Consider the following 49410-nt stretch of genomic DNA (forward strand, 5'->3'; position numbering starts at 1 on the left):
ATCCGCCGAACTCTCGCCGGTCTGGACGCCGACGACCTGGACCGGCGCCTGGGAGCCTGGGCTGCGCTGCGGGTCGGAACCGTCCAGGGGTGGCAGGTCATCGCCGTCGACGGCAAATCGATGCGTGGTGCCGCCGTGGAAGGTGTTCGGCCCCACCTGCTGTCCGCGCTGGCCCACGCTGACCGCGCCGTCCTCGGGCAGCTGGCCGTACCGGACAAGGGCAGCGAGATCCCCGCTCTGAAGGAACTGCTGGAGCCGATGGATCTGACCGGGACGGTCATCACCGCCGACGCACTGCACTGCACTGCGGGACACCGCGACCTGGCTGACCAGACGCGGGGCCGACGACGTGATGACGGTCAAGGGCAACCAGTGCGCCACGAGGCGCTCTGACGTATTCCCGCCGCAGGCGGGAGGGACTCGAAGGGAGGTTCCTGGGTCTGATGGCTTACCTGGAGCCGAAAGGCGAAGGGGACAGCAGCATGTCAGGAAACCAGCGGCTGGGCCCAGATGCCTGGGACAGCGCGGTGGGAAGACCCGCACGGTATGGCAAAGGCTGGATTGCTTGAACCCCAATCTCCAGCGGCAGCAACTTACTGCGGCCGGAATGGCATCTGTAAACCGGTGTCCGTCGCGGCCGGGGTGTGATGGTTCGCCCTGGTCGACCTTCGCGGCGGGAGCGATGCCCAGTGAGGGTATTGAAGGAGATGAGTGGGGTGCCTGTAGCCGTGCTCGATACGTACGTCAGAGATGAACGTGGGATCACCGCACCGACCCTCTTGGGGGTCGACGGTGACGGAGTGCTCGTAGTAGTCGTCGGAGTCACGCCCGGCCAAGGAGGGCGGGAAAGCCGTCCACAGGGCGAAGGGGCACAGGTAGGTGCGGACCATCGGGAACCGTGGAGGTATGCGTAATGCAGAGTGCTGACACGGTGCTGGAGGTCCTGCGGGAACGCGGCAGGCGTGCCCTGCCGCTGGAACGGCTGTATCGGCAGCTGTTCAACGAACAGCTGTTCTTGATGGCCTACGGGCGCATCTACGCCAACGATGGCGCGATGACGCCCGGGGTCGACGGGGCCACACCGGACGGGATGAGCCTGGACATCGTTCGGGACATCATCGGCCGGCTCCGTACCCAGCGTTACCGGTTCGCTCCGGTACGCCGGAAGTGGACCCCGAAGAAGAACGGAACCATGCGGCCCCTGGGGCTGCCGACGTGGTCGGACAAACTGGTCGGTGAGGTGGTGCGCCTGCTCCTTGAGGCGTACTACGAGCCGCAGTTCTCGGCCATGTCGAACGGGTTCCGCCCGGGTCGGGGCTGCCACACGGCGCTCGACGAGATCGCCTCAACATGGACGGGCACAACCTGGTTCATCGAGGGCGACATCGCCGACTGCTTCGGCAGCCTCGACCACGAGGTCATGATCGCGATCCTGGCTGAGAACATCCATGACCGGAGGTTCTTGGACCTGGTAAGGGACATGCTCACGGCGGGGTACCTGGAGGACTTCACGTGGCACGCCACCTACTCGGGCGCGCCACAGGGCGGGGTAGTGTCCCCGATCCTGTCCAATATCTACCTCGACCGGCTCGATAGGTTAGTCCAGGACGAACTGGTACCGGCCTTCACCCGCGGTGATCGCCGCCACCGGAACCCGGAGTACGCCAACACGACCCGCATGATCGGCTACTGGAAGCAGCGGGGCGACCGTCACAAGGTCGCCACACTGCGTGGACACCAGCAGTCGATTCCGGCGGTCGATGTGCACGACCCCGGCTACCGACGGCTGCGGTACATCCGTTACGCCGACGATCACCTTCTGGGGTTCGTCGGGCCGAAGGTTGAGGCCGAGCAGATCAAGGACCGGCTAGCGGGGTTCCTCAAGGACACCCTGCGGTTGGATCTCTCACCGGAGAAGACCTTGATCACCCACGCCCGCACCCACGCGGCGAGGTTCCTCGGCTACGACATCACCAACCGGCACCAGGACACATGGCGCAGGAACCGGCGACGAACCCTGAACGGGACGATCGCCCTGAACGTGCCCCTGGACTGGGTCCAGGCCACATGTCGCCAGTACTCAGCGAGCAGGTTTCATGACGATCATTGTCGGGTTCAGTGCGAGCCGGCAGGGCGGTGCACCTGTATACCTCGCGGCCCAACTGGCACGCAACACCGGCGAAAACGTCGTTGCCGCAGCTGTGCTGGATCGCGTATTGCCCCCCGGCAGTGACCCCTTTGAGGACGAATATCGGCAACATATAGCACGTCGGGCGCTCAAGGGACTTGAACAGCTCGCTGAGCGAATGCGAAACGACACCGATATTTCCGTCCTGGTCCACGAGTCGAGATCAGTTCCAACGGGACTCTTGGAGCTGGTCGAGCGTTACGACGCCAGCATGGTTGTGGTCGGATCCTCGTCCTCCGGTCTTCTTGGGAGAGTCGCCCTGGGTAGCGTGACCGAGGCGCTCGTCCACACTGCGGCCGTACCCGTAGCCATCGCCCCACGCGGCTACCCCCAAACCCCTCTTCCCTTGGAGCGGCTCACCGCGGCATATGGCGGGTCCGCCGATGCAGTAGGACTTCTCAGGATGACTGCCGAGCTGGCCAAGTCGTGGTCCGTGGAGATGCGCATCGCGGCATTCACGGTCCGACCACCGGCCATGTTTGCTGGATCGATTGAACCCTCCGCTGAGACTCTTGTGATTCGGGAGTGGTATGCCAGCGCTGTGCAAGGCGCGTGCGATGAGATCGCCGCGGCGCGCACGACCGTGGCAGTCGACAATGTTGACATTGTCGTCGGGGCGGGGGTCGAGTGGCGCGACGCAGTCGACGGCATCGCCTGGGCGCCTGGGGATCTGCTGCTGCTTGGCTCCGGCGCTGCGGGCGTGCGCGCTCAGGTGTTCTTGGGATCGGCGGCGTCGAGAATCCTGCGACACGCACCGGTACCCGTGATAATAATGCCGCGGACGTAGCGGCCGCAGAGTCCCCAGCGCAAACAGTCATTTCGAGGGGGCGGGGTCAGTCTAAACGGAACAAGCAATGCCGATACTGTGGGGCCGTTGTCCTCGACTGCGGCAGCGGAGGCGACGCGGGGTGACGGTAGGCGCCTTGAAAGGGGCCCCCCACAGCCACCGGATTCTGTGGTCAGGTTGGACGCGCGACGTCCTACAGCCTCGGTGCGGCTCGCAGCCGGGTGATGGTCAAAGGGGCGAGCTGAGTCTATGACCGCGAGGCCCCGCGCGGGGTTGGTAGTGGACGCGATCGCCGCGGGTACGACGTGTAGCAAGGTGTCGCCGGTATATGGCCGGAGTCCCCGCGAGAGGACTCCGCCCTCGGACGCGCCATGGTTTGGTGGCCACGTGCGCACGGGGTCAAAGGTCGAGGACGACGTCTACAGCTCAGAGGACGGAACTCGCGATGGTTCCGGGCTGCGGTGGACGACCCACGGAGCTTCGCCGAGGCCTTCGAGGTAGTCACGAGCGGGGACGGCCGTGTGAGACTTGACTACTGGATCGGAAGGATCGACTCAAACGTCGCACATCTGTCCACAGGTAGGTCGATGGACCCGTCAGGCGCGAGGCGCCCATACTAGAGCCGTGAATCGGTGGCGCGTACTCGCTGTGTACGAGGTTCAAAGTGGGGTTGCAGATGCTTCCCACGATTCGTGACGCATTGGCGATGCCGAGCCTGGCTAGGGCCGAGTTGGAGCTGTGCGCAGGAGAGGACCAGCTCGACCGCCCCGTGCGCTGGTTGCATGCGGCCGAAGTCGCTGACATCGCTGACCTTCTTCGAGGAGACGAGATCGTCCTCACCACAGGCGTATTCCTCTCCGAAGATCCGCAGGCGGCGCGTGAGTACATCGAGTCGCTCGCAGCTGTCGGGGTGGCAGGCCTCATCCTCGAACTCGGCCGTCGATGGACGGAGGCCCCAGCCTCACTGGTGCAAGCCGCGACCGATTTTGACGTGCTCTTCGCGGTGCTGCACCGCGAAGTCAGCTTTTCAGACGTGGTGGAGGAGGTCGGCGCCCGAATAGTCGACGCCGAGGTGGACGACCTGCGTGCCAGCGAGCGGATCCACAACACCTTCACACGCCTGGACATCGAGGGTGCAACACCGGACGAGATTCTGGGTGCAGTGGTCAGGCTCGACGGCCTTCCGGTCGTGCTCGAGTCGAATCGCCACCAGGTCATCGCTCTGGACCCCGGAACCCAGACAGCTGCGGCAGTGCTGACCGACTGGGCGCGGCGCTCCATACGGGTTACTGTCAGTGGGAGGACTGGCTACGACCGGCGGTCTGGCTGGCTCACCACGATCGTCGGCTCGCGGGGTGACGACTGGGGTCGACTTGTGTTGTTGACAGATGCGCTTCCGCGGCGGCGCGACTACGTATTGGTCGAGCGCGCCGCAGCAGCCCTCACACTGAACCAGATGCGGGCGCGTGCTCACGACAGTATTGAGCGGAGCGCGCACACGGCGCTGTTATCAGACTTGCGGGCAGGTCGGCATTCCGCGGACCTGCTTGCACGCCTGGAATCCGCGGACTTCCCTCTCAAGCAGCGAAATTTCGTAGCCGTCGCGATTTGCCCGGAAACGCCAAGCGGTCGACGGCATGTGTCCGGGACCGATCTGCCCACTACGTTGCGCCGAACGACCCGCACGCTCGGCTACCCAGCCCTCATCGGCTCGGAGACCGACCACGTCATGGCTCTGCTCAGTGTTCCTGAGGGACAGAACATAAAGTCGCTCATGACTCAGTTGTCGCGTGAGATACGCAGATCGAGAGCTGTGGCGATCGCCTGCGGTTCGATCGTTAAGCAGATTTCAGCGGCGCATGAGACACTAGTTGACGCGCAAAGCGTGGTCGCCTCTGGGTCCATTGGAAGCTACCCCGACCGCGCGTGGATCTCGATTGAGGACTCGCACCTTCCAGCGCTCCTGTACCTTCTCCGGCATGATCAGCGGGTACAGAGCTTCGTGCTGCGCGAACTCAGTCCGCTGATCAACCATGATGAGAAGGGAGGCCCATCGCTGCTGTCCCTGTTGGCGATATACCTCGACACCGCCGGCGGCAAGACGGCGGCGGCGAGAAGACTGCTCCTGTCGCGGCCGGTGCTTTACGAACGGATCGCCAAGATTGAATCGATTCTCAAAGTTGATCTCGACGACCCGCAGATTAGGACCGCACTTCACGTCGCCGTTATGGCACAAAGGGTCATGGGCGACATCCTGGCGGAGACTTTGTTGGAATCAGACAGAGCGTAAGGTCGCCGGCCGTCAACGGGCTGCTGGACTGCAGGCATGGATGAACGGTGTGTCTCCTCGGCAGTAAATGTTGGAGACCGAGGGATGATTGTGGACGGACGAGCCCTACTCGCCCAAGGCGGATGGATCGATGTAGAGAGTCCCCGCGACAGAACGGTGATGGGCCGAGTACCGCGGGGCGCGGCCCACGAGATCGACCTCGCGGTGCGTGCGGCCTCCACAGCTTTTCCATCGTGGCGTGACCTCCGGCCGGCAGAAAGAGGTAGCGCGCTCCGACGTGTTGCAGATGCACTCGAACCAGAGGTGGAGAACCTGGCTCGACTGTCCGCTGCAGAGAACGGCAACGCCATCAGGACCCAAACGCGAGGGGAAGCCGCGTTTCTCGTCACCTGCTTCCGCTACTTCGCGGGCCTTGCCCAAGAGGCGAAGGGTGAGACCATCCCGATCCGGACGGACGCATTGGACTACACCCGTCGCGAGCCCATCGGCGTGGTGGGCGCGATCGTTCCCTGGAACGCACCCCTCATGCTGTCGGCCGTCAAGATTGCACCTGCGTTGACCGCTGGCAACACGATGGTACTGAAGGTTGCCGAGGTTGCCCCGTTCGCAGTCCTCGAGTTGGCTCGCATCTGCCAGGCGTTTCTGCCGCCAGGCGTGTTAAACGTGGTCACCGGCTTCGGCGCCGAAGCCGGTGAGGCTCTGACATCTCATCCGGGCGTCGACAAGCTAACATTTACCGGATCCACCGGCGTGGGACGGCATATCATGGCAAAGGCGTCCGAAAGAGTCATTCCGGTCTCACTCGAGCTGGGCGGAAAAAGCCCCCAGATTGTCTATCCGGACTCAGATGAGGAATGGGTGGTGGTGGGAGTAATTGCCGGTATGCGGTTCTTCCGCCAAGGCCAGTCCTGCACTGCCGGTTCCCGGCTCTTCGTACACGACGACATCTTTGACTCGTTCATGGAGAAATTGATCAGAAAACTGTCTAAGCTTGTCGTGGGAGACCCCCTCGACGAAGCCTCCGATATGGGAAGCATCACAAATAAGGTCCAATATGACAAGGTCTGCGAATACATCCGCGACGGCGCATCTCAGCCCGGCGCGCGGCTAATGCTCGGCGGTGTACCGAAGGACTCCACAGGATACTTCCTGAGGCCAACAGTGATCGCAGACGTCGATCCAGCGTGGCGTGTGGCGCGCGAGGAGATTTTCGGCCCCGTCGTCTGTGTGATCCGGTGGCGCGACGAGGACGAAGTCATAGCCATGGCCAATGACTCACATTACGGCCTGGCCGCATTCATCTGGTGCCAGAACATTGGCAGTGCCCTGACGGCTGCTCACCGCATTGAGGCGGGCTGGGTCCAAGTGAACCAAGGAGGGGGACAGTTCTTGGGACAGTCATATGGCGGTGTCAAATCAAGCGGACTGGGACGTGAGTTCTCTGTGGACGGCATGCTTGAAAGCTATACCGTTCGGAAGCACATATCGGTCGCACTCGAACCCGGATCCGTCCGATAGATGACTCCACTTGCAGCCTCAGGGCCTTGGCAAAGTCGATTCATGGTGTGGTGAGTAGGTCGACCGGCCGTCTGGAGTCGCGTCCGTGATGTCGTAATCTGGCGGCTATGCAGGTCCATCCGGCGAAGCGGAGGAGGGTGATGGCGGTGTTGCGTAGGGCGGCCATGACCTGGGGGCCGTTGCCGACGCGCAGATGGTGGCGGTCTTCGTCGAAGACGACGTCACGAGCCCAATGCAGGGCGTTCTCGATGCACTAATGTCCTTGGATCCAGGAGGCCACCACACGGGGCTGAGCAACGGTCATGGGGACTGAACAGATCGCGTAGACGACCTCAATTCGCTTGCGGCCCTTGACGGTTCGGGGTGCGGGGGATCTGCAGGGCCTGCGCGGCGCCGGGCCAGTCGACCCAGGCCGGGGCCTCGATCGCCTTGACCGTGCGCCGGACCCGTCGGCCGTGGCCGGTGTCGAGAGGCGAGTAGCCGGGCACGTCGCGCCAGGGCAGCTGTTTGAGCCGCTGGTGCAACCGCTTCTCATTCGCCTTGACCGTCATGGCGTAGTCCGCGCCGCGCTCGATCAGCCAGGTTGCGGTGTCCCGCTGGCAGTGCAGGGCGTCGGCGGTGATGACCGTCCCGGTCAAGTCCATCGGCTCCAGCAGGTCCTTCAGGGCGGGGATCTCACTGCCCTTGTCCGGCACCGCCAGCTGCCCAACGACGGCGCGGTCGGCGTGGGTCAGCGCCGACAGCAGGTGCGGGCGGAGGCCGTCGACCGCGGCGCCGCGCATGGACTTGCCGTCGACGGCGATGACCCGCCGCTCGCCGACCTGACCGACCGGGACCGCGGCCCACGCGCTGGTCCAAGTCATCGGCGTCGACCACGGCCAGAGTCCGCCGGATCGTCGACTCCGACGGCATGGCCCGGTCGGAGCCGATACCGAGGCGTTGCAACGCTTCCTGCGCGGCGTCGGTGACCCACTCACCGATCGCCACCAACGACCGGGCGCCCGCGGACACAGCCGCCGAGGCGATCGACAGCAGGCCCGCCAGCGGGTGACGCACCCCGCGAGGGTCCCGCGGATCAGGGACTTGAGCGAACACCTCGGTCAGCGGGATGCGCGCGAACGGGCTCGTGGGACAAGATGACATGGCGGCGTGGGGCTTCCTGGAGACCGGGCGGCGTGTGGAAACCCCATGGTCACCACAAGCCCCGCGCCCACCATCCGCAACATGCCGGTCCCAGGCCACGTCTTCCCAGGTCACAGCCCCGTGAACCGACTTTGCCGAGGCCCTGCTTGCAGCCTGGGGATGAGCATCGTCGCTCGGGTTGGAGGCCGGCAGTAACTGTCCCACGGCGAGCGTGAGGGGATTCCTGGACCCCACCGGCCAAGGCCCGGGCACGATGGACCATGCGGTGGGAGCCAGCGCTAAACGCGTTCGCCGTCAGTTTCGCCGACCGCTGGCCGGCTCCCGAGACCCATGAATGAAGGCCGCCGGAGCCGTTAAACGGACATGTCCTCACCAGACTTCGTCGCCGGGCGCCTCGACGCCCAGCAGGGCTTGCGGGTCGTGCGCCGCGGCCAAGACGTCGCCGTCCAACTGCCCGCCACCATGCCCACTCTGGCCGTCGACATGGTCAACTCCGGCCTCCTCTTCGTCCCCGCCCAAACCGCCATCCCCTCCATGGCCAGCATCGACGCCGCCCGCCGCCACGTCCTGGCCCCCGCAGACCGGCGACACATCACCGGCATCGAAGGGTCCCGGTAGGCCCCCAGTGTCGGTCGGGGGCCGCGTGGGAGCAGCCCGTTAGGCTGCAAGCCATGACGTCGCTTGGCCACCCTTACGACGTCCTGATGTACGTGGACGCCGAGGGAGTGAAGCCGTTCGACGTTTGGCTGTTGACCGTTCCGCCCCGAATGGCTGCTCGCCTTTTCGCGGTCATCGACTCGGTAGCCAAGGCTCCTCCGCACCGGTTCTCCGGAGGAGGCGCTTGGGAGGCTATGCACGGCGAGATGGCTGGCTGGTACGAAGTGCGTCAGCGTGGAGGTCGAGTGCTCTACCGAGCCTTCTGCCTCTTGGACTCCACGACCATCCCTGAGCGCCCAGCGTTGGTCGTGGTGACCGGTATGACAAAGCCGAACGGCGCCACCTTCAGCGCTCGGGACTATGCGAAGGTTCGGGCGATGGGCGAGCACTACTGGACCACCACTCCACGGCCTGCGTACTGACTGTTCAGCAGGTTGCAAGATCGCCGTTGTGAACGGCGATCGGCTCGAAATCTGCGCGCTCCCGACTCGTCATCGGCACCAGAGCCACGCGTAGACCAAGGGATGCTGCGATCTCACCAACGGTGGCGATGGTCGGGTTGCGGTGCCCTGAGGTCAGTAGGCGGCGCAACACCGATGGGTCGGCCCCGATGGCCCGGGCGACGGCCGCCCGCGATACCCCCGCCTCGTCGATGGCGTCCGCCAGCCCATTGACAATGTCGTCGACGGCGGCGATACGTGCCATCTCGGCGGCATACTCACGGGCAGCGGCAGGGTCGGCAAGTGTTCTCTGGCGCAGCTGCTCCCAACTGCTGGTGGAAGTCGACATGAGGGGGTGCCTCCCGAGGGTACGGGGTGAATGACGGGACTTGAACCCGCGACCTATCGTGTCATATATGCAACGTTTCGTCAAGCCAGGTGTCGCACGCTGTCCCGGTGGCAAGGCGGCGGAGCTCACGGTGGACCGCGGGCTGATCCACCGGTCCGTCTCCTGGGACGGATCGGCAGATCAGCGCGGCAGGGTCAATTCGAACCCCGTTCCGGAACGGCCGGCTCGCGCGCCTCCGCCGCCTCTGGATCGTGCAACGCGTTCCAGTAGGGCATGAAGATGAGTTTGAGAGTCAGCCACCAGAGGTAGACGCTGACACCAGAAGAGAACACTGCGTCGCCGATCAGTCCGTGTGCGATCTCGTTGCGGAGATTCGGGCCGATGGGTCCGCACAGCAGTGCACGAAGTTCGAACGCAAGGTCTTCTCCGAAGATGTCGACGACCCGTGTCGCCGTGGATCGGCCGGGCGTCCACGAGCAGCGAGGTCATGATCGCGCCCTGGTTCTTCACCGGGTCGTCCAACCAGTGGAGACCTGCGCCGCGCCACTGTGGGCCGGTCCTGGCGAACGCATTGCGGGACGCGGTGGCACCGTGCGGATCGATGGTGAGGCCACAGCCAGCGAGCAGTGCGTCGGCCCGTCCGAACATGGCCCGGCAATCGGCCCGCAGTTGCTTGTCCGGGTCGCCGGCGCAGCTCACGCCCGAGTCGATGTCGGAGCCCGGCACCGCCTCACCGCGGGCGACGCTGCCCAGGGCCAGCCAGGTGAAGTCGTCGAGGTCAGCCCATGGGTGCTCGGCCGCCACCAGCTCCAGCGCGCGTCGGACCACCGCGTCCAGTGTGGCGGTGTAGACGGCGGTGACCTTGCTCGTCGCAAGGCCCTGTTCGAGCAGGTCCGAGACCAGTTTCGGGAGTCGGCGGCTTCGCTCGATGAGTTCCTCAGCGGAGTCGGCCTGGCCGAGCTGTTGGCGCAGTGCGACGTCTGCTGTCGCAGCGGAGACCGCGAAGTCCGCAGGGGTGACCGCGCCCTTGACCGCCCCGGAGTGACCGAGCACGAGCAGGAATGGCTCGTCGTCGTCGAGTATCCGGATCAGTGCCGCGGCGGACGACTCCCCGCTGTGGATGCTCGGTGCGGGGTGCCGCATCACTGTCGCCGCATGGGTGCCGGGCGGCAGCCCCGCCGCGGTGACGCGAGCGTGCAGGATCTCGTCGGTGATCATCCCGTGGCTGCCGTCTAGCAGACGGACGGCGCAGCACGGAGTCCCCTCGTCGGTCATCCGTCGTGCGACGTCCTGTACGGGAACGCCGGGAGCGACGACGATCGGGTCCCGGACGACCAGTTCGTCCACGACCGCGTAGTCATGCTGGGCCGGCGTCATCTGCTCCGAGAACGCGATCTGCTCGGCCAGATACTTGGCACCCGAGCTCGATGAGAAAGCGGCAGCGACATGGACGGCGGGGATGAGGGCGACGGTGGCCTTGGCCAGCGCCTTCGCCAACGGACCCATGGTGCGCCCGGTCAGGATCGCCGAGTACCCGAACGCGTCCCCGGCCTGGATGTACTCTCGGGGCGCGTGGCCGATCGCGCTACGGGCATTCCACAGGCCGGCGCGACCGCTGAGGACGACGTACAGCCCTTCGATCTGCCCGCGGAACCCGTCCGCGATGACGGCCTGTGGCTTGTACTCCGCGGTCGTCGCCGAGCTGACGATCTTCGCGCATACCTCCGGTTCGAGGGAATCGAACGGCGGATGCGCGGCCAGGAACCGCTCGAGCGCACCTGGCTTCATGCCGTCACCGTCTCGAGTCGCTGCGTCAGACACGTGATCATGACTCCTGTCGTGGTTGAAGAGCGGACGACATTCCGGGCCAGTCGATGCTGCACCGTGTCGATCGCCTCAGACGTTGTGCCAAGCCTGCGATCACGACCATGGCCTGCGTGCCGGCGACCAGATGCAGGTTCGGCGCGGCCAAAGCGGATAGGATAGGTCGTACGTATGATGCTCGTCATGCTCGCGTGACGGCACCGAGCGGGAGGGCAGGGTGACAGATGGCTGTGCCGGCTGAGGTGAAGGTGGGCTGGGGCAGCATCGCCTCCAGAATTGGGGATCTCAAGAGCGATCGGGTGGCGGCTGTCCTGGAGCAGCAGATCCTGACCGGATCGTTGGCCCCTGGCACAGTGCTTCCGACAGAGCCTGAATTGCGTGAGCTTCTTGGTGTGAGCCGGACGGTCATTCGTGACGCTGTGCGGACTCTGACGGCACGCGGGTTGCTCACGGTGCGGCAGGGCCGCGGCACGGTGGTTGCCGAACCTACCGACGATGCGTTCTCGGAGGCCATGGTTGCCTTGCTGGCCCGCTCGAAGGTGACGATGCGGGACGTGATGCATGCCCGCGAAACCATCGAGGCGATGATTGCTGGGCTGGCGGCCACCGCCGCGACTGCCGAGGATTGGCGGGATCTCGAGAGGACTTACGAGGATCTGCGGACGGCCGTGCTCAACGGAGAGTCCGACCGAGCCAATCGGGCGCACGTGGCATTCCATGCTGGAATCTTGCGCGCCGCTCATCAGCCTGTTCTTGCGTTGATGCTCACTCCGATGAGTGAGCTCGCGGCTCTCACGGGCGTCGCGTCGATCCGGAGAGGTTCAATGGAGGATTGGGAGGTCGAGGCGCATCGGCCAATCATTGACGCACTGAAGGCACGTGACCCCGAAGCTGCGGAGCGCGCCATCCGGTCTCATTTTGAGATTTCCACCCGGCCATCCACGTACGAGCGTTTCCTGGATCAGCCTTTTTCTCAAGCTTATTTTTGCGATGCAACGAGCGCTTGAGAGTGGCGCGGTCTTCTGGCTAAAAGAACTTGTCCCAACTTGGCGCAGGACTTGTCTCAGTATACCGGGTCCCTAATTTCTAAGATCAGGATCAAGCCGGGGAACGTTTGAAAGCAATTCAACTCCAGACGATGTGACTGCGATGGTCTCAGAGACGCTGTATCCCCAGCCGTCGAGCCACATGCCGATCATGACATGAATGGTCATGCCGGCGCGCAGCACGGTGTGGTCCTCGGCGCGAAGGCTGATGGTTTGTTCGCCCCAGTCGGGTGGGAATCCGATGCCGACCGGGTATCCGATGCGACTCTTTTTCTCCAGGCCGTGCCGTGATATGACCTCTTGCCAGGAGGCTGCGACATCGGAGCACGCGGCTCCCTGATGGATCGTGGACAGCGCGGCGTCCAGCCCCTGGTCGACGATGCCAGCGATCCTCCGGAGCTGCTTGGGCTGGTCGCCGAGGAAGATCGTTCGTGCGACCGGTGCATGGTAACGCGCATAACACCCGGACAGTTCGACTGCGATGGCTTGGTGGTCTTCGAATGGTTGATCGGACCAGGGGACGTGCGGGTATGCGGTGTTCGAGCCGGCCAACACCAAGGGTGGGATGGCGGTGTAGGTCCCGCCGGATGCACCGGCGCCCCGCATCTGTGCCGCGTAGATTTCGCCGACCGCGTCGCATTGCCGAGTACCTGGTTTGATGACCTCGGCGGCTACCTCGAATACCTGCCCGGTGATTTTGCCAGCCGTTCGCATGGCATCCAGCTCTGCCGGTGATTTCACGCAACGCGCTAAATTGACGATCCCGGGGCCAGCGGGCGAAACGATCGACGCGCCGAAGGCGTCGACGAAGGCTTGGTGCGTCCGGAGGGTGTAGTAGGGCGAGTTGGGCTCCACAGCGAGGATGTCAGAGCCCTCGAGTCGTGGACGTAGTTGTTCGGCAATCCAATCCGCCGGGTGGGTGTGGATCTGTTGGACTAACTGCTCGGAGTAGGCGAATACTTGATCCTCGTTCAGGATTGTTGTCTGCCACGCACTCGGAGCATCGACGGATCTGCAGAAGAACATCATCGGGTCCTGCCGAGGCACGATCAGGATCTGTGGTGCGTAGAACGAGCAGGCGTCGAAGCCCGTGAGGTAGCAAATGTTGGCAGGATCGGCAACCACCAGGCTGTCGACCTCACGCTCCAGCATCAAGGCCCTCGTGTGTTCCAGCCGGCCTGCGTATTCGTTGGCGTCGAAGAACATCGCACCCACGGTGAGGACTCCCAGATCTGGTTGATTGCCGACAGGGCAGCAGCCTCGCCGGTCCTGCCTGTCGCGGGGCGTGAGCCAAACAACGCCTCAGCGACTGGAAACATAGTATGTATGATGATACGAGTATGATCCCTGCCGGGCAACTGGACCGTCGGTACCCGGACTGCCGCGGCTCAGAGACGCATCTGCTGGGGCACATGTCCCCGGCAACGAACCGTCGAGCAGATTGGCTAGTTGATGGATCGAGTACGTGCCGCGACTGGTGACGAGGAGGTCTGCCGGCTCACGGCCGAGCTGATCCGTCATGACACCACGAATCGGGGTGGTGGCGACGCAGCTGGTGAACGTGAGGCTGCTGAGTACGTGGCGGCGCTGCTTGATGAGGTTGGTATCGGCTCTGTCGCACACGAACGTGCTCCGGGGCGCACCAACCTGATCGCGCGGTGGCCGGGCAACGACCCGGCACTGCCCGCTCTCATCCTGCACGGCCATCTTGACGTAGTCCCGGCCGACGCATCGGAGTGGAGTGTGCCGCCCTTCTCCGGTGAGATCAGGGACGGGATGATCTGGGGCCGCGGGGCCGTAGACATGAAGAACATGGTCGCGATGATGGTCGCGACCGTGCGGTCGTTGGTCCGTGCAGGCTTCATCCCACGCCAAGACATCATCCTGGCGTTCTTCGCGGACGAGGAAGACAACTCGCATTACGGTGCGCGATGGCTGGTGAACAGCCGCCCCGAGGTGTTCCGGGGCGCCACGGTGGCAATCGGCGAGGTCGGCGGATTTTCGGTGGACGTGCGCGGCAACCCGGTCTTCCTGATCCAGACCGGGGAGAAGGGCATCCTGTGGATCGATGTGCGGTGCCACGGGAGGGCCACGCATGCCTCGCAGCTGAATCCGGACAACCCGGTGCACGAGCTCGCGCGCTCGATCACCCGGATCGCGGCGGAACCGTGGCCCGTGACGCTCACCAAGACAACATCCCTGCTCCTGGACGAGCTGCGGGCCACGGCCGGGCTGGCGCACGACGCGGACCCGCTGACTGTCGCCCGGGAGGCGGGAGTCTGCGCGCAACTTGTCACGCCCGGGCTGGCGAACGTCGTCAACGGCACCCTCCTGCAGGCTGGGTACAAACAGAACGTCGTCCCGAGCGAAGCAACTGCATCGCTCGACATCAGGTTCCTCCCCGGCCAGCGCGACGCGGTGCTGAGGCGGATTCGCGAATTGGCGGGGCCGCACGCCGAAGTGATCGTGACCGATGAGGTCGACGCTGTGGAGACCGTGTTCGGCGGTCGGATCGTCGAGATCATGCGAACAAGTCTGAAAAAGTACTGCCGCTCGGCCCGCATCGCACCGTATCTCCTGCCCGCCGGCACCGATAACGCCATGCTCGCCGAACTAGGCATCAGCGGATACGGCTTCGTGCCCATGCTGCTGCCAGCCGGTTACGACTTCCCCGCCATGTTCCACGGTATCGACGAGAGAGTGCCGCTTGACGCCCTGCTCTTCGGGCAAGCAGTACTCACTGAACTGATTCGAACCTCCTAGTACTACAGCCGCGCTTATGGGGAGGCGGCTCGGGTCGCGTAGTGGCATCGTCGGGCGCGGGCCTGGTGGCGACGCCGCCACCGTGACCAGTCCAGGACCGCGGTGGCCTCGGGAGGCTGGTGCCAGATGAGGTGGGCGAGCAGGCGTCGGACCTCGGGCAGGGTGAGCGGGATCAGTTCCTCGGCCGGTCGGGGAGCCCCCCTTTTGCGCCCTCGGCGGTGTTGGTCTGGGCGGCGGTGATGGTGAGGAAGGCGTGGGCCAGCATCGCCAGGGTGATGTGTCGGTACCAGCTGTCGTAGCGGCGGACCTGGTACTGGTCCAGACCGACCTGACCCTTGGCGGTCTGGAAGGTCTCTTCGATCGCCCAGCGGGCGCCGGCAACCCGGACCAGCTCGCGCAGCGGGGTGCGTTCGGGGCCGTAGCACAGGTAGTAGGCCAGGTCGGTGGGGTCGCTCAGGCTGCGCCGAACCAGCAGCCAGTAGCTGTCGGTGTCCTCCAGGGGCCGGATCGCGGCCCGCGCCCAGTGATAGAGCCGCAGGCCCTTGGCGCCGTTGCCTGCGCAGATCTTCTTCCACGCCTGCGCCGGCAGCCGTGCCGCCAGCTCGTCGGCGCGTAGCTCGGCCACCTTGCTTACGCCATTGTCATTGATGATGGCGATCACCCGCTGGCTGGTCGGAACCACAAGCACGTAAGGCATTCGGCGTTCCTCGAGCATCCGCCTCAGGCCGCCGTGCTGGCCGTAGACCTCATCGCCGGTCACCCAGTCGGCGGGCACGCCGGCGTCCAGGGCGCGGCCGATCATCCGCATCGCCAGCTCCGGTTTGGTGGCGAACTCCACCTCGTCGTCGATCCGGGCCTCGGCCCGACGCTGCGGGTCGTCGGTCCAGACCTTGGGCAGGTAGAGCTCGCGGTCCACGAACGTCCGCCCGGCCGCGGTGGTATAGCCGAGGAAGACGCCGATCTGGCAGTTCTCGATCCGGCCCGCGGTCCCCGAATACATCCGAGCCACCCCCGCGGACTTGGTGCCCTTCTTCAAGAACCCGGTCTCATCGACCACCAGCACCCCGGCCGGATCCCCCGGTCCGGGAGCCAGGTGTTCGACCACATAGTCGCGAACGTCGTCACGGACCGCGTCGGCATCCCAGTCGGCGTAGGCCAGCAGCCGCTGCATCCCGTCCGGGATCGCCTCACCGGCCTCCTCGGCCAGGGTCCAGGAGTTCTTCCGCTCCAGCGGCGCCAACAGTCCGCGCACATAGGCCAGCACCCGCTCGCGGGGCTCCGAGCGCGCGAACCGCGGCGCAATCCGCGCATGCACCTCCGCCAGCCTCGCCGCCCAGCCCTCGACCTCCGCCACATCCACCTCATCAGTCACACAAGCAACAATTTCGGTGAATCCCAGTCTCACACAGGCGACACGCAGACAGCCCTCAAGATAAGTACGGCTGTAGTACTAGAGGCAAGGGGCGCCCCGGGGCGGCGGCCCCCATCCCCTGGATCGCCCTTGGCCAGCCGGGACACCCGGCAACCAAGCGATGACTCGGTGATCGCAATCCATGGTTCCGCGTCCGTGCCGGGGGGTGTCCCGCGCGGCCAAGTAGGACCAGACCACATGGATCCGCGAGGTGAGCGCGAACTTGGGTCGCGCTCACCTCTTGCGATAGATGCTACGTATTACATATCCTGCTCATGCTGCAGCCGATGCGACCGCCGAAATCCGATGGCCAACAAGCCGCGGGCGCGGGTTCGTCGCCCGACAACCAGCGGAACAACGCCTAGATCCGTGCACGCCTTTCACCGAATGGAAGTAGGTCGCATGACTGCGAACCCCGAACCCGACATATCGGATAGCACTCCCGATGAGGCCCTCAGCGCCGACCAGGTTGGATACAAGCAGTCGCTGGGCCGGCGGCAAGTCCAGATGATCGCCCTTGGCGGGGCCATCGGTACCGGCCTGTTCCTCGGCAGCGCCGCCAAGATGAGCAGCACGGGGCCTGCACTGGTCGTGAGCTATCTGGTTACCGGGGCGATCGCCTATCTGCTGATGCGAGCCTTGGGCGAGCTCGTGCTGCACCGGGCCACCTCGGGCGGATTCGTCTCGTACATGCGTGAGTTCTTCGGTGAGAAGTGGGCCTTCGTCACCGGGTGGATGTACTGGCTCAGCTGGGCGCTGACCGGCGTGGCGGAACTCTCGGCTGTGGGGCTCTACGTTCAGTACTGGGTCCCAGGGATGCCCGCCTGGGCCACCGTGCTGATCGCACTGGCGGTCGTGTTGGCGGTCAATCTCCTGTCGGCGGCAGCATTCGGAGAATTCGAGTTCTGGGCCTCCCTGCTCAAGGTGGCAGCGATTGTGGTCTTCCTGGTCGTTGGTGTCGTCGTCGTCATCGCACGCGTTCACATCGAGGGCCACCAAGCCGGCGTCCACAATCTGTGGTCGAACCCGGGTGGCTTCTGGCCAACGACAGGCGGATTCACCTGGTACGGGCCGCTATTGGTGATGTCGAGCGTCGTGTTCGCGTACGCGTCCATCGAGCTGGTCGGTATCGCGGCCGGTGAGATGCAGGACGCCAAACGCGAGGTCCCCAAAGCGGTCAACGCGGTGATCTTCCGGATCGCGGTCTTCTACTGCGGCTCGATCCTGCTGCTGTGTTGCATCCTGCCCACCAGCAGCTACAAACCCGGAACCAGCCCGTTCGTGACGGTCTTCGGGGCGATGGGCATCGGCTGGATGGGCGATCTGATTCAGGCGATCCTGATCGTCGCCGCCTTGTCCAGCCTCAACTCCGGCCTGTACGCCACCGGGCGAGTCCTGCGGAGCATGGGTGTCTCGAAAGAGGCCCCCGCGTTCACGACCAAGATGAGCCGGTCCGGGGTTCCCTTTGCGGGCATCTTGATGACGTCCGCGATGTTCGTGCTGGGCGCATGGCTCAACGCCGTCGACGCGAACGCGTTCACTCTCGCCCTCGAGGCGACCTCGATCTGCATCGTGTTCACCTGGACCACGATCTTCGTCTGTCAACTGAAGCTGCGGCACCTGGTCAAGAAGAAGATCGTCGAGCCGAGCAGCTTCCAGATGCCCGGATCGCCCTACACGAGCATTGTCGGCCTCGCGTTCCTCGCCTTCGTCATCGTGGGACTGGCCATCTCGGGCTGGCAGTCCTCGCCGTCGTTCGGGGACAAGACCGACTTCATCATGGTGGTGATCGGCATCCCCGTCTTGGCGATCCTGCTCGCCCTAGGTTGGTTCGCCGTCAGGCGGGGTGTCTCGGAACACATGGGGGGGAACCTACAGTCCGTGTGGTCGACCGCCGGTCCCGACCGCGCGACCATCCCGGGCCAGACCGCGCCAGAGACAACAGGCGACTGAGCCTTCCCGACCGAACCTGGGTGATGTGCCGGGCCGCGGCTCGGCACATCACCCAGAAGCAACGTGAACCCGCTCCAGGTCTACTCATGGCGAGCCAACCTCTCCCTATGGCGAATTCCACGAAGTCGATGATATTCAGCCCAAGCACCGAGACATCGCTCAAGGCAGCGGCAGAGTTCATCAACACTACTTACCGGGAACCAGATGTCCTCGACATCGGCGATGCGGCGCTCGAGATGATTGCGAGGAGCTGGCACGTCGCCGAATTTGACCCCTGCGATCTGTCGGAGCTGCGCAGACTGCGGGAAGTCCGCGCCTACCTGGACGGACTGTGGCGCTCGGATGAGCAGACCCTTGTCACGCGCACGAACCAGATTCTTTCGGAAACCACCCTGCGGTTGCAGCTCGTGCGACGTGGCAGCGATACGTACGAACTGTGCGCCCGATCGAGTGACCAATCGCTCGCCTCGCAGATCGTGGTCGCCGGCACGCTGGCGGTTGTCGAGGCGATCCAAACAGGGCAGACGTGGCGGTTCCAGGCCTGCCTGAGCGATACGTGCCGCAACGTGTTCGTCGACCTGAGCAGGAACCACTCACGCCGGTTCTGCGATCACGGCTGCGGCAACCGAGTCCATGTCGCCGCCTACCGCAAGCGACAAAGGCCGCCGACCCCGACCGGCGGCCTCCCAGACACATAGGTACTATGTATGATGATTGAGGCTGCGGCCGCAGCACCCTGCAACCCTCCGCTGACGGAGGAAAGGAGTTGGCATGACCTCCCTGGAGATCTTCGACCGCCTCGAGTCCGATGTGCGCGGATACATACGCTCATTCCCCGTCGAACTCAGCTCGGCAACCGGTACCACCATCGTGGGCGCCGACGGCACCGAGTACCTCGACTTCTTCGCTGGCGCCGGCGTGCTCAACTACGGCCACAACAACCCCGTCTTGAAACAGGCGCTCATCGACTACATCAGCCAGGACGGCATCACCCACGGCCTCGACCTTGCAACAACCGCCAAACGGGAGTTCATGGAGACCTTCGAGAAGCACATCCTCAAGCCGCGCGGACTGGAATACAAACTGCAGTTCACCGGTCCGACTGGAACCAACGCAATCGAGGCGTCGCTGAAGCTCGCGCGGCAGGTCAAGGGCCGGGCCGGAGTCGTCGCTTTCACCAACGCGTTCCACGGGGTGACAGTGGGGTCGCTGGCCTCGACCGGTAACAAGAAATTCCGGGACGCCGCCGGCTTCTCACTCGCCCACGTCGACCGGATGCCCTACGACGGGTACCTCGGCGACGACGTAGACACCCTTGACTTGTTCGAGCGCATGCTGAACGACCCGTCCAGCGGGTTGGACACACCTGCGGCCGTGATCGTGGAAGCCGTCCAGGGCGAGGGCGGCACCAACGCGGCCAGCATCCCCTGGCTCCAGCGCCTCCGGGAACTGACCGCGCAGCACGACATCCTGCTCATCCTGGATGAGATCCAGGCCGGAATCGGCCGCACCGGAACGTTCTTCGCCTTCGAGGCCGCCGGGATCGTTCCCGACATCGTGGCGCTCTCCAAGTCCATTTCAGGGTACGGATTGCCGATGGCCCTAGTGCTGCTGAAACCAGAACTCGACATTTGGAAGCCCGCTGCGCACAGTGGCACTTTCCGAGGCAACAACCTTGCTTTCATCACCGGGAAGACCGCGATCGAGCACTACTGGACCGACACCCGGTTCGAGCAGCAGATCGCGCACAAGGCTGGGATCCTGCAAGAACGGCTCGACAAATTCGTCGCGGAATTCCCCGACTACCACCTCGCCCTGCGTGGGCGCAGCATGATGCGCGGTATCCTCTCAACCGGCGACCACAGCTGGGCCACCCGAGTCGCCCAGCGCGCATTCGAGAAGCACATGGTGATCGAGACGTCCGGGGCGCACAGCGAAGTGCTGAAATTCCTGACTGCCCTGACGATCGAAGACTCCGAGTTGGAACGCGGTCTCGACATCTTGCGTGACTGCATCGTCGAGACGCAGCCGAACGGGTCGTAGCCGTCCGGCTTCGACCGGACGGGAGCGGCGCGAGGAAGCTGGACGCCGCAGCTCCCATCGCCGTTCCACAGCGTCAGCCAACCAACAACAGACACAGTCACTTTGCTGACTCGGTCCGCAGTGAGCGGGTCAGCAACCGCCGGGGTGTGGTCGCGAAGTTGCCGGCCCGCCAGATCTGGAAGATGTGCTTGCTGGCCATGGCGTGCCCGCTGGTCGCCGGGGCCCTGCTGTTCCTGATCATCGGCGGCGCGGTGTTCCGCGCGGACGTCTTCTCCGTCGCCGTCGTCGCAGGCACCGCCGGGACGCTGATCCTGCTGGTGGCCTACTTCATGACGAACATCGGCTCGATCAAGCTGCTCTTCTTCTCCGGCCGTTCCGAGGTCGCCCGATGGGAGATCCTCATCCCCGCCCTCGGCTACACCATGTTCCGCAACGTCTACCCCTTCCCTTCCAAGTCGGCATGGTGGGGCCCCGGGGTCTTCCTCGCCGTCGTGGCCCTCGCCGCCCTGTGGATCCTCGCCAAGCCAGGTGCTGCCCGCCGCGCCGGGCAGCTCCTGGCTCGGCCAGGACGAGGGTCTGGCCGCCGCCGGCAGCACCACCTCGCCCGCCCCGTCCGCCGACGACCCGCAACGGACCACCCTCGCCTGACCGGCAACCGATCGACGACGACCCGTAGGAGTCGGTGGCCCCGTCCCGAAGCACTACGGGGCGGGGCCGCCGCCTGCACCCCGACAACCCGCCGACATCGAGGACTACAGCCATGACCGATCCGCCCACCACCGAACCGATTGGGTCTGCCCGCGGGCTGCCTCTGAGCGGGATCACCGTCGTCTCCTGCGAGCAGGCCGTCGCCGCCCCGCTGGCCACCCGCCACCTGGCCGACCTCGGAGCCCGCGTCATCAAGATCGAGCGACCCGACACCGGCGACTTCGCCCGCGACTACGACCAGACCGTGCACGGCATGTCCAGCCACTTCGTATGGCTCAACCGGTCGAAGGAGAGCGTCACCCTCGATCTGAAGCACCCCGTTGCCGGGCAGGTCATGCACCGCCTCATCGACACCGCCGACGTCTTCGTGCAGAACCTCGCCCCGTCCGCCGCCGAGCGGCTCGGCCTGGGCGCCGACCGGCTGCGCGCGACCAGGCCCGGCCTGGTGGCCTGCGCCATCAGCGGCTACGGCGCCGATGGTCCCTACCGCGACGCGAAGGCGTACGACCTGCTCATCCAGTCCGAGACAGGCCTGGTGGCCATCACCGGAACCGCCGACGCGCCCGCCAAGGCGGGCATCCCTGTCGCCGACATCGCCGCCGGCATGTACGCCTATTCAGGCATCCTGGCCGCCCTGTACGACCGCACCCGCACCGGGCACGGGGCCACCCTCGAGGTCAGCCTCTTCGATGCCCTTCTGGAGTGGATGGGCTACCCCTTGGCGTACGCCATGCACGGCGGCACCGCGCCGCAGCGCACCGGCACGAGCCATGCAGCGATCGCTCCCTACGGCACCTACCGCGCCGGCGACGGCACCGCCGTCGTCCTGTCCATCCAGAACCACCGCGAGTGGGTGGCCTTCTGCGATGACGTCCTGCGCCGACCCGATCTGGCCAGCGATGCCCGGTTCGCCACCGGCGCCGCCCGGGTCGCGCACCGGGCCGATCTCGAGGACCACATCGTCGAGGCCCTCGCCCCGCTGACTGGCGACCAACTGCAGCAGCGGCTGGGCGCCGCTGGTATCGCCTTCGCCCAGCAGCGTGAGCTGGCCGATGTCGCCTCCCACCCTCAGCTGACCGCGCGGGACCGGTGGACCCAGGTCGCCTCCCCCGTCGGCGAGCTGCCCGCGTTGCGCCCACCTGTCATCACCGCCGGGCAGACCCTTCGCATGGACCCCATCCCCGCGCTCGGCGAGCACACCACAGCGGTCCTGGCGGAGCTGGGTTACACCGCCGATCAGATCCTCGACCTTGCCGAGGGACGGTCTTGACCTCTCGCTCGACGCAGCATCCGTAAGGCATCGACGCCGCGACAGCCCCCACACGTAAGACCTCACTCCCACACGACTTGTCAAGTGATGTATCTGCTAGTACGATTCCGTTACACGCGGAAGCTCTAGTGGCCGCACACCCTCACGTCCGCCCAATCTCCGTTGCGATCCTCCTTCCACCTCGAAAGGTCCACCATGACCAACACCCTCGACGGCAAGGTCGTCCTCATCACCGGCGCTGGCGGCGGCATCGGCTCGGCCACCGCACGCACCGTCGTCGCCCAGGGCGGCCACGCCCTCGTCCACGACGTCAGCGAGGCAGGAGTGAAGGCCCTGGCGGATGAGCTCGGCGACAGCGCCACCGCGCTGGTGGCCGACCTGGCGGACATGGAGGCCACCCAGCGCCTGTGGGACCAGGCGTGGGCGGTCAAGGGCTGGGTCGACGTCCTGGTCAACAACGCCGGGTTCTACCCCCCGGCCCCGCTGGACGCGACGCTCGGTGACTGGCTCGCCGTGTGGGACACCTCCCTGGCCGTCCATCTGAAGGGGCCCGCCGTGCTGTGCCGCGCCGCGGTGGCCGCCTACGCCGCCCGGCCCGACGGCGGCATCATCATCAACCTCGCCTCCCGGGCCGCGTTCCGCGGCGAGGACCCCGACTACTGGCACTATGCCGCCGCCAAGGCCGGCGTCGTGGCGATGACCCGCACCATCGCCCGCCAGAACGGCCGGCAGGGCGTCACCGCCTTCGCTGTCGCCCCCGGATACGTCGACACCAACCTCAACGAGGTGTTCCGCGACACCGTCGGCATCCAGGTCGCTGCCGACCAGACCGGCCTGGGCGAGGTCGCCCAAGCGCAAGACGTCGCCAACATCATCGCCTTCCTGGCCACCGGCCAGGCCCGGCACGCTACCGGCACCACCATCGACGTCAACGGAGCCAGCTATGTCCGTTGACACCTCCCGCGCCCGCCTCGACGCCGACCTGCTGATCAACGGCGTCTGGGTCGAGGGCAAGGCCGGACACCTCGACAACGTCGACCCAGGCACCGGACAGCAGATCGGACACGTCAGCCTCGCTACCGGCGACCAGGTCAACGAGGCCATCACCGCCGCCGAGAGCGCCTTTGCCTCCTGGTCGACGCTGCTGCCCACCCGCCGCGGCGACATCCTCAAGCGTGCCGCGGATCTGCTGGCCGAACGCGCCGAGGAGGCGGTGGCCACCATCCTGCTCGAAACGGGCAAGACCGAAGCCGACGCCCGCGGCGAGATCGGCCGCTCGGTGGACACGCTGCGCTGGAACGGGGAACAGGCCGGCCGCATCCAGGCCACCACCTACCCCGGGATCGCGGCGGGCTCCCGCCGACAGTCCCGGCCCACGCCGCTGGGCCCGGTCGCAGTCGTCACCGCCTGGAACTTCCCCGCCGTCCTGGCCACCCGCAAGCTGGGCGCTGCCCTGGCCGCCGGGTGCACCGTCGTCTTCAAGGCCTCCGAGTTCGCGCCCGCCACCGCGCGGCTGATCGTGGAGCTGCTCCTGGAGGCCGGCCTGCCCGCTGGAGTCGTCAACCTCATCTTCGGCGACCCCGCCGCGGTGTCGGCCCAGCTGACGGCCTCCCCGGCCATCAAGGCGCTGTCCTTCACCGGATCGACCGCCGTCGGGAAGGCCCTGGCCGCGCAGGCCGCGCCCCAGCTGATCCGGACCGTCCTGGAGCTGGGCGGCCATGCCCCCGTCATCGTCATGGACGACGCCGACGTCGACCACGTCATCGCCACCACCGCCGGCGCCAAGTTCGGCTCCGCCGGCCAGTCCTGCGTCGCCCCCTCCCGGTACTTCGTCCACGAGACCCTCTACGCCCAGTTCGTGGAGAAGCTGACCGCCAAGGCTCGCTCCTACGTTCTCGGGCACGGCATCCAGGACGGTGTCACCCTCGGCGCCGTCGCGCACCAAGGCCGCGTCGACGCCCTCCTGCAGCTTGTCCAGGATGCGCAGGACCACGGCGCCACCATCACCACCGGCGGCCAGCAGGAGCCACGCGACGGGTTCTACTTCCAGCCCACCATCGTCGCCGGACTGCCCCTGACCTCCCACGCCGCGATCCTGTCCGAGGAACCCTTCGGGCCCATCGCGACCGTCTCCTCCTTCACCACCCCCGCAGAAGCCGTCGAGGCCGCCAACGCCGCGCCCTACTCCTTCGCGGCCTACGTCTTCACCGACTCCCTGCAGACCCGAGACGAGCTCGTGGCGGGCCTGAACGCCTCCAACATCGGCATCAACCAGCTGGCACCGTCCCTGCCCGACGTCCCCCTCGGCGGCCTCGGCAACTCCGGCTACGGCTACGAAGGCGGCACCGAAGGCATCCTCGCCTTCTGCCAGCTGCGCCTGGTCTCCGAATCCGCCGGCCGACCCTGACCCCAACCCCGCCTCACCCGGCACCCTTTCCCGGCGCGCCCGCCACAAGCCACGGCGCGCCCCCGGCCCCGGTCGACCCCGGCGGGCGTGACCCACCCCACCAGCCGACCGGCCTCACCCACCGTCCCCCTCCTCCCACCCATCGGCACACCCCGCCCACCCAGGAGCCCGACATGACCACCGGCACCCACCCCAGCCGCCCCCTGCCCCTGGACGGCGTCCGCATCCTGTCCCTCGAGCAGTACGGCGCCGGCCCCTTCGGGACCTCCCACCTGGCCGACCTGGGCGCCGAGGTCATCAAGATCGAGGACCCCCGCGCCGGCGGCGACGTCGGCCGCTACGTCCCCCCCTTCGCCCAAGGCGAGGACTCCCTGTTCTTCGAAGGCCTCAACCGGGGCAAGAAGTCCATCTCCCTGGACCTGACCAGCCCCGCCGGCCGTGCCGTGTTCGAGCAGCTGGTCGCCGTCAGCCACGCCGTGTACTCCAACATGCGCGGCGACGTGCCCGCCAAGATCGGCATCACCTACGACGACCTGAAGCACCTCAACCCCGCCATCGTGTGCTGCTCCCTCAGCGGGTTCGGCACCAGCGGACCCCGACACGCCGAACCCGGCTACGACTACATCATCCAAGGCTTGACCGGCTGGATGGACGTCACCGGCGAACCCGACGGGCCCCCGACCAAGTCCGGCCTGTCAGTGGTGGACTGGTCCACCGGGTTCGTTGCCGCGCTCGCCCTGCTGGCCGGGCTGCGCGCCGCCGACCGCGACGGCATCGGCATGGACTGCGACGTCAGCCTCTACGACACGGCCGTCAGCATGCTGTCCTACCCCGGCGTGTGGCACCTGAACGCCGGGTTCGAGCCGGCCCGGACCCGGCACTCGGCCCACCCCTCGATCGTGCCCTTCCAGGCCTTCCAAGCCAGCGACGGATGGTTCATCGTCGGCGCGGCCAAGGAGAAGTTCTGGGTCCGCGTCGCCGAGGTCGTCGGCCGGCCCGACCTGGCCACCGACCCCCAGTTCGCCACCATGGCCGCCCGACAGGTCCACTCCGAACAGCTCGTCGCCATCCTCGAGCAGATCTTCGCCGGCGACACCGTCGCCCACTGGGTCCAGGCACTGCGGGCGGCCGGCGTCCCCACCGGCGAGGTCAACTCCGTCGCCGACGCCCTTACCGACCCCCACATCCACGCCCGCGGCCTGATCGTGGAGGCCGAGCACCCCGTCTACGGGACGGTGAAGTCACTCGCCTCCCCGGTCCGCGTCGGCGGCACCTTCGCCCCCGCTCGGCGCGCCCCCCAACGCGGCGAGCACACCCGCGAGCTGCTGGCCACCCTCACCGGCATGGACGAAACCGCCCTGAGCGACGCCGCCGCCCGCGGCGCCTTCGGGCCCGCGCTCACCACCACGCCATGACCGCCCACCCCGGCGTGCCGACCTGGCAGGCCCGAACCCACACCAGCGCCGACACCCTCTGCGCCGAGGCCGCAGGACACTTGCACGACCTGCTGCTGCGCGACGGCGCTCCCCCCGTCGACGGGGACCCCCTGCCGCTGCTGTGGCACTGGCTGGCCTTCCTGCCCAGCGCCCGCCAGGACGAGCTCGGCCCGGACGGGCACCCTCAGCCCGGCGACTTCCTGCCCCCCACCCGCGGCCGCGCCCGGATGTACGCCGGTGGAGCCATCACCCTCGGCGCCGAACCGGCCCGTATCGGTCGCCAGCTGCGCCGCAGCTCCACCGTCACCGACGTCACCACCAAGACCGGGCGCACCGGCCCCCTGACGTTCGTCCAGGTGAAGCACACCCTGACCGACAGCGGCCACACCGTCCTCACCGAACGGGCGGACCTGGTCTACCGCGACGCCCAGCGTTACCAGCGCCCGCCTCTTCCGCCGACCGAACCTGCCGCGGCATGGACCTGCACCCGACAGGTCCCCATCGACCCCACCCTGCTGTTCCGGTTCTCCGCGTTGACCTACAACGCCCACCGGATCCACTACGACCGCGACTACGCCACCGGCGTCGAGGGCTACCCCGGTCTGGTCGTCCACGGCCCCCTGCAGGCGGTCCTGCTCGCCGACGCCCTCGACCGCGCCCTGCCGGCCCGCACCGTAGCCACCTTCACCTTCCGCGGCGTCGCCCCCGCCTTCGACGACCACAACCTGCAACTGCGGGTCGCCGCCGACGACACCGACACCGTCCAACTGGCCGCCTACAGCGCCGACCGGCTCACCATGACCGCCACCGCCACCCTCACCCCCCGCGCCGAACGGAACCCGCGATGAGCAGCACCCCCCTCCGGATCGTCGACGTCGTGGCATCCACCGGCCTCGGCGCCTTCTTCTTCGACGACCAACAGGCCATCAAGTCCGGCGCCGTCCGCGACGGCAACGCCTACACCGGCGCCCCCCTCACCCCCGGCTACACCGCCATCCGCGAGACCGCCGAAGCCGCCTCCATCATGCTCATCCTCGAGGACGGCTACGTCGCCGTCGGCGACTGCGCCAGCGTCCAGTACTCCGGCGTCGGCGGCCGCGAACCCCGCCTCCACGCCGCCGCCCTCGCCGCCCGCATCGAGACCCGCCTGGCCCCAGCACTGACCGGATGGGACATCACCTCCTTCCGCTCCGCCAGCGTCAAGGCCGAGACTGTCCTGGCTAGCCAGGACGGCCTCGGCCGGGCCGCCGCCTACGGCCTGTCCCAGGCGCTGCTGGACGCGGCCAGCCACGCCGCTGGACACCACATCATGGGCCGCGTCATCAAGGACGAATGGCAGCTGCCCGGCCCCTTGACGCCGGTCCCGCTGTACGCCCAAACCGGTGAGGACCGTCACGCCGGCGTCGACACCATGGTCCTGAAGCGAGTGCCCGTCCTGCCGCACGGCCTGATCAACACCGCCGACCTCGTCGGCCACGACGGCGACGCCCTCGTGGAGTACATCGGGTACATCCGCGACCGGATCGCCCACCTCGCTGGCGACCCCGGTTACCTGCCGGTCATCCACCTCGACGTGTACGGCATGGTCGGAGCCGCCGCCGGCGGCTCCATCGCCGCCACCGCCGACATCCTGGGTCGCCTCGAGGACGCCGCCGGACCCCACCAGCTGCGCATCGAGCACCCCCTGGACGCCGGCAGCCGCGACGCCCAGATCACCGCCCTGGGCGCCCTCCGATCCGAGCTGGCCGCCCGCGGCTCCCAGGTCCAGATCATCGCCGACGAATGGGCCAACACCCTGCAGGACATCCAAGCCTTCGCCGACGCCCAGGCCGCCGACCTCATCCAGATCAAGACCCCCGACCTGGGCGCCATCCACAACATCGTCGCCGCCGTCGCCACCTGCCACGCCGCGAGCATCGGACCCGTCATCGGCGGAACCTGCGCCGAAACCGACCGATCCGCCCGCGCCACCACCCACATCGGCATCGCCACCGGCGTCACCCAGATGCTCGCCAAACCCGGCATGGGCATCAACGAAGGCCTGACCATCGTCACCAACGAGATGAACCGCGCCGTCCGGCTCGACCAGCGCCTCATGGCCCACCGAGCCGCCGATAACGAGGACACCCAGCCACAACCAGCTGAGATGACCCCATGACCGCCCCGCGCAGCTACCTGTACGTTCCCGGCGACCGACCCGACCGCCTCGCCACCGCCGCCACCCGGGGCGCCGACGCCATCATCGCTGACCTGGAAGACGCCGTCGCCCCGAACGCCAAGGACGACGCCCTCGCTGCCGTCACCGCCTGGCTCGACACCCTGCCTCCACACCACCCCCCCGCCTGGGTCCGGCTCAACACCGGCGACCGCGGACGCCAAGAGCTCCGACACCTGTCGACGCGGCCGAGCCTCGTCGGCGTCTTCGCCCCCAAGGTCGAACACCCCGACGACCTGCTCGCCCTCCTCGACGCCGCCCAGCGCGAACAGATCCTGCTCGCGCCGATGATCGAGTCCGCGGCAGGGCTGGTCCACCTGGAACAGATCGCCACCGCCTCCGGAGTCCACCAGCTCCACCTCGGCGAGATCGACCTGGGCGCCGACCTCAACCTCGACACCACCGACGATGAGTCACCCCTGGCCTACGCCCGCTCCCGCGTCGTCGTCGCCAGCCGCTACGCCGGGATCCTTCCCCCCGCCGCGCCCGTCGCCGCGGAGCTCAATCATCCCGACCGGTTCCGGACGACCACCCAGGCCCTGTCCCGTATGGGCTTCCGCGGGCGCGACTGCATCCACCCGGCCCAAGTCGCCATCGCCAACGACGTGTTCACCCCTGACCCCGAGCAGGTCGCCTGGGCGCACGCCGTCCTACACCAAGCCCAGAGCGCGGCCGGATCCTTCCGAGGCCCCGACGGCACGATGGTCGACGAGGCCGTCCTGCGACGAGCGCGAGCCATCCTCGCCACCACCTGACCCACACCCAGGGAGCCACACCCCATGCCTGCGCCCAACCGGCCCGCCCAGGCCCCCACCCGGGCCGAGCAGGGCGTCTCCGAACCGACCCGTGTTGAGCGTCTCTACCTGCTGCCGCTAGGGCACCTGGACACCAGCTACGAGCAGATGCTGCCCGGGACCCACGACGCAGCCCGATACCGCTTCCCCGTCACCGCCGCCCTGCTCGACCTCGGCGACCGCGGCTGGATGCTCATCGACACCGGCATGGACGACGACCTCTCCCGCGCGCCGTCCCTGGTCTGGGGTGCCACCCCCCTCGCCGACGACATCCGCCCAGACCTCCCTCACAGCGAGACCCTCACCGCACGACTCGACGAGCTGGGCGTCTCACCCCAGGACATCACCCACATCGTCAACACCCACCTCCATTTCGACCACGCCGGGAACAACCACCGCTTCCCTCACGCCACCGTCCACGTGCGCAGCCAGCAGATACAAGACACCGCCGACCGGCCCGGCAGCTACCCGATCCGGTGGAACCCGAACGCCCCCTCCACCCACCCCATCGACACCGACCAGCAGATCGTTCCCGGCGTCCACGTCATCGCCACCCCAGGACACGTCCTCGGCCACCAGTCAGTCCGAATCGAGCTGACCGACAGCCCCGACATGCTCCTGTGCGGAGACGCCATCCCCGGCCAAGACTTCCTCGACACTGGCAACTTCGACTCCTTCCGCGACCCCGCAACGGCAGCCATCACCGCACACCATCTGCTCGGCCAAGCCCAGACACGGCACGCCGTCGCGGTCTACTCCCACGACCAAGCACAGCTGGACCGCCTGCGCACCACGCCAGACTTCTACGCTTGAACAGAGCCCCACCCCCAGGGAGAGCAGACCGATGACCGCCGAACACCACTCCTCACTCGCCCACATCCGCGACGTCGCCGCCACGCCACCAGCGACCTACACCCCCGACGCACTAGACATGGAAATCCTGAAGGTCCTCGTCGAGGACGCCCGCACCTCCCAACGACAGATCGCCACCACCCTCAAGGTCTCGGCTCCCACCGTCGGAGAGCGCATGGCCAAGATGGAACGCCAAGGCGTCATCACCGGCTACAGCGCCCAAGTCAACTGGGCCGCCCTCGGGTACGGACAGATCGTGTTCCTATCCATCGAAGCCGCCACCGGATACGACGTCGCCAAGATCATGGACGCCCTCTGGGACTTGGCGGAAGTCGAAGACGTCACCCTCGTCACCGGCGACCTCGACCTGCTCGTCCGCCTCCGGGTGCGCGACTACTCCCACCTGCGCACCATCCTGATGAACCAGGTCTGGCAGATCCCCGGAACCCAGAAGACCGCAACCCTACTCTCCGTCGCAGAGATGCCACCCAAAGACTTCGCAAGTCACCTCCTAGCCACCATCAGCGCGGAAGAGTCCGGATGACCCGAAGGGCCGAGTCATGCGTTCGCTCAGCTTGCCTTCCAGATGAAGGGCTTGGGGTCGGCGTTCCAGTGTTCGGCCCAGGTGGTGATGGCCTCGCAGAGTTCGTCGATGCTGGTGACCACGACCTGGCCAAACGATGCGATCACACCACCCACATCCGAGACGGCCACATCATCACCGTCGACCCATGATCACGCGGCACCCTCGCGCTGGATGACCGCAGGCGGCTACGCGCAGCCTCCAGCTGAAGTCAGGCAAGGTTCATGAGGCCCCTTGTACCACGCTGGCCGACTCGTGGCTAGCGCAGCCGGCAGGTGCGAATCGGGTACGGCTTCACGTCAGCCCGGTGGGTTGCGTCGTCGAGTCCCAATGGCTGGGGCAATCCGGAGGGGACGACCTCGCTCGGCCGCCGTCGACGGGGCACGCGGGCACCCTCTGGGCACCCGTGCCCCACCTTGCCGGTCAGGCTCCTGACCACGCCGCTCATTCCGCTCGGGCTTCGAGGTGCTCGTCGTCACCCGAAAGCGGCCTCATCGATTGCTCCGATACCGGACTTCGCAAACCCGCGTTGGACTCCGACGACGGGCCAAGCCCAGACTCGGCGCGGTCCATCGTTCATCGGCGGTACTCGAGGTCCGAGAGGGATATCGCTCCACTGTGGAGACGTGACTGGCTTGCGAAAGAGGTTGGGTATGCCGGGGACGCCCGTGCGTCGGCGCATCGGGGTGACGTGCACCGAGGGTCGGGAGACAGAGCACGATGCCGATGCGAATGCGCGGCTAGGCACCGCCTCCGCACTGCTGGCCCGGCGGCGACCCGAGTGGGGCATCTTCACGCCCCTCTTGAGGCGTGCGTCCGCCCCTCAGAGCCGCGCGCTACGACGCGTTCACTCGGTCGATGACATGGATGCGCCGGCCCGGCGTCGTGCTCCGAGCCCGGTGCTCGACGTCGTAGACGGGGCCCCCGACCTGCCGCGGGTCACGGGTTGGGATGTCGCGGGTCTCGCACGCCAGCCGGGACACCCGCATCCATGGTCCGACATCGTGGCTGGCTGACGCCTGACGAATGATCAGAGGGAGACGAATGTGAAGGTCCATGAGGCAGTGGCTGCTGCGCTCAGGTCCAACGGGGTCGAGACGATCTACGGCCTGATGGGCGACGCCAACATGCTCATCATCACCGACTACCTGCGAGACCAGGGCGGTCGGTTCATCCCGACTGCTCACGAGTCATCCGCCGTGTCGATGGCGGACGGACACGCTCGTACCACGGGGGAGATCGGTGTGTGCTCCCTGACTCACGGGCCGGCGCTCACCAACGGGTTGACCGCCCTCGTCGAGGCGGTCCGGGCGCGCACCTCTCTCCTCCTGCTCACCGGTCGTCCTCCCTCCCGCTTCGGGCACGGGCAGAGCCTCGACATCGAGGGTCTTTGTGACCTGTCCGGTGCCCTGTATGAACGTGTCTTCGGTGGCTCCACGCCGCGACGGGATGTCACACGCGCCTTGAGCCGAGCACTGGCTGAACGACGACCGGTGGTCCTCGATGTGCCCTACGACCTGTTGGCCCAGGAGTGCACGGAAGCCTCCGCCGGCTCGGCCCGCCGGCTGCACCAGCTGCATTCGGCGCCGAGCCCGAGTCCGGACGACGTCGACCTCGCTCTCGGTCTCGCGTTGTCCGCCCGGCGACCGGTCGTCCTGGCGGGACGGGGTGCGGTCACGGCCGGAGCGAAGGAGGATCTCGTCGAACTGGCCGCCATGCTCGGCGCACCGCTGGCGACGAGTCTGCTGGCCAAGGACTACTTCCACGGTCATCCGGACAACCTCGGCATCTGCGGGAATCTGGGAACCGCCCTGACCACGGAGGTGGTCGCGAGCTCGGACTGTGTGCTTGCGTTCGGTGCGCGTCTGAACCGGTTCACCGCTGACGATGGGCACCTCATAGGAAGCGACCAGCGGGTGGTGCAGTGCGACATCGACCCTGCGAGCATCGGCCAGTTCACCCCCGTCGAGATCGGGATCCTCGGTGACGCCCGCGCCACGGCCGCAGCCATGGTGCAGAGACTGCGCGAGCACACGGACGAACCCCGCCCGTCGGCATACCTGCAGTCCTTGCGGCAACGACTGGCCACCACCAAGCCCTACGCGTTCGAGGACCTGAGCACCGACTCGACCGTCGACCTCCGCACCGCCATGGAGCGAATCAGCCAGATGCTGCCTCCGGACCGTGGTGTCGTGACGGATGTCGGTCGGTTCATCTTCACGGCCTGGCGGCACCTGCGCGTATCGGACCCGCGCGACTTCATCCACACGACCAATTTCGCGTCGATCGGGCTGGGGCTCTCCACCGCCATCGGGGCCGCCGTCGCTCGCCCGGACCGGACCACCCTGGCCGTTGTCGGAGACGGGGGGTTCATGATGAATGCTCAAGAGCTCCATGCGGTCGTGCGGAACGATGCGCGGCTGGTGATCCTCGTCGTGAACGACGGCGCGTACGGTGCGGAGTGGGAGTCGTTGGGTGCGGCCGGAGTCGATCCCGAGTACTCGCGGACCAGGTGGCCGGACTTCGTGACGATGGCGGCGGCGACGGGCGTGGAGGCCGTCGCAGTCCGGAATCTGGCCGAGCTCGACGCACTGGCCCCCCGGCTCGTGGACCCGAGCGGTCCCCTGTTGGTCGACCTCCGGATCGATCCCTCGTTGGACATCCGGCCGTGACGGACCCGGCGATCCACGACGAGGACACCACCGTCTTCGAAGCCAGCCGGATCCTCGCCCTCGACGGCACCGAGCCGGAGGCGTTCGCGGTGCGGGACGGCTGGATCGTGGACACCGGTCCACGAGAGAAGCTCGGCGCGCGTTTCCCGTCCGCGAGGCGGGTGCAGCTCGACGGACGACTCGTGGTCCCGGGATTCAATGACGCGCATTGCCACGTCTCTCAGGCCGCACTGGCCCGAGTCCGTGTCGACCTGAGCGACGCGCGCGATGGCGACGACGTCCTTCGCGCCCTTCGCGCCCGGGCGGCCGTGTGCCCCGCGGGCGAGTGGGTCATCGGCCAGGCACTCGACGAGTCCCGACTGACCGGCGAGAAGATCGGGCGTCGAGCGCTCGACACTGTCTCGGGTGAGCACCCGGTGCTCATCATCCACTACAGCTTCCATCGGGCCGTGGCCAACAGCGCCGCCCTCGACAGACTCGGCTATCGGGACAGCTCGGATGCGCCCGCGGGGGGCCAGCTCACGACGGATGAGCAGGGCCGTCTCGACGGGTGGCTCATCGAGCGAGCCTGGCTCGACGCCTGGCTCCCGGGGACGAGGAGGTCGCCCTTCGAGACCGGGGACCACCTGGGGGGTCGCATCGCCGCCCTCACCGAGGTCGACAACGACCTGCACCAGCTCGGCATCACCTCATACTGCGATGCCATCGTCGGACCCGCTGAGCACGAGCTGTTCATGGCTGCACACGAGCGGGGCGTCCTCACACCGCGGGTCGCCATGTTGGTGTGGTACAGCTACCTGCGCGACGACCTCAGCGTGCCGCTCGAATGGGCGCCGCACCTTCGCGTCTCCGGCATCAAGATGATGGTGGACGGCGCCCTGAGCGGCGGCACCTGCCTGTGTCAACGGCCGTACCCCAGCAGCACCGGCACAAACAACGGTTTGCAGATCGTGGGCGACGATGAGTTCCGCGAATGCTTCTCTTCCGCAGCGGATGCGGGTCACCGGGTGGCCGTCCATGCCAACGGGGATCTCGCCATCGCCAAGGTCCTGGACGTCATCGACGGTCTGCCGCCTGCTGCGAACTCGGTCCGGCACCGCATCGAGCACTGCAGCATCACCGATCCCGGCTTGCTGGACCGTATCCGCGCCAACCGTGTCATCCCCGTGCCGTTCGGTGCGTTCCCGATGCTCTTCGGCGAGCAGCTGGTGGGCTTCTACGGGGAAGAGCGTGCGGACTGGACCTGTGCCCATCGCGCGATGCTCGATGCCGGCCTCGATGTGGCCGGTTCGTCGGACTTCCCGATCGTTCCGGCGGACCCGCTGTTGGCGGTCCAGAGCATGGTCACCCGCCGAACACCCACGGGTATGCCGGTCGGGGTGCGCCAGCAGATCTCCGTCGTCGAGGCCCTCCAGGTGTATTCGACGGGCTCGGCTCACGCGACCGGTGAGGCGGACGTCAAGGGCACGCTCCGGCCCGGTCAGCTCGCCGACTTCGTGGTGCTCGGCGAGGACCTGACCCGGATCTCACCTGGCCGGATATCGCAGGTCCCGGTCCAGTCGACCTGGGTGGGCGGCCAGTGTGTCTGGCAGCTCACCGGTCAGGAGCGGTGAATGGATCTCGGAGGTGACGCCGCCCGAGGACCTTCCGACAGACCCGCTCGAAGAGCAGTGCCTTCTGCGTCGGCCGCGTCCGTTGGGGGAAGGCGACGACGAGGGAGATCGCCGGCAGGTCATCGGCGAGATCGAGAGTGGCCAGGCGCAGGCCGGCGTGGGTGTGGTCGTGCGGTAGCCGCAGATTGAGCAGGGAGTAGCCCAAACCGCAGGCCACGAAGGACCGGACGGTCTCATAGTCCGGCAGTCGGTATCGGATGTCGGGGCGGATCCCCGCGCTCTGGAAGAAGTCGACGTAGTAGTCCCGAGTGTGCGGGAGGTCGAGGAGGATGAACGGCTCGTCCGCGACGTCCCGCAAGGGAATCGGCGTGGTGCGAGACGTCAGTGGATGGTCGGCGGCCACGATGAGATGAGCGGGGATGTGCTCGATGAGGGTGGTTCTGAAGTCATCGCGAAGCCCGACATCGTAGGTGAGTGCCACGTCACAACGTCCACTCGAGAGGGACTGTCTGACCTCTTCCAGATCCCCCTCGATATACCGCATCTCGACCTGGGGGTATGCCTGCCGGAAGGCGGTGAGGATCTGAGGCGCCCGGAAGGAGGCCAACGGCTCGAAGATTCCCACGACGAGCTCGCCCCGCAGGGCCTTCGCATCGTCCTGAGCGATGGCCGGGAGGTTGTCCACCTGCTCGAGCACGTTCAGGGCCTCGGCGAAGAGTCTCTCCCCCGCCGGTGAAAGGCTCAGCGTGCGGCGTGGCGAGCGTTGGAACAGTTGGACGCCCAGGCTGGACTCCAGCTCGATGACCGCTGAGCTGAGGGTGGACTGGGCGACGTTGAGGTGCTGGGCGGCGCTCGTCATGGAGCCACTGCGTGCGACGGCACAGAAGTAGCGCAGCTGGGCCAGGGTGTATTGGCGGCTCATGCGTGGCTGGCGCTCCTCAGGATCGGCCGAGCGTACCAATGGCCCCGCGGGACGCGGTCGCTGTCGAGTCGCGCAGCATCTCGTCTCCGTTCGGGGGAGCCGGTGTGGTGACTCGGTGCCGGTGCGGCCGGCGGAGGCTCTCGGGGACTGGGTGATGTTGTCCCGTCCTTCGGCGCGACCCGGTATCCGGCTCGGCACGCTGTGTCCTCACTCGACCTCGCGGTGGCGGCCCTGGGCCCGAAGCACTCTGCCCATGCCGAACGCCCCGAGGGCCGTCAGTCCGAGAATGACCGCGAACAGCAGTCCGATCACCCACGGTGTATCCCCGCGGCCCGCCTGAAGGGCGAGGGCGATGGAGGGCACGAAGCCGCCGACCATCCCCGCAAGGTTGTAGGAGATCGCCACGCCGGAGTAGCGGTACCGCCCGTCGAAGAGCTGGCTGAACAGCGAGCCGATGGGCCCGTAGGGAATCCCGAGTAGGCCGATCCCCAAGGCGATCGCCAGCGCCGCCAACCACACCTGTCCGGAACCCAGCATCAGGGTCAGCGGCGCGGCGCAGAGGACGGCCAGAACGCCGCCGGCGAACACCACCTTCCAGGGGGTGTAACGGTCTGCGAGCCGGCCGCTGATGAGGATGCTGCCGGCCTCGAGGACCGCCCCGCCCATGGTGGCGAGCAAGACGACCCAGGACGCCATCCCAAGGACCTTGGTGCCGTAGTTGACGGCATACGTGGTGAAGAGGAAGAAGCCACCGGATGCGAAGAGGGCGGTCATCACGACGAGCAGCATCTGGCCCCAGGCGTGACGCAACAGCTCGATGACGGGGATGTGGCGCTCCTCCTTCGCGGTCTCCTCGAGCTTCGCCGAGACGAAGACCGGAGACTCCTCCACCCGAAGGCGCAGGTAGATCGCGACACCCAGCATGGGGAACGCGAGCAGGAACGGCACCCGCCAGCCCCAGGTCTCGAACTGCCCGGCCGGCAGCAGCGTCACGAGGGCGACGATCCCGGATGAGGCGATGGTGCCGACCGGTGAGCCGAACTGCGGCATCGCGCCGTAGATCGCCTTCTTCCGGGGCGGAGCATGCTCGACGGCCATGAGCACCGCCCCGCTCCACTCGCCGCCGACCGATAGGCCCTGGATGAAGCGGAGCACGGCGAGCAGGATGGGCGCCGCGAGTCCGATCCGGTGGTAGGTCGGCAGCAGCCCGACCGCGCCCGTCGCAAGGCCGATGATCACGATGGTGAGGATCAAGGTCTTCTTCCGGCCGATCCGGTCGCCCAGGTGGCCGAAGACCATCCCGCCCAACGGACGGGCGACGAAGCCCACCGCAAAGGTGAGGAAGGCGAGGACCGTGCCGACCACGGGGTCGAACTCCGGGAAGAAGATGGAGTTGAAGACCAGTGCCGCCAGGATCCCGTAGATGAAGTAGTCGTACCACTCCATCGACGTCCCGAGCAGGCTGGAGATCGCAACGCGCCGCAGCTCTCGCTCGTCGACCGTGAAGGCGTCCTCGTCGGCCGCAGACCATCCCTTCTGCTGCTCGACGCTCACCGGCCCCGCCCCTCCGAGCGATCCGACGAGAGCGTCCTTCCGCAGCGGGCGGGCTTCCCGTCCTGTGGAGGCGATGCGACCTTCATTGCCCAGTCCTCTCGTGGCGCGACCCGAGCACTTCCCTCGGCGTGGGTGAGGTGGGCTGCTCAGGCGCCTCGCGCGCCGGCCTGCCCATGATCGGCAAGTATGTGAGCGGCCGGTCGAGGGCGTCCAACGAGCGTTGGTGGACGCGGCAATCGGAGGAATCGATAGGTTGGCGCCGCTCCGTCGGGTCACGCGGCTCGACGAGCTGCACCGACTCGTCGGGTCCACAGCGGTCGGGTGCGATCGACCTCCTGTGGATGCCGCTTGCGACCACAGCCCAGGGGAGCGTCGGCGACTGGGGCCCGAGCGGCCACCGCCCTCTCCGCTGCTCACCGGGAACCACCTGCGGCACTCTCTCGACGTTGTGTTGGCCCGAGCGCCGGGTTCGGACAAGACGACGCCGCGGCGTGGGCTCGCATTCCTGCATACTCGAAGGCGACCACTTCGGTGCTTTCGAGAGGTTCTGATGACCACACTTGCCAGCGACTCGGTCACGACGTCGGAGGACATCGAGTCGAGTCTCCGACGTGAACTCGCAGCCTTCTACCGGCTCGTCGCGCACTTCCGGATGACCGACCTCATCTTCAACCACATCTCGGTGGAGCTCCCGGGCCCGGACAACCACTTCCTGCTCAATCCATACGGCCTGATGTACGAAGAGATCACGGCGTCGAGCCTGGTGAAGGTCGACGCGGACGGCCGCTTGGTCGAGCCGTCACCGTTCAGCGTGAATCCCGCTGGCTTCGTGATCCACTCGGCTGTGCACAGTGCCCGTGAGGATGCCAAGTGCGTCGTCCACACCCACACTCAGGCGGGCTGCGCGGTCGCCGCTCAGGAAGACGGCTTGCTGCCCCTGAGCCAGATGGCGCTCGAGTTCTACGACCGCATCGGCTACCACGACTACGAGGGCATCGCCCTCAACCTCGAGGAACGCGACCGGCTCATCGCCGATCTCGGCGACAAGCCGGTGATGATTCTGCGCAACCACGGTCTGCTGGCCGTGGGTGAGACGATCGCGCAGGCGTTCTATCGGATCTTCTACCTCGAGCGAGCCTGTCAGATCCAGGTCGCCGCCCAGGCCGCGCGCACGGTGACGCCGTCCCCCGAGGTCTGTGAGTACACCTATCAGCAGCTCACGTCCCCCGACACGGTCGAGGGTGACCTTCTCGACGACTCCCACACCGTGGACCTGACCTGGGCCGCGATGCTACGGCTGGTCGAGCGCAATTACCCCGATTACAAGAGCTGACCTCGAAGGGTCAAGACGCCGCTGTTGGGGGCGTTCTCACAACGACTCCTCAGCCGCTGCCAGCACGACAGTTGATTCGCCGGAGGCATGTCCAACTCCCTCGCAGGGGAGGATCGTGGACGCTCGAGTCGAGGCGAAGGCGTGGCGGGGAGGCTTGGTTGAAAGACGGGGTATGGGCCGACGTAGTCGGTGTTTGGAGACGACGCCGGAGCTTCCGGCAATGGCGAATTTGACCCAAGCCCGAACGGGCACCTGATGGGTATGTCGCCACGCGTGACGGCATACCCATCACGCAGCCTCCAACGCCCGTCGCGCGCGGAAGCGGGAGTGACACGTTTGAACTGTGCGAGGTGGGCTGCCTCAGGTCGATTCGTGCCCTCCTGATCCCCTGGGGCGTGCGTGATGAGCCATAGTGCGCAGCCCTGACCCGGAGCGACGATCGAGATTCGAGATAGGTCGTCGGTTCGATTCCGACAGGCGGCTCCATGGCAGGCCCCTGACCAGCACAGACGCAGGTCGGGGGTCTCGCGTATCGGGGGCTGGCCAGTCGAGTGACGCGCGTGCGACACGCCCGCCGTCAGACCTGTCGAGCCCTGCGCATCAGGCGCCGCGCGTGGCGGCCACGCAGGAGAGGGCACGTCTGGTTGGCCGGTCAGCGCTGGATCGCCTTGACCTCGGTGAACTCGGCGAGGCCGTGGGTGCCCAGCTCGCGGCCGTTGCCGGACTGCTTGTAGCCGCCGAAGGGTTGGAGAGGGTTGAATGCGCCGCCGTTGATGTCGACCATGCCGGTGCGCAGGCGACGGGCGACCCGTTCGGCCCGCGCCCGGTCGGCACCCCAGACCCCGCCGGCCAGGCCGTACATGGTGTCGTTGGCGATCTGGACGGCTTCGTCCTCGCTGTCGTAGGCGATGATCGACAGCACCGGCCCGAAGATCTCCTCCTGCTCGATGGTCATCCCGGGGATCACGTCGGAGAAGACGGTCGGCCTCACGAACCAGCCCGTGTGGAGTCCGTCGACTGGTTCGGTGCCTCCGGTGACCAGACGGGCACCCTCGTCGAGGCCCGTGCGGATGTAACCGCGGACGGTCTCGCGATGGGACCGGGTGACCATCGGACCCAGCTGGGTGGCCGGGTCGAAGGGGTCGCCCACCGTGGCGGATTCGGCGGCGAAGCGGGCGATCGCCTCCACCTGGGCCAGTCGGTCGCGGGGCACCAGCATCCGGGTGAACGCGGTGCAGGTCTGGCCGGAGTTGAGGAAGCACTTGCCGATGCCGTCGACCACGGCCTGGGTCAGCTCGTCGCCGGTGACGTCGTCGAGGATGATGTTGGCGGACTTGCCGCCCAGCTCCAACGAGACCCTCTTGACGGTCTGTGCGGCCAGCTCACCGACACGCCTGCCGGCCCGGGTGGACCCGGTGAGCGAGATCATGTCGACGTCCGGATGCCCGGCGAGTGCCTCGCCGACGACCGGGCCCTCGCCGGTGACCAGGTTGAACACGCCGGCCGGGAGACCGACCTCGTCGAGGATCTCCGCGAGGAGGAATGCCGACAGCGGTGCGACCTCGCTCGGCTTGAGGACGACCGAGCATCCGGCGGCGATGGCCGGGGCGACCTTGGCGGCCACCTGGTGCAGCGGGTAGTTCCACGGGGTGATGGCGCCCACCACACCGACCGGTTCACGGACGACGAGGCTGTTGCCGATCTCCTCCTGCCATGGGAAGTCGCGGACCAGCCTGGCCATGCTCCCGAAGGACCAGGCCGGCATGCCGGCCTGGATGAGGACCGAGGTCGCGATCGGCATACCCATCTCGCTCGTCACGACGGCCGCGATCCGCTCGGCCTGATCCGCCAGCCTGGCATGCACGGCACTCAACAGCTGGGCACGGGTGTCCAGGTCGGTCTGCGACCAGGCGTGGAAGCCCGTCTGGGCGGCAGCCACCGCACGGTCCACGTCACGAGCGGATCCGAGCGGCACGCGGGCGATGACCTGCTCGGTCGTCGCGTTGACCACGTCGTGAGTCCGGTACCCGGGGTCGGGGTCCACCCAGGCCCCCCCGATGTAGAACCTGTCGTGCGCCGGGATCAGGTCGGTCGCAGTCGTGTCGGTGGCAGTCATGTCGGTCTCCTCACGCGCCGGGCCGCACGGAGCTGGCGATGGCTTCGGCCGTGCGGTGAGCCAGGGCCATGGTCGAGATCATCGGGTTGGTGCCGGAGGAGGTCGGGAACGCGCTGGCGTCTCCGATCCACACCCCGGGGGTGTCATGCAGCTCGCCGCGGGGGTCGGCGACGCTGATCTGCGGGTCGGCGCCCATCCGGCAGCTGCCCATCTGGTGGGCGGAGAACAGGCTCCACCCGCCGTAGGTGATCGGGATCTGCCGCAACGCGCCGATGAAGTCCTCCAGGTCGTCGCCCCAGCGCCAGGTCGGCAACCCGGCCGCCAACCCGGAGATCCGCAGGGCGCCGGCCGCGTGATGCATACGCACCTGCACCTCGACACCGCGGTAGATGTTCTCGATGTCCACCGGGTCGGTCACCGCATAGGTGACCACCGCCTCGCCGTCGGCGTCGATGGTGACCCGGCCATGGCCGTGGTCCCGGGTCAGCGAGATGGTGCTCGAGGTGTCGCGCATGAGGCTCATGGCCGCCTTGTGCTCCTGCGCGGTGGTGAACGGCAGCAGTGCCGCGGAGGTGCCGATCGAGTAGTGCGGCGCCTCGATGAGGAACCCATACCCGTTCTCGGGGTGGTCGAACTCGTCGATCGCCGCGGTCATCGGCGCACCCCACCACGCCTTCTGCTCGTCCGCATAGACCGCCGAGACGGCGGTGCAGGGGTGCAGCCGCAGATGGTGACCGACCGCCGGCCCCCCGATGCCGGAACGCAGCAGCAGCGCAGGGGACTCCAACGAACCCGCGGCCACCACCACCTTGGGGGCGCGAACCGTCACCCGGGTGGTGGCCCCGGTGGCCGGGTCGAGGCAGCTGGCGGCGACGCCCGCCGCGCGGCCGTCCTCGACCAGCACCGTGTCGGCGTGGCAACGCACGATGATGTCGGCGCCGGCGTCGAACGCATCCTGCAGGTAGGTCTTCATGGTCCCGAGCTTGGAGCCGGAGATGTCACCGAAACCCATGGATCCTGCGTTGTCCGGGGTGTATGTCCGCCGGTCCGCGTTGCGTTCGATCGACTCCACCGACCAGCCGAGCGCCTCCGCACCGTCCACGATGCGCTGGTTCGGGCCGTTCAGCTCCGAGCACTCCCCGTTGACCTCGATGCGCCCGCTGATCGCGTCCAGGTGCCCGTCGAACTCGGGCCCGTTCACGCCCTCCAGACCGTGCTCGCGGGTCCACTCCGCTCGCACCCACGGGCGGGTCCGCAGGCAGTTCGTCCAGTTCACCGTGCTCCCCCCGCCGAGGGCCGCACCCGCCATGAGGCTGATGTTCAGATCGGCGGACGACGTCGGGCCGCCGCGCCAGTACAGGTTCTGGTAGCCCCACAGCTCCAACTGGTTGAAGTCGGACTCGTCGAAATAGCCGCCCGCCTCCAGGACGACCACCTTCAGGCCCTGCGTCGCCAGCACGCCCGCGATCACCCCACCGCCCGAGCCGGAGCCGACGACGACCACATCCGCCTCGATCGTCGCGCCGTCCTCGGGGACCAACGGAGCGATGGGCTTCGGGTCCTGCGACGGCGCGGTGTTGGGCCCCGGGTAGCCGAACTGTCTCCAGAAGGGGTTCTGCCCGGCCGCGTCCGGCACCGCGTAGGTCAACAGCCGGATCAGACCCGTCAGGGCGTTGACCCCGACCGCTGCCATCGGGCCCAGCAGGGCCGTGCGCGACAGCAGCGTCTCCCGGGAGATCGGCGACGCCGTCACGATGCCCTGGGCGACCAGACCGTCCACCAGCCCCAACAACCCGTCCCGGTCCGGCGCGGGCATCCCGCCCAACATCGCGATCAATGCCTGGTCCGCGCCGACATCGGTCGACGCCAACGCCCAGAAACCGTGCGGGTCGTCGTCGCGCTGGATCGACGGCACCACCGTGTCGCAGATCGCCCGCAAGCCCGCGAGCCGCTCCTGGCTCAACCATTCACCGGTGTCACTCATGTGTGTTCGTCCTTCGGGAGTGGGATGCGTATCAGGGAGCCGGGATCCGGCAGCAGGCGGCCTCCGCGGACGACCGCGCCGGCGAGGCCCGGCACGGGCCGGCTACGCCAGCTCGAAGCCGTGGTGGTTCAGGGTCATGCCCTGCACCACCTGGCGGTAGAGACCGACGCCGCCCACGAAGGGCAGGAAGACCTGCTCCTTGCCCGGGATGTTGGCGCCCATGTACCAGGACGCGGCCTGCGGCATCAGGGTGAGGTTGGCCAGGTCGTTGTTGGTGCGGACCCAGTTGTCCTCGGCGTCCAGGTCGGGCTCGATCCGCTGGATGTCGTTCTCTCGCAGGTACTTCAGGGTGTCGGCGATCCATTCGACGTGGAACTCGATCGAGGTCATCATGTTGGACAGGACCGACGGGCTCTGTGGGCCGGTGACGGTGAACAGGTTCGGGAAGCCGTGGGACATCAGGCCCAGGTAGGTGCGTGGGCCGTGGGCCCACTTGTCCGCCAGCCGCTGCCCGCCCGCGCGGATGTCGATCGCGTTGAGCGCGCCGGTCATCGCGTCGAAACCGGTAGCCATGATGATCACGTCGAACGCGTAGTCGCCTGACATCGTGGCGATCCCGGTCGGGGTGAAGCGTTCGATCGGCGTCTCTCGCAGGTCGACGAGGTGGACGTTCGGCCGGTTGTAGGTCTCGTAGTAGCCGGTGTCCACGCACATCCGTTTGGATCCGATGGGATAGGTCCGCGGGGACAGCTTCTCGGCCACGACCGGGTCGGTGACCTTGGCGCGGATCTGGCCGCGCGCGTACTCGGCGACGACCGCGTTGGCGGCGGGATCGGTTCCGGCATCGGGGAATCGGGTGTTCAGGCACAGGCCGCCCTCGGCCCATGCCGAGTCGAGCTCCACTCTGGCGGCGTCCTCGGTCAGCTCCAGCACCGGGATGGCGCCCTCGACGCACTGGAACCCCAACAGGCTGGCCCGGCTGGCCTCGCGGAAGGACTCGTAGTCCGGACGCACCGCGGCGAGCCGGGCATCGGCGGGCTCGTTGTGGGCCGGGATCGCGTAGGACGGGGTGCGCTGGAAGACCGTCAGGTCGGCGACCTCGGGGGCGACCGCGGTGATCACCTGCAGCCCGGAGGAGCCGGTGCCGATCACCGCTACCCGTTTGCCGGACAGATCGGTGCCTTGCGGGTACTCGGAGGTCCAGTACAGGTCCCCCTCGAAGTCGTCCATGCCCGCGAAGCGGGGGCGGGAGGGCACGGAGAGGCACCCGGTCGCCGCGATCACGAACCGGGCGGTCCGGGTCTGCCCGTCGGCGGTGGTGACGGTCCACTCGGTCGCCGACTCGTCCCAGTCCAGGGCGGTGACCCGCGTGCCGAAGAGGATGTCCCGGCGCAGGTCGAAGCGGTCCGCGACGTGCTCCGCATACGCACGGATCTCCGGCTGGGCGCTGTACCGCTCGGTCCAGTCCCACTCCTGCTGCAGCTCCTCGGAGAAGGAGTAGGAGTACTCGATCGACTGGATGTCGACTCGCGCGCCCGGGTACCGGTTCCAGTACCAGGTGCCGCCGACGTCATCGCCGGCCTCGATCACCAGCGCATCGAAGCCCAGCTGGTCCCGCAGCGTGTACAGCTGGTACATGCCGGAGAACCCGGCGCCGATGATGATCACGTCATGCTGACTCATCCGCAGTCCCTCCCGGCGATGAACTCGTTGATGTAGTCGGCCACCCTGCGCAGGCCGGTGTCGTAGCCGGGGAGGATCCCGGCCATCTGGAAGTAGGCGTGCATCTGCCCCTCGGCCTCGTCCAGGGTGACCTCGACTCCGGCATCGCGCAGGGCCTCGGCGTAGGCGACACCCTCGTCGCGCAGCGGGTCGCATTCGGCGACGTACACCAGGGCGGGGGGCAGGCCGGCCAGGCTGTCCGCGCGGATCGGCGAGGCGGAGGGGTTCGTGCGAGCCTCCTCCTCGGGCAGGTAGTGCGTCCAGAACCAGACCATGTAGTCGCGTGAGAGGAGCAGCTGGTTCTCCGGTGCCAGGGACGACGGGGTGTCCAGGTCGCAATCGGTGACGGGGTAGACCAGCACCTGCAGGTCCACCTGCGGTCCGCCGCGATCGCGCGCCCACTGGGTCATCACGGCACTGAGATTCCCGCCGGCGCTGTCGCCGGCGACGATCAGGGGTGCGCCGTCGTATGCCAGGTCGGCCTTGTGGTCGTCGGCCCAGACCAGTCCGGTGTACGAGTCCTCGACGGCGGCCGGGAACGGGTGCTCCGGGGCCTTGCGGTAGTTGACCAGGACCACGGTGCAGTCGGTGGCGACGACCAGGTCGCGGGCGACGTGGTCGTACTGGTAGTCGATATCGCCGATGACCCAGCCACCGCCGTGGAAGTAGACCAGCACTCCCTTGGGCGCACCCTTCGGTCTGAGGGTGCGGATCCGGATCCGGTCCCCGCCACCCGTGTCGATCCTCAGGTTCCGGACCTGCCCAACCTCCGGGCCGGGACCGCTCAGGGCCGCCAGCGTCGCGTCGGCCAACCGGGCGATCCCGGGGGTCAACACCTCGAAAGGCGGTGGCGGATCCGCAGCGAGTGCGGTGACGAACGAGACGGAAGCATCGTCCAGCGCCATCGGCATCTTCTCCATCGAAGCGCGCGGCAGGTCGACAGTGCCGCGGGGCGGGTCGTTGATCGCGCCGGCCTCCCGCCGGTCGCGTTGTGATGACGCTCACGCTAGAGGGGAAAGCCTCCGAACGGGGTATGCGAATGGCCATGGTTTGTCGCTGCGGGTGTGCAGCCGCATACCGGTCCGCGCGATCCCGTGAGATCACGATCTTCACCGGTGCGAACCGGATTAGGAGTGAGATGCCGCCCGCAGCCGACGTTCGGCGGTGCCATCGACGGCGTCGGGGCGCCCCTGCATGTGCGATGATCCCCATCGTGACGTCCGGAGTAGGCGCCCGCACACCGAGCCCAGCGACCAGCGCGGCATTGCCACCCGAGCTGGCCGACCTGGTGGGCGACGTGGCCGAGTTGGCACTGGTCGACCTCGACCGACTGGTCGCGCGGATGGACGCGGCCGTCATCGAGCTGGTCCCGGCATTCGGCGCCGACGCGGGCTCGGTGGCGAGCCTGTCGGCCTCGAACCGTGCCAACATCGCGCGCCCACTGACCGTGTGGGCTCGTCGGGAGACCGGACCGGTGCCGATCGAGGTCCCGCTCGAGGCGCTCGACGGTGCGCGCACCGTCGCGCGGCGTGGCATCGACTTCTCCGCGATCTTTCAGGGGTACCGACGTGGGCAGAACATCGCTCTGGAGCACTACCTGGACTGCGCCATTCGCGTCGTTCCGTCCGGCCCGCTCCAGCAGGAGCTGCTGCGGGCCCTCTCGCGGCGCACGTACGAGTGGGTCGACCATGTGGTCGCGCAGGTGCTCGCGGTCGCCCAGCACGAGCGCGAAGCGGTGCTCGGCAGCGCGCTCGCGCGGCGCGCCGAGACGATCCGTCTCATCCTCGATGGCTCGCCGATCGTCGCCGACCGGGCCAGTGAGATGCTGGGCTACGACCTCGCCCGGCGACACACCGCCCTGGTCCTGTGGTTCCCGCCGACCGACGAAGTGCACGGTGCACTGGAGTCCGCAGCCACCGTTCTGGCGCGTGCCTCGGGAGCCCGGCCCCCGCTGACCCTCTCGGCTGGACCATCGGTGCTCTGGGCCTGGATGGGCACCGACGCCGACCCCGCGCGCGATGAGCTTCGCGCGGTGAGCGACCTCATCCACCCCGATATCCGCGTCGCCGTAGGCCCCACTCGACCCGGGATCGCTGGGTTCCGCAGCACCCACGCCGCAGCGCTCGCCATCCAGGGACTGCTCTCCGGGCGCCCCGGTGGCGCCCAGCCGGCGTTCTACGACGACCTCGAAGTCACCGCTCTCGCGGCACAGGACCCCGAACGCTCGGCCGAGTTCGTCCGCACCACGCTGGGCCGGCTCGCTGCAGACACCCCTGACGCTGCGCGCCTTCGCGAGACGCTGCGGGTGTTCCTCGACGAAGCCGAGAACGCACCCCGCACGGCTGCCCGCCTGCATACGCACCGCAACACGATCCTCAAACGAGTGGCGCGCGCCACCGAGCTCCTTGACCGCCCACCCGGCGCGCGCCGGCTCGCGACCGAACTCGCCCTCGAGCTCGTCCACCAGATCGGGCCCCAGCTGCTGACCCGGACCTGACAGAGACGGCGCCCGGCCGGGCTCCGCATACCGGCGAGGTCTCGTAGCGTCCGGGCATGGTGGTCGCGAGAGATCCGGGGAGGGTGGAGGCGTTGCGCGAGGCGCAGGCCAAGGCGCTCATGCTGTTCGAGGACGTCGTGGCGCGCGGGCTCATCGTGCCGGGGGTCGGGGAACGTGAGCTGTCCGATCAGGTGAGGGATCTGGCGGCCGAGATGTTCGGTCCACCAGAGTGCCGAGCAGCTGGCCGCGGCCGACGCCCACGAGGTCGAGGACCACCGGCGGGTCCGCGCGCTGACCACCGCAGGTGAGGCCGTGTGGGTGTTGTCGCCGGTGTCTGACTGACGCCGAGTCAGCGCTGCGTCGAATCGGTCGAGCAGCTCCGGGAGCATGGCCGCACTCGGTGTGTCAAGGCGTCGCATTCAGGGAACGCTCAGGATAGGTAGGCCTAACCTGACGGCCGATTGCCCGCAGCGGGTGGGCTGTGACGAGGGGTCGGGACAGTGCTGGCGACGTTCGTGATCGGACTTCGGGAGGGTCTGGAAGCTGCCCTCATCGTCGGGATCGTCGCCGCGTTCCTGACGAGGAACAACCGGCGGCTCACTCCGATGTGGATCGGCGTCGGAGCGGCGGTGCTGCTCAGCCTCGCGGTCGGGATCATCCTCCACATCGTGGAGACGGCATTGCCGCAGGCCGCGCAGGAGGGGATGGAGGCGGTCATCGGCGCGGTCGCCATCTTCTTCGTCACCGGGATGATCCTGTGGATGAGCACCCATTCCCGGGGGCTCAGGGGGGAGCTCGAGGCGCAGGCCCGGGAGGCCCTCGGCGACGGCACGTCGGCCGCGCTCGTCCTGATGGCCTTCCTCGCGGTCCTCAAGGAGGGATTCGAGTCGGCCGTCTTCCTCCTGGCGACCTTCCAGTCGGCCACCAACGCGGTCGCCGCCTCGGCAGGAGCCGTCGCCGGCCTCGGTGTCTCGATCGCGCTGGGCGTGGCTATCTACCGGGGCGGGCTGCGCATCAACCTGTCGACGTTCTTCCGGGGGACGGGGGTCTTCCTCGTCCTCGTCGCGGCGGGTCTCGTCGCCACCTCGCTCCGCAAGGCACACGCGGCGGGTTGGGTGAATGCCGGGCAGCAGCATACGGTCGACCTGTCCTGGCTCGCACCGGTCGGCTCCATCCGATCTGCCCTCTGCACAGGGGTATTGGGGATCCCTGCCGATCCGCGGCTCATCGAGGTCATCGGGTGGCTCGCCTACCTCGTCCCGATGATGCCTATCGTCCTCTGGCCGCCGGCCCGACGTCCTGGACGGGAGGCGAGCAACCGCATCAAGACCGCGATCGCGGCCGCCGCGGTTGCCGCCGCCGTCGGGCTCGTCGTGCTCGTGCCCACGCCGCGGTTCGAGGCACCGGACACGGCGAGCGCCGTGGACGAGAGCGGCACCACGATCGGCACGGTCCGGCTCAGTCCTCCCACGACGCTCACCGCGTCGATCGAGGAGGTCTCGACGACCGAGCTGAACCAGGACCGATCGGTCACCCACAGCGGGATCCCGGCCGAGCACCTGACCGCGTCGCGGTCCGATCTGGCCGACGGGCTTCCTGCATCCCTGACGCTCGGTGACTTGGTGCGGCTCAACAGCGGGCGCGTCCCGATCGGGGTCGATGTGCTCCGGAACCCGGGGCCCTACACGGTGGAGTGGAGCGCGGTCGCTCACCTCGACGCCTGGACCGTCGAGGACGGGCTCCTCGACGCGACCAGCCGGTCGGCCGTCGTCGTGACCCTGCGGGGCGGTGGGCTCCCCACCGCGCGGACGATGAGCCTCCGGCCCGGGACGAGGCTCCCGTCGGGGCGAGTCGTCCCGGCGTCCTGGAGGGTGGCGCCGACGTACGTCGACGCGGTGAGCGTTGCCAAGGGCTCGGTGGACAACCGGCGGGCCGAGGCCGGCTTCTGGGGCCGGGTGGTGCCCGGCGCCCTCGTGGTCGCCGCCGCGGCGCTGCTCACCGTCGCGTGGCGCCGACGAGCACCCCTCGCCCAGGTGATCTCCTCGGCAGCCTCAGTCAGCGCCGTCCCATCATCGATCTCCAGGAAGGACAACCATGTTCGCTGACCGGACTCGCCTCGTCGGAGGTGCCGTCGGCGCCTTCGCGCTCCTCGCTGTCGCGGGCTGTTCCGGTGAGGACTCATCGTCGGCGACCTCGACGTCCTCTCGTGCGGGAGGGGCGCCGATCAGGGGCGGGGCAGCCCGCGTGGCCGTCACGCTCACCCAGGGTTCCGGCGGCGAGGAATGCCGGCTCGACCACACCACGGCGGCCGCCGGGCCGG

Annotated in this window: 38 protein-coding genes, 1 tRNA gene and 3 pseudogenes; 29 read left to right on the forward strand and 13 right to left on the reverse strand. The window is 67.5% G+C overall.

Going from position 1 to position 49410, the window contains the following annotated elements; genetic code table 11:
- The 5 genes and pseudogenes from BN12_RS24850 to BN12_RS22225 all read left to right on the forward strand — a co-directional run.
- Positions 1 to 393, forward strand: a 393-nt coding sequence (locus BN12_RS24850) for an ISAs1 family transposase (RefSeq protein ID WP_157635786.1), incomplete at its 5' end; no start/stop codon positions are given.
- A gap of 697 nt (positions 394 to 1090) precedes the next feature.
- A pseudogene (locus BN12_RS26380) lies at positions 1091 to 1960 on the forward strand (reverse transcriptase/maturase family protein); the annotation flags it as partial.
- Between the two features lie 136 nt (positions 1961 to 2096).
- Positions 2097 to 2975: a universal stress protein gene (locus BN12_RS26765; protein ID WP_048555695.1), complete on the forward strand. Its 879-nt coding sequence runs from the start codon at positions 2097 to 2099 to the stop codon at positions 2973 to 2975.
- A gap of 664 nt (positions 2976 to 3639) precedes the next feature.
- Positions 3640 to 5265: a PucR family transcriptional regulator gene (locus tag BN12_RS22220; RefSeq protein ID WP_048555696.1), complete on the forward strand. Its 1626-nt coding sequence runs from the start codon at positions 3640 to 3642 to the stop codon at positions 5263 to 5265.
- Positions 5266 to 5349: 84 nt separating this feature from the next.
- Positions 5350 to 6783 carry an aldehyde dehydrogenase family protein gene (locus BN12_RS22225; RefSeq protein WP_235432500.1) on the forward strand — a complete coding sequence of 478 codons (1434 nt, stop codon included), beginning with the start codon at positions 5350 to 5352 and terminating at the stop codon, positions 6781 to 6783.
- A gap of 332 nt (positions 6784 to 7115) precedes the next feature.
- Here the strand turns inward: BN12_RS22225 and BN12_RS25925 are convergent, their stop codons facing one another.
- Entirely contained in the window at positions 7116 to 7646 is a 531-nt protein-coding gene (locus tag BN12_RS25925) for an ISAs1 family transposase (RefSeq protein WP_200901279.1), read from the reverse strand.
- A 40-nt stretch (positions 7647 to 7686) separates the two neighbouring features.
- Positions 7687 to 7926, reverse strand: a pseudogene (locus BN12_RS26770) (transposase family protein); the annotation flags it as partial.
- Positions 7927 to 8289: 363 nt separating this feature from the next.
- Between BN12_RS26770 and BN12_RS22235 the strand changes: the two are divergent.
- Entirely contained in the window at positions 8290 to 8544 is a 255-nt protein-coding gene (locus BN12_RS22235) for a hypothetical protein (protein ID WP_048555698.1), read from the forward strand.
- 53 nt (positions 8545 to 8597) lie between these two features.
- The gene (locus BN12_RS22240) at positions 8598 to 9005 is read left to right on the forward strand and encodes a hypothetical protein (protein ID WP_053080167.1); all 408 of its coding nucleotides are present in this window, start codon (positions 8598 to 8600) and stop codon (positions 9003 to 9005) included.
- Positions 9006 to 9009: 4 nt separating this feature from the next.
- On the opposite strand, the gene BN12_RS22245 is transcribed toward BN12_RS22240, so the two are convergent.
- Both BN12_RS22245 and BN12_RS22250 read right to left on the reverse strand, forming a co-directional pair.
- Positions 9010 to 9372 carry a helix-turn-helix domain-containing protein gene (locus BN12_RS22245; RefSeq protein ID WP_048555699.1) on the reverse strand — a complete coding sequence of 121 codons (363 nt, stop codon included), beginning with the start codon at positions 9370 to 9372 and terminating at the stop codon, positions 9010 to 9012.
- Between the two features lie 180 nt (positions 9373 to 9552).
- Positions 9553 to 11160 carry a DUF294 nucleotidyltransferase-like domain-containing protein gene (locus BN12_RS22250; protein WP_048555700.1) on the reverse strand — a complete coding sequence of 536 codons (1608 nt, stop codon included), beginning with the start codon at positions 11158 to 11160 and terminating at the stop codon, positions 9553 to 9555.
- Positions 11161 to 11420: 260 nt separating this feature from the next.
- On the opposite strand from BN12_RS22250, the gene BN12_RS22255 reads away from it, so the two are divergent.
- The gene (locus tag BN12_RS22255) at positions 11421 to 12203 is read left to right on the forward strand and encodes a FadR/GntR family transcriptional regulator (RefSeq protein ID WP_048555701.1); all 783 of its coding nucleotides are present in this window, start codon (positions 11421 to 11423) and stop codon (positions 12201 to 12203) included.
- A gap of 72 nt (positions 12204 to 12275) precedes the next feature.
- On the opposite strand, the gene BN12_RS22260 is transcribed toward BN12_RS22255, so the two are convergent.
- Complete coding sequence (locus tag BN12_RS22260) at positions 12276 to 13448, reverse strand: M24 family metallopeptidase (protein ID WP_048555702.1); 1173 nt, start codon at positions 13446 to 13448, stop codon at positions 12276 to 12278.
- A gap of 246 nt (positions 13449 to 13694) precedes the next feature.
- Between BN12_RS22260 and BN12_RS22265 the strand changes: the two genes are divergently transcribed.
- The gene (locus BN12_RS22265; protein WP_048555703.1) at positions 13695 to 15005 is read left to right on the forward strand and encodes a M20/M25/M40 family metallo-hydrolase; all 1311 of its coding nucleotides are present in this window, start codon (positions 13695 to 13697) and stop codon (positions 15003 to 15005) included.
- Positions 15006 to 15216: 211 nt separating this feature from the next.
- Here the strand turns inward: BN12_RS22265 and BN12_RS22270 are convergent.
- Positions 15217 to 16365 (reverse strand): annotated as a pseudogene (locus tag BN12_RS22270) (IS701 family transposase); the annotation flags it as partial.
- A gap of 453 nt (positions 16366 to 16818) precedes the next feature.
- Between BN12_RS22270 and BN12_RS22275 the strand changes: the two are divergent.
- From BN12_RS22275 to BN12_RS22335, 13 genes are all read left to right on the forward strand, one after another.
- A complete protein-coding gene (locus tag BN12_RS22275) occupies positions 16819 to 18369 on the forward strand; it encodes an amino acid permease (RefSeq protein ID WP_048555704.1) in 1551 nt (516 codons plus the stop codon).
- 107 nt (positions 18370 to 18476) lie between these two features.
- Complete coding sequence (locus BN12_RS22280) at positions 18477 to 19067, forward strand: CGNR zinc finger domain-containing protein (protein WP_048555705.1); 591 nt, start codon at positions 18477 to 18479, stop codon at positions 19065 to 19067.
- Between the two features lie 73 nt (positions 19068 to 19140).
- Positions 19141 to 20412, forward strand: coding sequence for a diaminobutyrate--2-oxoglutarate transaminase (gene ectB, locus BN12_RS22285; protein ID WP_048555706.1), 1272 nt, complete (start codon positions 19141 to 19143; stop codon positions 20410 to 20412).
- A 197-nt stretch (positions 20413 to 20609) separates the two neighbouring features.
- The gene (locus BN12_RS22290) at positions 20610 to 21176 is read left to right on the forward strand and encodes a hypothetical protein (protein WP_157635628.1); all 567 of its coding nucleotides are present in this window, start codon (positions 20610 to 20612) and stop codon (positions 21174 to 21176) included.
- On the forward strand, positions 21173 to 22390 hold the full coding sequence (locus BN12_RS22295) for a CaiB/BaiF CoA transferase family protein (RefSeq protein ID WP_048555708.1): 1218 nt from the start codon (positions 21173 to 21175) through the stop codon (positions 22388 to 22390). The genes BN12_RS22290 and BN12_RS22295 overlap by 4 nt, the downstream gene beginning before the upstream one ends.
- 195 nt (positions 22391 to 22585) lie before the next feature.
- Complete coding sequence (locus BN12_RS22300) at positions 22586 to 23344, forward strand: SDR family NAD(P)-dependent oxidoreductase (protein WP_048555709.1); 759 nt, start codon at positions 22586 to 22588, stop codon at positions 23342 to 23344.
- Positions 23334 to 24797 carry an aldehyde dehydrogenase family protein gene (locus tag BN12_RS22305; RefSeq protein ID WP_048555710.1) on the forward strand — a complete coding sequence of 488 codons (1464 nt, stop codon included), beginning with the start codon at positions 23334 to 23336 and terminating at the stop codon, positions 24795 to 24797. The genes BN12_RS22300 and BN12_RS22305 overlap by 11 nt, the downstream gene beginning before the upstream one ends.
- A gap of 173 nt (positions 24798 to 24970) precedes the next feature.
- Positions 24971 to 26212, forward strand: a complete 1242-nt coding sequence (locus BN12_RS22310; RefSeq protein ID WP_048555711.1) for a CaiB/BaiF CoA transferase family protein — start codon at positions 24971 to 24973, stop codon at positions 26210 to 26212.
- Complete coding sequence (locus BN12_RS22315; RefSeq protein WP_083454869.1) at positions 26209 to 27081, forward strand: FAS1-like dehydratase domain-containing protein; 873 nt, start codon at positions 26209 to 26211, stop codon at positions 27079 to 27081. Before BN12_RS22310 ends, BN12_RS22315 begins: the two co-directional genes overlap by 4 nt.
- Positions 27078 to 28391 (forward strand): methylaspartate ammonia-lyase, encoded by a 1314-nt coding sequence (locus tag BN12_RS22320; protein WP_083454870.1) that lies wholly within the window; start codon positions 27078 to 27080, stop codon positions 28389 to 28391. The genes BN12_RS22315 and BN12_RS22320 overlap by 4 nt, the downstream gene beginning before the upstream one ends.
- Positions 28388 to 29203 carry an HpcH/HpaI aldolase/citrate lyase family protein gene (locus BN12_RS22325; protein ID WP_048555713.1) on the forward strand — a complete coding sequence of 272 codons (816 nt, stop codon included), beginning with the start codon at positions 28388 to 28390 and terminating at the stop codon, positions 29201 to 29203. Before BN12_RS22320 ends, BN12_RS22325 begins: the two co-directional genes overlap by 4 nt.
- Before the next feature lie 24 nt (positions 29204 to 29227).
- Complete coding sequence (locus tag BN12_RS22330) at positions 29228 to 30055, forward strand: N-acyl homoserine lactonase family protein (protein WP_048555714.1); 828 nt, start codon at positions 29228 to 29230, stop codon at positions 30053 to 30055.
- A 31-nt stretch (positions 30056 to 30086) separates the two neighbouring features.
- The gene (locus BN12_RS22335; RefSeq protein ID WP_048555715.1) at positions 30087 to 30638 is read left to right on the forward strand and encodes an Lrp/AsnC family transcriptional regulator; all 552 of its coding nucleotides are present in this window, start codon (positions 30087 to 30089) and stop codon (positions 30636 to 30638) included.
- Positions 30639 to 30664: 26 nt separating this feature from the next.
- On the opposite strand, the gene BN12_RS24855 is transcribed toward BN12_RS22335, so the two are convergent.
- Positions 30665 to 30808, reverse strand: coding sequence for a hypothetical protein (locus tag BN12_RS24855; protein WP_157635629.1), 144 nt, complete (start codon positions 30806 to 30808; stop codon positions 30665 to 30667).
- Between the two features lie 915 nt (positions 30809 to 31723).
- On the opposite strand from BN12_RS24855, the gene BN12_RS22340 reads away from it, so the two are divergent.
- Both BN12_RS22340 and BN12_RS22345 read left to right on the forward strand, forming a co-directional pair.
- Positions 31724 to 33349, forward strand: a complete 1626-nt coding sequence (locus BN12_RS22340; protein ID WP_083454871.1) for a thiamine pyrophosphate-binding protein — start codon at positions 31724 to 31726, stop codon at positions 33347 to 33349.
- The gene (locus BN12_RS22345) at positions 33346 to 34962 is read left to right on the forward strand and encodes an amidohydrolase (protein WP_048555717.1); all 1617 of its coding nucleotides are present in this window, start codon (positions 33346 to 33348) and stop codon (positions 34960 to 34962) included. The genes BN12_RS22340 and BN12_RS22345 overlap by 4 nt, the downstream gene beginning before the upstream one ends.
- Here the strand turns inward: BN12_RS22345 and BN12_RS22350 are convergent.
- Together BN12_RS22350 and BN12_RS22355 are read right to left on the reverse strand one after the other, a co-directional pair.
- A complete protein-coding gene (locus BN12_RS22350) occupies positions 34943 to 35884 on the reverse strand; it encodes a LysR family transcriptional regulator (protein ID WP_048555718.1) in 942 nt (313 codons plus the stop codon). The genes BN12_RS22345 and BN12_RS22350 overlap by 20 nt on opposite strands.
- Before the next feature lie 207 nt (positions 35885 to 36091).
- Positions 36092 to 37438: an MFS transporter gene (locus BN12_RS22355; protein WP_048555719.1), complete on the reverse strand. Its 1347-nt coding sequence runs from the start codon at positions 37436 to 37438 to the stop codon at positions 36092 to 36094.
- 550 nt (positions 37439 to 37988) lie between these two features.
- Between BN12_RS22355 and BN12_RS22365 the strand changes: the two genes are divergently transcribed.
- Positions 37989 to 38771 carry a class II aldolase/adducin family protein gene (locus tag BN12_RS22365; RefSeq protein ID WP_048555721.1) on the forward strand — a complete coding sequence of 261 codons (783 nt, stop codon included), beginning with the start codon at positions 37989 to 37991 and terminating at the stop codon, positions 38769 to 38771.
- 406 nt (positions 38772 to 39177) lie between these two features.
- Positions 39178 to 39257, forward strand: a tRNA-Ile gene (locus BN12_RS24860).
- Between the two features lie 166 nt (positions 39258 to 39423).
- Here BN12_RS24860 and BN12_RS22370 read toward each other — a convergent pair.
- The 4 genes from BN12_RS22370 to BN12_RS22385 form a co-directional block, all read right to left on the reverse strand.
- Positions 39424 to 40887: an aldehyde dehydrogenase family protein gene (locus tag BN12_RS22370; RefSeq protein ID WP_048555722.1), complete on the reverse strand. Its 1464-nt coding sequence runs from the start codon at positions 40885 to 40887 to the stop codon at positions 39424 to 39426.
- A gap of 10 nt (positions 40888 to 40897) precedes the next feature.
- Entirely contained in the window at positions 40898 to 42871 is a 1974-nt protein-coding gene (locus BN12_RS22375) for a GMC family oxidoreductase (RefSeq protein WP_048555723.1), read from the reverse strand.
- Between the two features lie 102 nt (positions 42872 to 42973).
- Positions 42974 to 44554: a flavin-containing monooxygenase gene (locus tag BN12_RS22380; RefSeq protein WP_048555724.1), complete on the reverse strand. Its 1581-nt coding sequence runs from the start codon at positions 44552 to 44554 to the stop codon at positions 42974 to 42976.
- The gene (locus tag BN12_RS22385) at positions 44551 to 45498 is read right to left on the reverse strand and encodes an alpha/beta hydrolase (RefSeq protein WP_048556777.1); all 948 of its coding nucleotides are present in this window, start codon (positions 45496 to 45498) and stop codon (positions 44551 to 44553) included. Before BN12_RS22385 ends, BN12_RS22380 begins: the two co-directional genes overlap by 4 nt.
- An 89-nt stretch (positions 45499 to 45587) precedes the next feature.
- On the opposite strand from BN12_RS22385, the gene BN12_RS22390 reads away from it, so the two are divergent.
- From BN12_RS22390 to BN12_RS26395, 3 genes are all read left to right on the forward strand, one after another.
- The gene (locus tag BN12_RS22390; RefSeq protein ID WP_235432583.1) at positions 45588 to 47090 is read left to right on the forward strand and encodes a PucR family transcriptional regulator; all 1503 of its coding nucleotides are present in this window, start codon (positions 45588 to 45590) and stop codon (positions 47088 to 47090) included.
- Positions 47091 to 47590: 500 nt separating this feature from the next.
- Positions 47591 to 49195, forward strand: a complete 1605-nt coding sequence (gene efeU / locus BN12_RS22395) for an iron uptake transporter permease EfeU (RefSeq protein WP_048555726.1) — start codon at positions 47591 to 47593, stop codon at positions 49193 to 49195.
- Positions 49185 to 49410: hypothetical protein (locus BN12_RS26395; RefSeq protein ID WP_048555727.1), on the forward strand; the 226-nt coding region annotated here is incomplete at its 3' end. The genes efeU and BN12_RS26395, both read left to right, overlap by 11 nt.

The sequence above is a fragment of the Nostocoides japonicum T1-X7 genome (assembly GCF_001046855.1).
Classification (GTDB): Bacteria; Actinomycetota; Actinomycetes; order Actinomycetales; family Dermatophilaceae; genus Nostocoides; species Nostocoides japonicum.

Bases quoted from the DNA above. Each gene is read 5' to 3' on its own strand.
- BN12_RS22250 (WP_048555700.1), bottom strand. From the start codon at position 11,160: ATGAAGCCAGGTGCGCTCGAGCGGTTCCTGGCCGCGCATCCGCCGTTC.
- BN12_RS22295 (WP_048555708.1), top strand. From the start codon at position 21,173: ATGACCGATCCGCCCACCACCGAACCGATTGGGTCTGCCCGCGGGCTG.
- BN12_RS22380 (WP_048555724.1), bottom strand. From the start codon at position 44,554: ATGAGTCAGCATGACGTGATCATCATCGGCGCCGGGTTCTCCGGCATG.
- BN12_RS22315 (WP_083454869.1), top strand. From the start codon at position 26,209: ATGACCGCCCACCCCGGCGTGCCGACCTGGCAGGCCCGAACCCACACC.
- BN12_RS22255 (WP_048555701.1), top strand. From the start codon at position 11,421: ATGGCTGTGCCGGCTGAGGTGAAGGTGGGCTGGGGCAGCATCGCCTCC.
- ectB (WP_048555706.1), top strand. From the start codon at position 19,141: ATGACCTCCCTGGAGATCTTCGACCGCCTCGAGTCCGATGTGCGCGGA.
- BN12_RS22330 (WP_048555714.1), top strand. From the start codon at position 29,228: ATGCCTGCGCCCAACCGGCCCGCCCAGGCCCCCACCCGGGCCGAGCAG.
- BN12_RS22310 (WP_048555711.1), top strand. From the start codon at position 24,971: ATGACCACCGGCACCCACCCCAGCCGCCCCCTGCCCCTGGACGGCGTC.
- BN12_RS22300 (WP_048555709.1), top strand. From the start codon at position 22,586: ATGACCAACACCCTCGACGGCAAGGTCGTCCTCATCACCGGCGCTGGC.
- BN12_RS22375 (WP_048555723.1), bottom strand. From the start codon at position 42,871: ATGAGTGACACCGGTGAATGGTTGAGCCAGGAGCGGCTCGCGGGCTTG.
- BN12_RS22245 (WP_048555699.1), bottom strand. From the start codon at position 9,372: ATGTCGACTTCCACCAGCAGTTGGGAGCAGCTGCGCCAGAGAACACTT.
- BN12_RS22290 (WP_157635628.1), top strand. From the start codon at position 20,610: ATGGCGTGCCCGCTGGTCGCCGGGGCCCTGCTGTTCCTGATCATCGGC.
- BN12_RS22320 (WP_083454870.1), top strand. From the start codon at position 27,078: ATGAGCAGCACCCCCCTCCGGATCGTCGACGTCGTGGCATCCACCGGC.
- BN12_RS22225 (WP_235432500.1), top strand. From the start codon at position 5,350: ATGATTGTGGACGGACGAGCCCTACTCGCCCAAGGCGGATGGATCGAT.
- BN12_RS22350 (WP_048555718.1), bottom strand. From the start codon at position 35,884: ATGAGCCGCCAATACACCCTGGCCCAGCTGCGCTACTTCTGTGCCGTC.
- BN12_RS22325 (WP_048555713.1), top strand. From the start codon at position 28,388: ATGACCGCCCCGCGCAGCTACCTGTACGTTCCCGGCGACCGACCCGAC.
- BN12_RS22235 (WP_048555698.1), top strand. From the start codon at position 8,290: ATGTCCTCACCAGACTTCGTCGCCGGGCGCCTCGACGCCCAGCAGGGC.
- BN12_RS26765 (WP_048555695.1), top strand. From the start codon at position 2,097: ATGACGATCATTGTCGGGTTCAGTGCGAGCCGGCAGGGCGGTGCACCT.
- BN12_RS22280 (WP_048555705.1), top strand. From the start codon at position 18,477: ATGGCGAATTCCACGAAGTCGATGATATTCAGCCCAAGCACCGAGACA.
- BN12_RS22305 (WP_048555710.1), top strand. From the start codon at position 23,334: ATGTCCGTTGACACCTCCCGCGCCCGCCTCGACGCCGACCTGCTGATC.
- BN12_RS22370 (WP_048555722.1), bottom strand. From the start codon at position 40,887: ATGACTGCCACCGACACGACTGCGACCGACCTGATCCCGGCGCACGAC.
- BN12_RS22275 (WP_048555704.1), top strand. From the start codon at position 16,819: ATGACTGCGAACCCCGAACCCGACATATCGGATAGCACTCCCGATGAG.
- BN12_RS22390 (WP_235432583.1), top strand. From the start codon at position 45,588: ATGACGCTCACGCTAGAGGGGAAAGCCTCCGAACGGGGTATGCGAATG.
- BN12_RS25925 (WP_200901279.1), bottom strand. From the start codon at position 7,646: ATGACTTGGACCAGCGCGTGGGCCGCGGTCCCGGTCGGTCAGGTCGGC.
- BN12_RS22260 (WP_048555702.1), bottom strand. From the start codon at position 13,448: ATGTTCTTCGACGCCAACGAATACGCAGGCCGGCTGGAACACACGAGG.
- BN12_RS22240 (WP_053080167.1), top strand. From the start codon at position 8,598: ATGACGTCGCTTGGCCACCCTTACGACGTCCTGATGTACGTGGACGCC.
- BN12_RS22365 (WP_048555721.1), top strand. From the start codon at position 37,989: ATGACCACACTTGCCAGCGACTCGGTCACGACGTCGGAGGACATCGAG.
- BN12_RS22385 (WP_048556777.1), bottom strand. From the start codon at position 45,498: ATGGCGCTGGACGATGCTTCCGTCTCGTTCGTCACCGCACTCGCTGCG.
- BN12_RS22335 (WP_048555715.1), top strand. From the start codon at position 30,087: ATGACCGCCGAACACCACTCCTCACTCGCCCACATCCGCGACGTCGCC.
- BN12_RS22265 (WP_048555703.1), top strand. From the start codon at position 13,695: ATGGATCGAGTACGTGCCGCGACTGGTGACGAGGAGGTCTGCCGGCTC.